The following is a 55,722-nucleotide window of genomic DNA, read 5'->3' as shown; positions in this document are numbered from 1 at the left end:
GGGAAATGCAGATGGAAAAAACGTTATCGCGCCGTGGGATGTGTGCCGCGAATCGCCCAAAATCGCGTCAGGACAGCCCCGTTTCGATGGCCAGCCGCACCAACTCGGTGGTGTTGCGCGCGCCGAGCTTGCGTTTCAGCGTGGAACTGGTGTTCGCCGCGGTCTTGTAGCTGATGCAAAGCGCATCGGCGATCGACTGCAAATCCTCGCCCTGCCCGATCAGGCGCAGCACCTGATGTTCGCGCTCGCTCAGCGCGGAAAGCGGATCGGCCTTGCCGCCGATCTTCATCGAGGCGACCGACACCGCGACCTTGTGGCTCAGGTACATCTCGCCCCGCTCCAGCGTGCGCACGGCCTGCATGAAATCCTCGGGCGCCGAGTTCTTGGACAGATAGCCGCCTGCGCCCGCCTCCAGCGCCTTGACCGCAAAGACGGTCTGCTCGTTCATCGTGAAGACTAGGATTTGCGCGCCGGGCGCCCGGGCGGCCAGCGGGCCGATCATGTTCAGCCCGCCCACGCCCGGCATGCCCAGATCCAGCACGATCAGGCCGGGGCGATGCGCCTCGGCCAGGCGATAGGCGTCGCGGTCGGTCAGCGCCTCGAACACGTCTTCGTAGCCCAGATCACGCAGCAACTGGCCGCAGCCGATATGCGTCACGGGATGATCGTCGACGATCAGCGCGGTCTTCACGACAGGGCCTCCATCTCGGGGCGGCGGGTCCGGGCACCTGTCAGCGGCAGGCGCGCGCTCAGCCGCGTACCGCCCCCCGGCCGCGGGCCCAGCACCAGCGCGCCGCCCAGCGCATAGACCCGGTCGCGCATCGCGGTCAGCCCGCGCCCCTCGATCAGCCCTGCCCCCAGCCCCGCGCCATTATCCTCGATCCCCAGCGCGATCTCGTCCGGCATCACCGCCATGGCGATCCGGACCCGGCCGGGATTGCCATGGCGCAGCGCGTTGGTCACGCCCTCCTGCACCACACGATAGACGGTCAGATCGACGATCTCCTCGGTGCCGGGCACCGACCGGGGCAGGCTGACCTCCCACTGGACGCCGGAATGGGTGCTGCGAAAGCCCGCGATCATGTCCTCCAGCGCCTCGACCAGCGGCAACTGGCCGATGGTCATGGGCCGCAAGGTGGTCAGAAGCCGGGTATTCGCCGCCTGGATCTGATCGACGATCGAGCCGACCGTTCCGGCATCGCGCCTGAGCGTGGCATCGCCCGACCGTTCGGCCGCGCGCAGGATGGCGCCCGCCTTGACCTTGAGCCCGAACAGGCAAGGGCCGAACTCGTCATGCAGTTCCATCGCGATGGCGCGGCGTTCCGCATCGCCCAGTTCGACGATCTTGCGCGCCAGCGCCGCGCGCGCCGCCTCGCTGGTCTCCAGCCCCTGCGACAGCGCGTTGAACCCGCCCACGATGGGCGCGAAATCGGCGCCGCGCACGCCTGCGATGCGCGTTGTCAGATCGCCCGCCTGCAACGCCGCCAGACCGCGATTGATCGTGCCCAGCGGCCGCAATCCCCGCCCGATCACCGCCGCCACCACCAGCGCAGTCGCCAGAAGCGCCGCGCCCAGCGTCGCAAACAGCGCCACGGCATCCGCCCAGATCTCGGCGATCTCGTCCTGCGGCGCCGTGGTCAGCGAGACGAAACCGTAATCGCGCCCGTTCTTCACGATCGACAGCCGCGTTTCGCGCTGGGGCGGTGTCACCAGCGCGGCGAACCACGCGGGCGCGGCGGCGATCTCGGCCTCGCGGCTGCCGGACAGGACGGGCAGCGGGCCGGTGCGGGCATCGAACAGCGCCAGCCGCACATGGCGCGGTTCCACCAGTTGTTCAGACAGCACCGCCGGAACCCGCTCGGGCGGAAGCTCGCGCATCGCCGTTCCCACGGCCGCGATCACCTGCGCGCGCGCCGCCGATTCGGCGGACGTCATCTCGACCCGGATGGCGTTGCGGGCATTCTCCAGCATCACCCAGCCCGCCAGCGCCAGCGCCACGGCCTGAAGACCAGCCACACACAGGATCACCTGCCAGCGAAGATGCAGCCGGTCGAACATCGCTGTTTCCTCCCTTTGCGAACCATTCTAGCGTTTCCTGCGCCAAGGTCGATTGGCGATGCCACGCCAGCGGGAAGGATCGGCAAGGGGATTGCCGGATCTTCCCGGCAAGATTTGGGAGGAACGGCGCGCGCCGGCGTGCTAGCCCGGAAGACGGGAGAAGCAGAGGGGGGAGATCGGCCATGGCTGCCGAAAACGGGTTCTGGTCCAGCCTGTTCAACTTGCGCCTGCGGGCGCGCGCCGCGCTTATGGGCGCGGCCCTTGCGTCGCTGGCGACACTCCCTGCCGCGGCACAAGAGGTTCGGACGGCGGTCATCCGGGTCGATTACCCCTCTCTCCTTCCCCTGTCGCGGCTTGACCTGCCGACCGAGGATCGCGGCTTTGCCGGTGCCACGCTCGGGACCGAAGACAATGCCACGACCGGCCGCTTCATGGGCCAGACCCACGAGACGGTCACCGTGGCCACCACGCCCGAGGACGCGCTGGCCGAGTTCCAGCGTCTGACGGACGAAGGCTACCGGCTGTTCGTCATCCTTGCGCGCGAGGCCGAGTTGCTGGCGATGGCCGATGCCGCGCCCGGGGATGCGCTGCTGTTCAATTCCCGCTCGGGCGCCCGCAGCCTGCGCAGCGAGGAGTGCCGCGCGAACCTGCTGCATGTCGCGCCATCCGATGCGATGCGCGCCGATGCGGTCACGCAGTTCCTGGTCTGGAAGAAATGGACCAACCTGTTCCTCGTGCATGGATCAAACCCCGAAGACGTGGCGCTGGCCGATGCCTATCGCGCCTCGGCCCGGAAATTCGGCGCCAGGATCGTGGGCGAGCGCGAATTCACCGATACGGGCGGCTCGCGGGTGTCGGATTCGGGGCATGTTCTGGTCCAGCGCCAATTGCCCGTCTTCATGCAGAACACGCCGCGCCATGACGTTGTGCTGGCCGCCGATGCCACCGACTATTTCGCCGAATACCTGCCCTACAACACATGGGAGGCCGCGCCCGTCGCGGGCTCGGCCGGGCTGGTGCCGGTCACCTGGGCGCCGACGCATGAATCCTGGGGCGCGACGCAGCTCAATACCCGGTTCGAAAAGCTCGCGAACAGGCCGATGCGCGACGAGGATTACCAGACCTGGCTTGCCCTGCGCGTGATAGGCGAGGCGGTCACCCGCACCGGCTCGGCCGATCCGGGCGAGCTACGCGCCTATGCGCTGGGCGACGAGTTCACGCTGGCCGCCTTCAAGGGGGAACCCGTGACCTTCCGGAAATGGAACGGCCAGATGCGCCAGCCGATCCTTCTGACCAATGGCCGGATGACGGTCAGCGTCTCGCCGCAGGACGGTTTCCTGCACCAGCGCACGCTTCTCGACAGCCTCGGGCTCGACGAACCCGAATCCGCCTGCACCGCTTTCGAATGAGGTATCCGATGATCCGCTCCACCCTTCTGGCCACCGCCGCCGCCCTTGCCATTGCCGCCACGCCCGCGCTTGCCAACAAGGTCTTCGTCTCGAACGAGCGCGGCAATACCGTGACCGTGCTGGACAGCACCACCTGGGAGGTGATCGCCGAGTTTCCCGCCGGCAACCGCCCGCGCGGCATCACCATCGCCCCCGATGGCAGCGAACTTTACGTCTGCGCCTCGGATGACAACCTCGTGCGGGTGTTCGACCCCAATACCTTCGAGGAGCTGCCTAGCCTGCCCTCCGGCCCCGACCCCGAACTGTTCGTCCTGCACCCGTCCGGCAACCCGCTTTTCATTGCCAACGAGGACGACAACATGGTGACCGTGGTCGATGTGAAGACCCGGCAGGTGCTGGCCGAGATCCCCGTGGGCATCGAGCCCGAAGGCATGGCGATCAGCCCCGATGCCCGCACGGTCATCAACACCTCCGAAACCACCAACATGGCGCATTTCATCGACGCCGAGACCTATCAGATCACCCATAACGTGCTGGTCGACCAGCGCCCCCGCTATGCCGAGTTCCGTCAGGACGGCACCAAGCTATACGTCAGCGCCGAGATCGGCGGCACCGTCAGCGTGATCGACATGACCGCCGAAGAACCCTCGATCACCAAGAAGATCACCTTCGAGGTGCCCGGCGTTCAGCCCGAATGGCTGCAACCCGTGGGCGTCAAGGTCACGGCGGATGGCAGCCGCGTGTTTGTCGCGCTGGGGCCGTCGAACCGCGTTGCCGTGATCGACGGCGCAACCGACGAGGTCATCAAGTATCTGCTGGTCGGGCAGCGGGTCTGGCAGCTTGCCTTCACGCCGGACGAGAAATTCCTGATCACCACCAACGGCAATTCGAACGATGTCTCGATCATCGACGTCGCCCGAGAGGAGGTCATCAAGTCGGTTCAGGTCGGCCAGCAGCCTTGGGGCGTGGTGGTCGCGCCGGACTGACGCACAAGGGACAGGAACGGAATGAAAGGGAGGAACACCATGAAGAAACTTGCCTTTGCCCTGGCGCTGGGCCTGACGGGCGGCCCCGTGCTGGCGGCGCCGCTTTGCGACGATCTGGGCTTTGCCGGGCTTCTGGCGCGCTGCAACCGCGGCGAGCCGGTCGAACTGACGCTGGCCTCTGGCCAGCCGCTTTTTGCCGGCGAACAACCCGTGGAACTGCAATCGGGCGCCTATTACGTCCTGAACATGACGGCCGACGGGTCTGCGGAACTGGCGTTGGTCGGCCCGGAATTCTTCCGCGCAATCTGGATCAACGAGGTCGTCATCAACGATATCGAGATCCGCGCCATGGCACTCGACAGCATCGAGTTCGACGCCGCGGGGCAGGTCCGGCTGTCCTTCATCGCGATCAAGCCCGGCACCTACGAGCTGCGCATCCCCGGAACCACCAGTGACAACCAGCGCGTCCAGATCGCCATTCGCTGACGGAAAGGAACGGAACCGATGAAGAAGCTGATCGCGATCGCCGCGCTGATCCTGACCCCCGGTCTTGCCATGGCCGATGACGAGGTGCCCGCCGAGGTCGTCGCGCAGATCATGGCCATGCTGGCCGACATGCAATGCGAGATGGACCCCTCGGATATCGAGGCAGAGGACGATGGCGGCTATGAACTTGACGATGTGTTCTGCGCCGACGGGCAATACGACATGAAACTCGACGCCGATCTTCAGATCACCGAGCGCCGCAAGGAGTGATCGCGCGCCACATTCAGGAACGGCAAACGCCGCGCAGGGCACCCCGCGCGGCGTTTCGCGTTTCGGGGCCGGGCCTATTTGGTCAGGATCAGCTTGCCCGCCCGCGTGATCCGCAACTGGTAGTCCATCCCGTTCAGCCGGATCACCGCGCTGGGCCCGCCCGCCGTCAGCCGCCGCGCGTCATGTTCGGGCGCCTTGGCTGCGCCGCCCTCTCGCCCCTCGGCTGTCCCGCGGGGTTGCTCTGCCTGTGCCATCGCATGTTCCATCCACTCGCTCCTGTCCTCTCCGCCCGCTCTGGGGCAGCCTGCGCCCCCATTTCCTGACAGAAACAGTCAGCATTGAAAAGGGGGCGCGCAGCTATTCCGCCGCCACCCGCCCCGCGGCATGCGGCAGCAGATAGGTGCCGCGCGCGGGCGGGGTGTTCACCCGGATCGGGCAGCGATAGGCCGTGCTCAGCAGATCGTTGCGCAGCACCGCGCCGGGCTGCCCCAACCCCAGCACGCGCCCCTCGGAAATCAGCGCCACGCGGTCGGCGAACATCGCTGTCAGGTTCAGATCATGCATCACCGCCACCACCCCGCCGCCCCGGTCGGCAAAGTCGCGCGCGATGCCCATCACCTGCAACTGATGCCCGATATCCAGACTGGACACCGGCTCGTCCAGAAACAGCCAGCGCGGCGCACCATGCGCCACCGGCTCCCAGATCTGCGCCAGCACGCGGGCCAGTTGCACGCGCTGCTGCTCGCCGCCCGACAATTCCTGGTAATAGCGCCCCTCGAACCCGGCCAGCCCGACCCGCGCCAGCGCCTGCGGCACCAGCCCCGCCGCGCCCGCCTCGACCCCGCCCGTCAGGCCCAGCCGCACCACCTCGGCCGCCGTGAAGGGAAAGGCCATGGGCGTCGCCTGCGGCAGCACGCCCCGCAAGCCTGCGAGCGCCCAGGGGCGAAGATCGGCGATGTCCTGGCCATTCAACCGGACCCGCCCACCATGGGAGAGATCGCCCGTAAGCGCCCGCAGAAGTGTCGTCTTGCCCGATCCGTTCGGGCCGACGATGGCGGTCAGATGCCCTGCCCTTGCCTCGAAATCCACGCCGCACAGGACCGCGCGGCGGCCCAGGCGAACGGTGATGCCCCGTGCCTCCAGCATCCGCCTACAGGTCCAGAACGCCGCGCTTGCGCAGCAGGATCCACAGGAAGAACGGCCCGCCCAGAACCGCCGTGACGATGCCGATGGGCAGTTCCGCGGGCGCGATCACGATGCGGCTGATGACATCCGCCAGGATCAGCAGCGCCGCACCCAGCAGCGCGGAATTGACCAGCAGATAGCGATGATCCGGCCCCGTCGCGAGGCGCAGCAGATGCGGCACCACGATGCCCACAAAGCCGATCCCGCCCGACACCGCCACCGCCGCCCCCGTGGCCCCCGCCACGGTCAGGATCGCCACCGCCTTCAGCCGCTGCACCGGGATGCCGATATGGAACGCCGCCGCCTCGCCCAGCGCCAGCCCGTTCAGCCCGCGCGCCAGCATCGGCGCGGCGACCAGCGCCAGCACCATCAGCGGCGCGGCCGCGGCCAGCTTGGCCCAGGTGGCCCCCGCCAGCGAGCCAAGCCCCCAGAAGGTCAGGTCGCGCAACTGCGCATCGTCGGCCATGTAGACCAGGATGCCCGACAAGGCCCCCGTCAGCGCCCCCAGCGCAATCCCCCCCAACAGCATCGTCGCAACCGAGGTCCGCCCGCGCCGCGTGGCGATCCCGTAAAGCACCAGCGTCGCCGCCCAACCGCCCAGAAAGGCCGCCACCGGCACCGCGTAATAGCCCAGCGCCGCCGCCAGCCCGGCAGGCAGCAGCCCACCCAGCACGATCGCCGTGATCGCCCCAAGCCCCGCTCCCGCGCTGACCCCGACCAGCCCCGGATCGGCCAGCGGATTGCGGAACAGCCCCTGCATCACCGCCCCCGACACCGCCAGCGCGGCGCCCACCAGCGCACCCAGCACCAGCCGCGGCAGGCGGATTTCGAACAGCACGACCCGGTCGGCCAGCGCCACCTCGCGCCCCGCGATCATGTCGGCCAGCACCGCCCAGGGCGAAGTGCCCGCCGCCCCCACGGTCAGGCTGAAGACCGACACCACCCCCAGCGCCACGACCAGCAGCAGCGTGACCCGGCGGGCCTGTGTGCCGCGGTCCCAGCCCTGCACGGTCGGGGCGCTGTCGGGGCTGATCGCGACCATCGGATCAGCTCCCCGCCCGGGCCAGCGCGGCCGACAGCTCGCGCACCGCGTCCGCCGTGCGCGGGCCGAAACCCAGCAGGAACAGCCCGTCCATCCGCACCAGCGCCCGCGCCCGGCCCGCAGGCGTCGTGCGGATCGCGGGATGGTCCAGCACCTGATCGGCCCCGTCCGCGGCACCTTCGCGCGCCATCATCAGGATCACCTCGGGCGCGGCGAGTGTCACCGCCTCGTCGGTCAGCGGCTTGTAGGCCTCGAATTCGCTGATCGCGTTCTCGCCGCCCGCCAGCCGGATGATGCCGTCCGCAGCCGTGTTCCGCCCCGCCGCCAGCACCCGCCCGCCCTGCACCGACATCACGAACATGACCTTCGGCCCTGCCCCCCCGGCGGCCTCGGCGGCGGCCGCATCCAGCGCGGCGCCCACCTCTGCGGCCAGCGCAGCGCCCTTGTCGGGCACGCCAAGTGCCGCGGCCACCGCCTCGATCTTGGCCAGCACCGCGGCGCGGTCATGCCCGTCGGGGATCGTGACAAAGGGAATCGCGGCGGTGCGCAGCAGATCGACCGTCTCGGGCGGGCCTGCGCCCTGTTCGGCGAGGATCAGATCGGGGTTCACCGACAACAGCCCCTCGGGCGACAGGCGGCGGGCATAGCCCACACCGGGCAGATCGCGCACCGCCTGCGGATAGGTCGAGGTCGTGTCGCGCCCGACCAGCCGGTGCCCCTCGCCCAGCGCATGGACGATTTCGGTGACCGCGCCGCCGACCGACACGATCCGGTCGGACGCTACGGCAGGCAGCGCGCCCGCCAGCACCGCGATCAGGGCCAGCGCGCGGATCATGCGGGCACCTCGGCACCCAGACCGGGCAGCGTGGCCACCAGATCGTCCCAGCCGGGCGTGTGATCGACCTCGCCCTGCCGCATGCCAAAGGCTTGCAGGATCAGCGCGCCCTGCGCATCGAACGCCTCGACCGAGACGGCGGGGCCGCGCTTGGTCGGCTTGGTCACGGCCCAAAGCTCGGCCACATGATCGCCGCGCAGATGCAGGTTGAAATCGGGATCGAGGATGTTCAGCCATGGCCCCGTCGGCTTGATATTCGCCGCCGGGCCGCCATGGATCTCGATGCAGCCCTGGTTGCCGACGAACAGCATGAAGGGCAGGGCGCGCTCCGCCAGCCCGTCAAGCAGCCTGCTCATCCCGGCCGGATCCAGCGGCCGCACATAAGGCGCACCCGCGATGCGATAGGCGCCCAGCCGGTTCATCTTGAGCTTGCGCACCATTTGCAGGAATTGATGCGTGTCGGTCAGCCGGTCCCATTCCTCGCGCAGCCGCCCGGCCTTGGCGGGGTCGGATTTCGCAGGTTCCAGCGGCTCGCGCGGCGCAACGCGCAGGCTTTCGGACTGATCGTCCAGCCGCAGGGCATCCAGCAGCGCCGCCCATTCGGCCTCGATCCCGTCCTCGGCCAGATAGATCTTGTGGACCGCATCGCCCGCAGCGTCGAAGATCTGGATCGAACGGCGGATCTTGCCGCCCTTCTGCTCCTCGACCGCGAAGCCATGGACCCAGTGGCGGGGAAAGATGCGCAGGTCGATGGAGGGGCTCAGCACCATCGCGGCATGGTCGCCCGGGGTGTAATCGCCATAGGCGCCTGTCTTCTCGATCACCGCGCTTTCGTTCCGGGTCAGCGCCATCGCTTCGCCGAATCCGGGCATGCGCGGCATCAGCCCGTCGGGATGCGCCGCGATCCGGGTCACGCCTGCGCCGCATTGCGCGGCCAGAACCTGCGCCTCGGCCACGCCCAGGCTGTCGGCCAGATCGCGGCTGCGCATGGTGGATTTCTCGGCCCGGACGGCCCTGATCCTGTCCGGAGTCACGTTTTCGCCCGCTTCCATCGGAGGCTCCCTTTCCGTTTCGTCTGTCTCGGAATGCTGCCTGGCTGGCCGGGAAACGCAACCGTTCCGGCGTCGCTGGATCGCGGGCCGTTCGCGCGGCCGTCAATGTTGAGTGAAACTATCAGATATCCGCCGCGATGCAAGCGGCCTGTGCCGCCCGCGCACCCAGCGCCGCCATGATTTCGGCCAGAACGAAGGCCGCGATCACCGCTGGCCGCTTGTCGCCCGCCCCGGCCGCGCCGATGGGGCAGGTCAGGCCCGCGGGCGGAACGTCCCTTTCGGCCAGGAACCGCAAGAGCCGCGCGCGCTTGGTGGCCGAGCCGATCATCCCGACATAGGCCGCGTCGCCCCGCGCCAGCGCCTCGGCCACCAGCAGGAAATCGAGCCCGTGATCGTGGGTCAGCACGACATGGGCCGCGCCGGGTGGGGCCGCGCGAATCTCGGCCTCGGGCAGCGGGGTCAGCCGCGCCTCGACACCCGCTGGCGCCTGCGCGATCTGCTCGGCGCGGCTGTCGATCAGCAGGGTCCGCACCGGCATCTGCGCCGTCAACCCCGCCAGCGCCCGGCCCACATGCCCCGCGCCCAGGATCAGCACCTGCGGTCGGGCATCCTGCCCGGCCTCCTCTTCGCGCAGAAGAGCCGCCCGGGCCGCGGGGTCCAGCCGCCGCAGCACAAGACCGACCCGCCCGCCGCAGCATTGCCCGCTGTCCGGGCCAAGAACCATCCGCAGCCGCACCTCGGACGCCCCCCCGTCCAGCATCGCCCGTGCCGCCGCTATCGCGTCGAATTCCAGCCGCCCGCCGCCGATCATGCCGAAACAGGCCCCCGCCGCCACCAGCATCCAGGCCCCCGCCTCGCGCGGGGCCGAACCCTGCACCCCCTCCAGCCGCACCAGGACCGCGTCCGGATGGGCCGACAGGAAGCCCGCGACCTCAGCCACCGCGCAACCGCTCGACGGCCATCAGCACCCGTTCAGGCGTCGCGGGCGCGTCCAGCCGCGGACATTCGCGATAATCCGCCACGCTTGCCACCGCCATCGACAGCGCCTCAAGCACCGAGATCGCCAGCATGAAGGGCGGCTCGCCCACCGCCTTGGACCGCTTGATCGTCATCTCGCGATTCTCGGACCAGTCGGCCAGCCGCACGTTGAAGACGCGCGGAATGTCGGACGCCAGCGGGATCTTGTAGGTCGAGGGCGCATGCGTGCGCAGCCGCCCGTGATCGTCCCACCACAATTCCTCGGTGGTCAGCCAGCCCATCCCCTGCACGAACCCGCCCTCGACCTGCCCCAGATCGAGCGCGGGATTCAGCGAGCGGCCCGCATCATGCAGGATATCCACCCGCTCGACCCGATATTCCCCGGTCAGCGTGTCGATGGACACCTCGGAACAGGAGGCGCCATAGGCGAAATAGTAGAACGGCCGCCCCTTGCCCGCCGCCCGGTCCCAATGGATGTCGGGCGTCCGGTAGAACCCCGCCGCCGACAGATGGATGCGCGCCATATAGGCGTCGTGCACCAGCCGGTCGAAGGGCACCGCCGCGGCCCCGATGCGTACCTCGTTGGGCGCGAACACCACATCCGCCGGATCGACGCCGCGGCTTTCCGCAGCAAAGGCCACCAACCGCGCCTTGATCTGCTCGGCGGCATCAAGCGCCGCCATCGCGTTCAGATCCGATCCCGACGAGGCGGCGGTGGCGGATGTGTTCGGCACCTTTTCGGTCGTGGTCTTCGTGATCCGGATCCGCTCGATATCGACCTGAAAGGCGTCGGCGACCACCTGCGCGACCTTGGTGTTCAGCCCCTGCCCCATCTCGGTCCCGCCATGGTTCAGATGGATCGAACCGTCCTTGTAGACATGGATCAAGGCACCCGCCTGATTGTACCAGGTCGCGGTGAAGGAGATACCGAACTTGACCGGCGTCAGCGCGATGCCCCTGCGGATGATCCCCCCTTGCGCGTTATGCGCCAGCACCGCTTCCCTGCGGGCGGCGTATTCGGCGCTGTCCTCAAGTTCTGCGACCAGCCGGGGCAGAATCATGTCCTCGACCCGCTGGTGATAGGGCGTCAGATCGCGCCCCTCGCGATAGAAATTCGCCTTTCGGATCTCCAGCGGATCGCGGCCCAGCGCATAGGCGATTTCCTCGATCATGCGTTCCGCCGCGATCATCCCCTGCGGCCCGCCAAACCCGCGAAAGGCGGTGTTCGAGACGGTGTTGGTCCGGATCGGACGCGAGCGCAGCCGCACCGCCGGATAGAAATAGGCATTGTCGGCATGAAACAGCGCGCGATCCGTCACCGGCCCGGACAGATCCGCCGAAAACCCGCAGCGCGCGGCAATGGTCGCGTCCACGCCATGGATCACGCCATCCGCGTCAAAGCCCAGATCGTAGTCAATCACCACATCATGCCGCTTGCCCGTCGCGATCATGTCCTGATCGCGGTCGGGGCGGATCTTCACGGGCCGGTTCCAGCGTTTCGCCGCAAGGACCGCGATCACGCAGAACAGGTTCATCTGCGTTTCCTTGCCGCCGAACCCCCCGCCCATCCGCCGCACATTCACCACCACCGCATTGGCGGGGATGCCGAGAACCTGCGCCACCATCTGCTGCACCTCGGTCGGGTGCTGGGTCGAGGCATGGACCGTGACCTCGTCATCCTCGCCCGGAATGGCAAAGGCGATCTGGCCCTCCAGATACATGTGGTCCTGTCCGCCGACCGTCATCCGGCCGGTGATCCGGTGCGGTGCGGCTGCCAGCGCCGGGCCGACCGCGCCGCGTTCCAGCACCAGCGGCGCGGTCACGTCGGGATAGCCCGCCGCCAGCGCCTGTTCGATGGTGATGGCATGCGGCAGGGGGTCGATCTGCGCCCGCGCCAGCACCGCCGCCCGCCGCGCCGCCTCGCGGGTTTCGGCGATCACGGCAAACAGCGGCTGGCCGTGAAAGGCGACGGTCTCGACGGGAAAGACCGGATCATCGCCGGTGCCGTTCGGGCTGATATCGTTCCGTCCCGGAATGTCGGCAGCCGTCAGAACCCCGACGACGCCCGGCGCGGCCAGGACCGCCGACAGGTCAAGACCGATCAGCCGCCCATGCGCCACCTCTGCCAGCCCCAGACAGGCATGCAGCGTGCCAAGTGGTTCGGGGATGTCGTCGGTATAATCGGCCCGGCCGGTGACATGCTTTTCCGCCGAGTCGTGCGGCCGGTCGCGATGGACCGCGCCGCTGATGGCCGCATCCCCCTTCATGCCGCGCCTCCGGTCCGGGCCTCGCCCTGCTCAAGCCAGAACCGCCGGAACAGGTTCTGCGCGACCTTCATCCGGTAGTCGGCCGTGCCGCGCCAATCGGTCAGCGGCGTGAAATCGCGCGGCAGGTCCGCCGCCGCCGCGACCAGCGCGGCCTCGCACCACGGTCGCCCCACCAGCGCCGCCTCGGCATGGGCGGCGCGCTTCGGCACCCCGGCCATGCCGCCAAAGGCAATCCGCGCCGCCCTCACGATCCCGCCCTCGACCGTCACGGCAAAGGCGGCGGCAAGGGTCGATATATCCTCGTCCCGGCGTTTCGAGATCTTGTAAGCGGCATGGTGCGTGCCCGGCCCCGAAAGCGGGATGCGCAGGGTTTCGACGAACTCGCCCGGCGCGCGGTCCTGCCGGCCATAGTCCAGAAAGAACGCCTCCAGCGGCAGCACCCGCCGCGCATCGCCCCGGCGCAGCACAACCTCGGCCCCCAGCGCGATCAAGGCGGGCGGCGTGTCGCCGATGGGCGAGCCGTTCGCGATATTGCCCCCGATCGTGCCCGCCGCGCGCACCTGCGGCCCGCCGATCCGCGACCAGTAGCCCGCCAGATGCGGAAAGGCCGCGACCAGCGGACCCTGCGCCTCGGCATAGCTGGCGCCCGCGCCGATATGCAGCGCGCCCTCGCGCGTCTCGACCCGGCGCAGCGCGTCGAGATGGCCGACAAAGATCGCAGGCGAAATGCGCCTCAGCCCCTTGGTCACCCACAGCCCCACATCGGTCGCCCCCGCCACCACGACCGCCTCGGGCATCGCGACCAGAAGCGCCGCGAAATCCTCCACATCCGCAGGCAGGATCGCCCGGCTTTCCCCGCGCGCCACCTCGACCCGCCGCCCGTCGCGCAGCCCGGCCAGCCGCGCCGCCACAGTGCCCTGCCCAGTCACCAGCGGATCGGCCGCACGGTCCCCGAACCCGCCCATCGCCTCGGCCGCGCGCAGGATCGGCGCATAGCCCGTGCAGCGGCACAGATTGCCCTGAAGCGCCTCCTCGACCGCCGCGCGCCCCGGCGCGGGCGTCGAGAGCCATAGCGCGACCAGCGCCATCACGATCCCCGGCGTGCAGAAACCGCATTGGCTGCCGTGATGGGCCACCATCGCCGCCTGAACCGGATGCAAGGCCCCGCCCGGCCCCGCCAGATGCTCGATCGTCACCACATGGCAGCCATCCAGCGTGGCCAGCGGGCGGATGCAGGCATTGACCGGCTCATAGACCAGCCCGCCCCCGGTCAGCCGCCCCACCAGCACCGTGCAGGCCCCGCAATCGCCCTCGGCACAGCCTTCCTTGGTGCCGGTCAGACGGCGCTGAAGGCGCAGGAAATCCAGCGCCATGTCCTCGGCGCCGACCTCGGCCAGCCGAACCTCATCGCCGTTCAGCAGGAATCGGATTTCCCGGCGGTGATCCATCGCGCGTCCCTCCATCCCCGTTACTCTACGCGCGCGCGGCGCAGGGGCAACAGCCGCCCCGCACCCGGGCCCCGCCCGCCTGACCCCTGCCCAAATCGCGGGCAACGAAAAAGGGGACGCAAGCCCGGCCCTTTGCGATCCGTCGCGGGGGATAGCTCAGGCGCCCTATTCCAACTCTTGCGGCACCGTGTAGACGATTGGCCCGAGTGTCCGGTTCGGGATCGGCCCCCATTTTCGATGCTTCAACTGGCCGTCTGCGATGTACAGGTTGCGCAGAAGATAGGTTTCGACGCCGCTTTCTGTCCGAAGCGCCATCGCATCGCCATCCGCCGTCCGTACGATTGCAACGGCACCGTCATTGGCGGCAATGCTTTCGATGATCCTGCGGACGTCATAGGGGTCGGTGACACGCTCGACCCTGAAATAACAGTACCCCTCATAGGCACCTGCGCCGACAAACGCGACCGCACCCAGAGCGACCGTGACAGGGGCCATCAGCACGCTTCCGATGCTGCCGATGGCACCGGCCGTCCCGGCGATTATTCCGACGGTTCCGGCCGCTGACGCCCCGGCTGCGGTCGATCCCAGCATGGTCAGGCCGGACCCCGAATGGACCAGCGTGTAATAACCCAGCGCCTTCATTCCGACACCCGCCGCCGAGGCGCCACCGGCCACGGTTGCGCCCACCGCCGTCGCCGCATTTCCGACGAGCTTCGAGGGTTTGTAGTCGCAGACTTCTGCCTGGCCGCCCCCTGCGGCAAGCGCGAGACATGAAGCGGCCAGAATTCCAGGCTTGCGTGACATCGACCTTACCCCGCCAACGGCCCAACGCTTCCTAGATACACGCGCCGGAACAAAAAAGAAGGGGCCGCAAGCGCGGCCCCTTTGCGGTCCGTCCCGAGGGATGGATTACATCATGTCCATGCCGCCCATGCCGCCCATGCCGGCACCGGCCGCTTCCTTCTTCTCGGGCTTGTCGGCCACCATCGCTTCGGTGGTGATCAGCAGGCCCGCAACCGAAGCAGCGTCTTCCAGCGCGGTGCGGGTCACCTTGGCCGGGTCGATCACGCCGAAGGCGAACATGTCGCCATATTGCTCGGTCTGCGCGTTGAAGCCGAAGTTCTTGTCGGCGCTCTCGCGCACCTTGCCAGCGACCACGGCACCGTCCACACCGGCGTTCTCGGCGATCTGGCGCAGCGGCGCTTCCAGCGCCTTGCGGATGATCGCGATGCCAGCGTTCTGGTCCTCGTTGGCACCGGTCAGGCCGTCAAGCACCTTGCCCGCCTGCACCAGCGCCACGCCGCCGCCGACCACGATGCCTTCCTGCACGGCCGCGCGGGTCGCGTTCAGGGCGTCATCGACGCGGTCCTTGCGCTCTTTCACCTCGACTTCGGTCATGCCGCCGACGCGGATGACGGCAACGCCACCGGCCAGTTTCGCCACGCGCTCTTGAAGCTTCTCGCGGTCGTAGTCCGAGCTGGTTTCCTCGATCTGGGCGCGGATCTGGCCGACGCGGGCCTCGATCTCGGCCTTGTCGCCGGCACCGTCGATGATGGTGGTGTCGTCCTTCTTGATGAGGACCTTCTTGGCGCGGCCCAGCATGTCGAGGGTGACGTTTTCCAGCTTCATGCCCAGGTCTTCCGAGATCACCTGGCCGCCGGTCAGGATCGCGATGTCCTGAAGCATGGCCTTGCGGCGGTCGCCGAAGCCCGGCGCCTTGACCGCAGCGATCTTGAGCCCGCCACGCAGCTTGTTGACGACGAGCGTGGCCAGCGCCTCGCCCTCGACATCCTCGGCAATGATCAGCAGCGGCTTTTGCGACTGGATCACGGCCTCAAGCAGCGGGACCATCGGTTGCAGCGAGCTGAGTTTCTTCTCGTGCAGCAGGATCAGCGCGTCATCGAGTTCCGCGGCCATCTTGTCGGCGTTGGTCACGAAATAGGGCGAAAGGTAGCCGCGGTCGAACTGCATGCCTTCGACGACTTCGACCTCGGTCTCCATCCCCTTGTTCTCTTCGACGGTGATGACGCCGTCATTGCCGACCTTCTGCATCGCGTCGGCGATGAAGCGGCCGATATTGGCCTCGCCATTCGCCGAGATGGTGCCGACCTGGGCAACTTCGTCGCTGTCGCTGACGGGACGCGAGGCGGCCTTGATCGCCTCGACCACGGCATTGGTGGCCAGGTCGATGCCGCGCTTCAGATCCATCGGGTTCATGCCCGCGGCGACCGATTTCATGCCTTCGCGGACGATGGCCTGGGCCAGAACGGTGGCGGTGGTGGTGCCGTCGCCGGCCTCGTCATTGGTGCGGCTGGCCACTTCCTTGACCATCTGCGCGCCCATGTTCTCGAACCGGTCCTCCAGTTCGATCTCCTTGGCAACGGTCACGCCATCCTTGGTGATCCGGGGGGCACCGAAGGATTTCTCGATGACGACGTTGCGGCCCTTGGGGCCCAGGGTGACCTTCACCGCGTCGGCGAGGGTGTTCACACCCTTCAGCATGCGGTTGCGGGCATCGGTATTGAACTTGACGTCCTTGGCAGCCATTGCGCTTGCTCCTGGTTGTCCGAATTACGTTGTTGCGACGGCTCAGGCGAGAATGCCGAGGATGTCGCTTTCCTTCATGATCAGCAGTTCCTGGCCGTCGATCGTCACCTCGGTGCCCGACCATTTGCCGAAGAGCACGCGGTCGCCGGTCTTGACCGACATCGCGATCAGCTCGCCCGAATCCTTGCGCGCACCTTCGCCGCAGGCGATGACTTCGCCCTCGGCCGGTTTTTCCTTCGCGCTGTCGGGGATGATCAGACCGCCCTTGGTCTTCTCGTCGCTTTCCACACGGCGGACCAGAACCCGGTCATGCAGCGGTTTGAATGCCATCTTTGAACGCTCCTTGGTTCAGGGTGTGATCTGTTGTCACTCGCACCCGTTGAGTGCTAACGGCGCTGAGTTAGGCACAAGCCGAAAGCCTGTCAAGAAGCCGCAGGGCGAAAAAATTCTCGCGCCTGCCCCTTTAAAATACGGCGCGCCCACCGTCACGAAACCTTTGCCTGCCGCCCCCGTGACAAGCCCCGCGCCCCTGCCTATAAGGGCGCCCGACCGACATTCCTGACAAGCGGACATTCCCATGACGATCAAGGTCCTTGGCCACAAGTCCCCCGACACCGATTCCACCGGCTCGCCGATCATCTGGGCCTGGTATCTTTCCGAAGTCCAGGGCCGCAAGGCCGAGGCGAAGCTGCTGGGCGAGCCCAACACCGAGGCGAAATTCGTGCTTGGCCGCTGGACCCTGCCCCAGCCCGAGATCATCGCCGATGTCGCGCCGGGCGAGGATGTGGTCGTGGTCGACACCAACAACCCCGCCGAACTGCCCGCCTCGATCAACGAGGCCAATGTCATCGCGCTGATCGACCACCACATGCTGGTCGGCGGGCTCAAGACGCGCGCGCCCATCGACATCACCGTGCGCCCGGTCGCCTGCACCGCCACCATCATGCATGACCTGATGGGCACGGATGCCGCGAAAATGCCCGCGGCGATCAAGGGCACGATGCTGTCCTGCATCCTGTCCGACACGCTGGAATTCCGCTCGCCCACCACCACGCCCGCAGACAAGGCGCTGGCCGAGGCGCTGGCCGCCGATCTGGGTTTGTCGATCCCCGACTATGCCGCCGAGATGTTCGCCGCCAAGTCCGATGTCTCGGCCTTTTCGGATGCCGAACTGCTGCGGATGGATTCCAAGGAATACGAGATCGCGGGCAAGCAGTTCCGCGTCTCCGTTCTGGAAACCACCTCGCCCAGGACGGTACTCGACCGCAAGGCCAGCCTGATGGAGTCGATGGTCACGGTTGCCCGGGAAGACGGCGCCGATCAGGTGCTGCTGTTCGTGGTGGACATCCTGCGCGAAGAAGCGACGCTTCTGGTGCCGAACGATCTGGTCAAGCAGATCGCCGAGAAGAGCTTTGCCGCCACGGTCGCGGGCGACACGGTCGTTCTGCCCGGCATCGTCAGCCGGAAAAAGCAGATCCTGCCCGCCCTGCAACTCTGATCCCAAGGGGCGCCCGCCGCGGCGCCCCCATCCAAGGACCGCCCATGACCCCGATCATCGACCGCCTGGACGAGGTTTCCGCCCGCTACCGCGCGCTTTTCGTCGATCTGTGGGGCTGCGTGCATAATGGGCGCGAGGCGTTCCCCGACGCGGTCGCCGCGTTGCAGCGCTACAAGGCGGGCGGCGGGGTCGTGGTGCTGCTGACCAACGCGCCGCGCCATCGCAAGGCGGTCGCGGGCCAGATCGAGCGTATCGGCGTTCCCGCCGATTGCTGGGACACCATCGCCACCTCGGGCGATGCGGCGCGGGCGGCGATGTTCCGGGGTGCGGTCGGGCAGCGGGTCTTCTTCATGGGCACCGACGAGGATGAGTCTTTCTTCGATCCGATCCGGATCGTCGAGAACCCGGTCGCGATCGAGCGCGTCCCGCTGGACCAGGCCGAGGGCATCGTCTGCACCGGCCCGTTCGACGCCCATGCCGCCCCCGCAGAGCTGCGCCCGCAGCTGCTTTACGCCAAGAACAAGGGCATGAAGCTGCTTTGCGCCAATCCCGATATCGTCGTGGACCGGGGCGAGACGCGGGAATGGTGCGGCGGCGCGGTCGCGCAGCTTTATACCGAGATGGGCGGCGAGAGCCTGTACTTCGGCAAGCCGCACCCGCCGATCTACGATCTTGCCCGCCAGCGGCTGGCACAGATTGCCGAGGTGCCCGACTACCAGATCCTGTGTATCGGCGACGGCATCGCGACCGATATCCGCGGCGCGCTGGGCGAGGATCTCGATTCGATCTTCATCACCGGCGGGCTGGCCGCCGCCGAGACGCAAACCGGCCGCGCCCCCGACCCCGCCGCACTGTCGGCCTATCTGTCGCGCGAAATGGCAAGCCCCACCTATGCCATGGGCTTCCTGCGCTAGACCACGCCGCACGCAACAAAGTTGCGACGCCTGCGGGTTCCGTAACGAAATATTACCCTTCGCCGTTGCAGGCTGGGACCGGCTTCGCTATGCTGCACCGCAACATGAGAATCCGGGGAGCCGGGGGAATGCTCGACAACATGCCACGCGGAACCATCTGCATCGAGGATCTCGAGGTCGGCATGGTCCGCCACCTGCGCAAGGAGGTGACGGATCGCGACATCGAGTTGTTCGCCGAGGTCTCGACCGACCGCAATCCGGTGCATCTGGATGACGATTACGCGATGGACACCATCTTCGAGGGCCGCATCGCGCATGGCATGCTGACCGCGGGGCTGATCTCGGCGGTGATCGGCGAACAGCTTCCGGGGCATGGCACGATCTATCTGGGCCAGACTCTGAAATTCCTTGCCCCCGTGCGCCCCGGCGATGTCGTGCTGGCCGAGGTCGAGGTGATGGCCATCGACTACGGCAAGCGCCGCGTGACGCTGGACACCCGCTGCCTGGTCAATGGCAAGCCCGTCCTCAAGGGCGAGGCGACGGTGCTGGCGCCGACCAAGAAATTCGATTGACGCGGCCCGGCCTTGGGTGCAATCCCGGGCCGATGAAGACCTTCACCACATGGGCAGGCGCCCCCCTGGGCGAACGTGGCGCGGTGGCCGCGCTGGGCAATTTCGATGGCGTGCATCTTGGCCACCGCACGGTGATCGAGGCTGCCCGGACCGAGGCCGCGCGGCTGGGCGTGCCGCTGGGCGTCGTTACCTTCGAACCCCATCCCCGCCAGCATTTCGCGCCCGACGCCCCGCCTTTCCGGCTGATGAATGCCGAGGCGCGCGTGAACCGGATGGCCAAGCTGGGCATCGACCACCTGTATGAACTGCCCTTCGACAGCAGGCTTGCCGGGCTGACCCCCGAAGCCTTTGCCCGCGAGGTGCTGCATGAGGGGCTGGGGCTTGCCCATGTCGTCGTCGGCCAGGATTTCCGCTTCGGCAAGGGGCGCGCGGGCGATGTCGCGGCGCTTCGCCAGTTCGGCGACGAACTGGGCTTTCGCGTGACCGCCGTCGATCTTCTGGAAAACGCGCATGGCGAGGTGTCCTCGACCGCGATCCGCGAGGCGCTGACCGATGGCCGCCCGCGCGATGCCGCGGCCATGCTGGGCCATTGGCACCGGATCGAGGGCGAGGTGCTGCACGGCGATTCGCGCGGTCATGCGCTGGGCTATCCCACCGCGAACATGTCGATCCACGGCCTGCACCGCCCGCGCTTTGGCGTCTATGCGGTGCGCGTCGATGTGCTGTCCGGCCCGCATGCCGGCAGCCATGACGGCGTCGCCTCGATCGGGGTGCGCCCGATGTTCGGCGAGAACGTGCCCAATTGCGAAAGCTACCTGTTCGACTTCAAGGGCGACCTTTACGGCACGCATCTGTCGGTCGCGCTGGTCGAGTTCCTGCGCGACGAGGCGAAATACGATAGCCTCAACGCGCTCGTCGCCCAGATCGAGCGGGATTGCGCCCGCGCCCGCGAGATCCTCGCCACGGAACCGCCCCTGCCCTGGCGGCCCTAGGCCATGTCAGACCCCATCGACCGCACCGGCCTGCGCCCCCGCTTCTGGGAAAGGGTGCCGATGCAGAAGCTGACCCCAAAGGAATGGGAGGCGCTCTGCGATGGCTGCGGCAAATGCTGCCTGAACAAGCTGGAAGATGCCGATACCGGCGAGGTGGTCTTTACCCGCATCGCCTGTCGTCTGCTGGATGATGACACCTGCCGCTGCGGCAATTACGACTGCCGCAAGGCAATCGTGCCCGAATGCGTGGTGCTGACGCCGAAGAACATCGCCGACATTGCCTATTGGATGCCCGCCTCCTGCGCCTATCGCCGTCTGTGGGAGGGCAAGCCGCTGCTCGACTGGCACCCGCTGGTCTCGGGCGATGCCGAAAGCGTCCACCGGGCGGGCGTGTCGGTAAGGGGCTGGACACTGCCTGAATTCGATATTCCCCTCGAGGAGTGGGAAGACCACATCATCGAAGAGGAGCTTTGATCGTGCATTTCGCCTCGGACAACACCGCGCCCGTACCGCCCCAGATCCTGGAGGCGCTTATCGAGGCCAATCACGGCCACACCATGCCCTATGGCAATGACGTGACCACGACCGAGGTGCGCGACGCAATCCGCATCGCCTTCGAGGCGCCCGAGGCCGAGGTGTATCTGGTCGCCACCGGCACCGCAGCGAATGCGCTGGCGCTGGCCTGCCTTTGCCCGCCCTGGGCCACGATCTATTGCCACCAGAACGCCCATGTCGAAGAAGACGAATGCGGCGCGCCCGAATTCTTCACCGGCGGCGCCAAGCTGACGCTGGTGGGCGGCGATCATGCGAAGGTGGACCCCGACGCGCTGGCCCGCGCCATCGGCTTCACCGCGCGGGCGGGCGTGCACAATGTCCAGCGCGGCGCGGTCTCGATCACCAATGCGACCGAGGCGGGTGCGGTCTATTCCCCGGCCGAGGTCGCGGCGATCTGCGCCGTGGCGCGGAAAGCGGGCCTGCCGGTGCATATGGACGGCGCGCGCTTTGCCAATGCGCTGGTCTCGGCGGGGTGCAGCCCGGCCGAGATGACATGGAAGGCGGGCGTCGATGTGCTGTCCTTTGGCGGCACCAAGAACGGGCTGATGGGGGTCGAGGCGGTGGTGCTGTTCGATCCCGCCCGCGCCTGGGAATTCGAGCTTCGGCGCAAGCGCGGCGGGCATCTTTTCTCCAAGCACCGGTATCTGTCGGCGCAGATGGCAGCCTATCTCAAGGACGATCTGTGGCGCAAGATGGCCACGCGCGCCAATGCCGCCGCGCAGCGCCTGTCCTCCGGCATCGCCGCGCTGCCCGGCGCCACGCTTCTGCACCCGACCCAGGCCAATTCCGTCTTCGCCGCCTGGCCGCGCGAGGGGCATCGCCGGGCCCAGAAGGCGGGCGCGCAATATTACCTCTGGCCGATGGACCAGTCGCTGGACGGCCCCGGCGATCAGCCGCTTTCGGCCCGTCTGGTCTGTTCCTGGTGTACCACGGATGACGAGATCGACGCCTTCCTGCGGCTGGTCGAGGGCCATTCCGACAGCGTGATCGCCCCCGGCCCCCACGCCTGAACGGGCGACGGCCACCCCCGCAAGGCTGCGGGGATGGCCGGTTTCGCTTATGCCGCCAGATCGAAGCGGTCGGCGTTCATCACCTTGACCCAGGCCGCCACGAAGTCCTGAACGAACTTTTCGGCGTTGTCGTCCTGGGCATAGACTTCGGCATAGGCCCGCAGGACCGAGTTCGAGCCGAACACCAGATCGACCCGGCTGGCCGTCCACTTCACCGCATCCGACTTGCGGTCGCGGATCTCGTAGACGCCGCCCTCGGCAGGCACCCATTTATAGGCCATGTCGGTCAGGTTCACGAAGAAGTCACTGGTCAGTGCGCCTTCGCGGTCGGTGAACACGCCATGCCGGGTGCCGCCGTGATTGGTGCCCAGAACCCGCATCCCCCCGACCAGAACGGTCATCTCGGGCGCGGTCAGGCCCATCAGTTGCGTGCGGTCCAGCAGCAGTTCCTCGGGGCTGACGACGTAATCCTTCTTGAGCCAGTTCCGGAAGCCATCGGCCAGCGGTTCCAGCACCGCAAAGGATGCCGCGTCCGTCATCTCGTCGGTCGCGTCGCCGCGGCCCGGCGCAAAGGGCACCTCGATGTCATGGCCCGCGGCCTTGGCGGCCTGTTCGATCCCGACATTGCCCGCCAGCACGATGGTATCGGCCAGCGACGCCCCCGCCGCAGCGGCCAGCGGCTCCAGCACCGACAGCACCTTTTGCAGCCGCGCAGGCTCGTTGCCCTCCCAGTCCTTCTGGGGCGCCAGACGGATGCGCGCGCCATTGGCCCCGCCCCGCATGTCCGACCCGCGGAAGGTCCGCGCGCTGTCCCAGGCGGTCGCCACCATCTCGGCAATCGACAGGCCCGATGCCGCGATCTTCGCCTTCAGCGCCGCCACATCATAAGAGGTGGACCCCGCCGGAACCGGATCCTGCCAGATCAGGTCTTCGGTCGGCGCCTCGGGTCCGATATAGCGCGTCTTCGGCCCCATGTCGCGATGGGTCAGCTTGAACCAGGCCCGCGCGAACACCTCCGAGAAATAGTCCGGATCCTTGTGGAACCGCTCGGAGATCTCGCGATAGACCGGGTCCATCTTCATCGCCATGTCGGCATCGGTCATGATCGGGTTGTAGCGGATCGAGGGATCCTCGACATCGACCGGCTTGTCTTCTTCCTTGATGCCGATCGGCTCCCATTGCCAGGCACCGGCGGGGGATTTCTTCAGCTCCCAGTCATAGGTGAACAGCAGGTAGAAATAGCCGTTGTCCCACTTGGTCGGATGGGTGGTCCAGGCGCCCTCGATGCCGCTGGTCACGGTGTAGCGGCCCTTGCCCGACTTGTTCGGGTTCGACCAGCCAAAGCCCTGTTCGCAGACATCCGCCGCCTCGGGATCGGGGCCCAGCAGGCTGGCATCGCCATTGCCGTGGCACTTGCCGACAGTGTGCCCGCCCGCGGTCAGCGCAACGGTCTCCTCGTCATTCATCGCCATCCGGGCAAAGGTCTCGCGCACCTGCGCGGCGGTCTTCAGCGGGTCGGGCTGGCCGTTCACGCCTTCGGGGTTGACGTAGATCAGGCCCATCTGCACGGCGGCCAGCGGGTTTTCCATGGTCGCGGGATTGTCGAGATCCTCGTAGCGCGAATCCGACGGCGCCAGCCATTCCTTCTCGGCGCCCCAGTAGATGTCCTTTTCGGGATGCCAGATATCCTCGCGGCCGAAGGCGAAGCCATAGGTCTTGAGCCCCATGGATTCATAGGCCACGTTGCCCGCCAGGATGATCAGGTCGGCCCAGCTGATCTTGTTGCCGTATTTCTTCTTGACCGGCCACAGCAGCCGCCGCGCCTTGTCCAGGCTCACGTTGTCGGGCCAGGAGTTCAGCGGCGCGAAACGCTGGTTGCCGGTGCCGCCGCCGCCCCGGCCATCGGCGATCCGGTAAGTGCCCGCCGCGTGCCAGGCCATGCGGATCATCAACCCGCCGTAATGGCCCCAGTCGGCCGGCCACCAGTCCTGGCTGTCGGTCATCAGCGCACGCACGTCGGCCTTGAGCGCGTCATAATCCAGCGTCTTGACCGCCTTGCGGTAGTCGAACCCCTTCAGCGGGTTGGTCTTGGTGTCATGCTGATGCAGGATGTCCAGGTTCAGCGCGTTCGGCCACCATTCCATGACAGTGCTGTTCATCGCGGTGTTCCCGCCATGCATCACCGGGCATTTGCCGGTCGCCATGTCGTTTCCGTCCATTCGGGTTCTCCTCTGATGGTCATTGGCCGGGGGTCGGGAAGGGGCGCCGGCCTGTGTGCCGCACCACCCCCGCGCGAATCCGCCCCCGGATCACAGATTGCTTCTAGCATCTATTATCATTATTGGAATTTTGAAGTTCTAATGACAGCGATAACCTTAGGCTATGATTGGCCTCACCCTCAAGCATCTGCGCTATTTCGAGGCGCTGGCCCGGCACCGCCATTTCGGCCGCGCCGCCGAGGATTGCGGCATCTCGCAGCCCGCCCTGTCGGTGCAGATCAAGGAGCTTGAGGCGCTGCTGGGCGCCCCCCTGATCGAACGCAGCGCACGCCAGATCCGCCTGTCCGGGCTGGGCGAGGCGCTCGCCGAACGCGCCCGCGGCATCCTGCGCGAGGTCGAGGAACTGGACGATCTTGCCCGCGCCGCGCGGGGCAGCCTGACCGGGCGGCTGCGGATCGGGGTGATCCCCACCATCGCGCCCTATCTTCTTCCCGGCTTCATCACCGCGCTGGGTGCGCAGAACCCCGATCTGGACATCCGCCCGCGCGAGGCGGTCACCCAGACGCTGATCCGCGATCTGGTCGAGGGGCGGATGGATCTGGCCATTGTCGCGCTGCCCGTCTCGGAACCCGCCTTGCACGAGGAACCGCTGTTCGACGAGGATTTCGTGCTGGTCCGCCCGCTTGCCGATGCCGACCGGCCGGTGCCCTGTGCCGAAAGGCTGCGCGAGATGCGGCTTTTGCTGCTGGAAGAGGGGCATTGCTTCCGCGATCAGGCGCTGTCCTTCTGCGCCCCCACGACCCGCGCGGCGCGCGACCTGATGGAGGGCAGTTCGCTTGCAACGCTGGTGCAGATGGTCGGCGCAGGCATCGGCGTCACGCTGATCCCCGAAATGGCCATCCCGACCGAAACCCGCTCGGCCGCCGTCTCGGTCGCGCGCCTGCCCGCGCCCTGCCCGAAACGCACGGTCGGCATGGTCTGGCGCCGGACCAGCCCGCTGGCCCCGCAATTCGCGGCGATCGCGGGGATGCTGCGCCCCGCCTGCCCCGAAGCCTGACGCAAGGACGGACATCGGCCCCCCAGCCCGTCCGGGGCGCGTCCAGGGTCAGGGACGCACGAACCGCGCGCCGCCGGTCTCGCGCGCGCCGCCCTGGCCGAACTGGCGCGGCGGCGGCCCGCTCTGGGCGATCCCCCCCTCGCCCGCCGCAAGCTGCGCCTGCAACAGCGCAAGCGACGCGCCCAGCGTGGAGCCCAGCGCCACCGGCCGCGCATTCCACGCCGCCTTGGCAGACACAACCGAGACGATCCGCGGCACGCCCCCTTCGACCCGGAAGACCGGCGCGCCCGAGGCGCCGAAATCCACCGCGCAGGACAGCATGACGACACCGGGTTGCCCGGCCAGCACATGGCAAACCTCTTGCAGCGAGGGCGCCTCGGACCGGCCCTCGGCATAGGACACCACGCCCACCGCGGCGCCCATGCGTGGCCGATCCCCGGTTTCGAAGGGGCGCAGCCCCGGCAGCCGGATCGCCTGTTCAAGTTGCAGCAGCGCCAGATCATGGGCTACACGCGCAATGTCGTCCGGCGCATCGTAGCGATATTCGGGATGAACGATGCCGCGGCGCACCCGCCGATACGCCTCGGCCCGGCCATTGCGCCAACCCGCCAGAAATTCCAGACCGGACAGCGGAACCGGCGCCCCGCTGGTCTTGTCGAACAGGCAATGCGCCGCGGTCAGCACCAGATCCGGCGCGATCAGCGCCCCGGTGCAGAAGCCTCGCCCGTCAAGCTCGATCCGCCCGACCGCCTGCCAGCCCTTTGCGGCGTCGCCATTCTCCAGCGCGCGCAACGGCCCGTCCCCGGCCGCCGCGAGCCCCGCGCCAAGCCAGACCACAAGCCCGGCCAGCGCCGGGAAATGCCACCAGTTCCGTCCCATCGCGCGGGCATAGCACCCGCCCGGGGCAGGATTATGGCCGCGCCCCTAGCCTGCATCCAACGCCCGTGGTCGCGGCCCGCCCGTCGCCCAGTCCAGCAATTCGACCGTATGCACCACCGGAACCCCGGTGCCCGAACCGATCTGCATCATGCAGCCGATATTGCCCGTGGCGATCACCTGCGGATCCCGCGCTTCCAGGCTCTGCACCTTGCGCGCCTTCAACTCGGCCGAGATCTCGGGCTGCAACAGGTTGTAGGTGCCTGCCGAGCCACAGCACAGATGCGCATCCGCCGGCTCCACCACCTGAAACCCCGCCCGCTGCAACAGCGCCTTGGGCGCGGTCCTGATCTGCTGGCCATGTTGCAGCGAACAGGCTGCGTGATAGGCCACCCGCATCCCGCCCCGCCCCTCGGGCAGGCCCAGACGCTCGACCAGTTCGGAAATGTCCAGCGCCCGTTCCGCCACGGCCCTTGCCTCTGCCTCCAGCGGATCGCCCGCGAACATGTGGCCGTAATCCTTGATCGTCGTGCCGCAGCCGCTGGTATTGACCACGATCGCATCCAGCCCCTCGCCCGCGATCTCGGCGCTCCAGGCCCGGATCGCGCGCGCCGCCATCGCGTGACTGTCGCCCGCGCGCCCCATGTGATGGGTCAGCGCCCCGCAACAGCCCATGCCGCGCGCGATCACCACCTCGCAGCCCAGCCGCCGCAGCAGCCGGATGGTGGCATCATTGATATCGGTATCCAGCACCCGCTGCGCGCAGCCCGTCAGCAACGCCACCCGCATCCGCCGCGCGCCCAGCGCGGCAAAGACCTGCGGCCGGTCGTTCGGGCTGCGCTTCGGCAGGCGTTCGGGCACCATCGCCAGCATCGCCCGCAGCCGCGCATCGGGCAGCAGCCCCGCCACCGGCCGCCCCAGCCTTGCCAGCCGCATCGCCACCCGGAACCGCGCCGGATAGGGCAAGGTCTTGGCCACCAGCCAGCGCAAGGCCCGGTCGCGGAACGGGCGGCGATAGGTCCGCTCGATATGGGCGCGGGCGTGATCGACCAGATGCATGTAATGCACGCCAGAAGGGCAGGTCGTCATGCAGGCCAGGCAGGACAGGCAACGGTCGATATGCCGGACCGTCTTTTCATCCGCAGGCCGGTCATTCTCCAGCATGTCCTTGATCAGGTAGATGCGCCCCCGCGGGCTGTCCAATTCGTCGCCCAGAACCTGATAGGTCGGGCAGGTCGCGGTGCAGAACCCGCAATGCACACAGGCGCGCAGGATCTCGTTCGCCCGCGCGATGCCGGGATCGCGCAACTGGTCTTCGGTGAAATGCGTCTGCATCGCGCTAGCTCATCAGCCCGGGGTTCAGAATGCCGCGCGGATCGAACTGCGCCCGAAGCCCGCGCGCCAGCGCCGCCAGCGGCGCCGGCGCGGGCTGGAACACCGGCACGGCGGCGCGCAAGGGCTCCGGCCCCTTGACCAGCGTTGCATGCCCCCCGCCCAGTTCCGGATCGGCCATTTCCTCCTGGAGGTCGCGATGAAACCGGATCGCCCCCGAGATCGCATCCTCGGCCCCGTAACGCGGCACATAGTCTGCCGCCTGCGCCTCGGTCATCCCGATCCAGCACAGGCCCCCGGCCCAGTCCACCACGCAATCGAACCGCGCCGTGCGATCCAGATCCGCGCGCAACCCGGCCCGCATCGCGCCGGGCGCCATCGACACCCGCCAGACAAAGGCATGGCCCGCCAGGGCCTCGACATCCCGGATCGACCGCCAAAGCCGCGCCACCGCCTCGGCCCCGGTCTCGACCGTCACCTCGCCCAGATCGGCCAGCAGAGCGGTCAGCCGCCCCGCGCGATAGCCAACCGAGCCCGCGAACCCCTCAAGCCGCAGATGCACCTCGGCCGCCCCCGGCAGCCAGGCGGCCCCCGACACCTCGAAGGGGCTCTTCATCGCCCGCGTCATCGCCTCGAAGGCCCGCGCCCCATCCGCCCCGTGCAAGGTCAGGCTCGCCGCGCTTTCGGGCACCGGCAACAGCTTGAAGGCCACCTCGCTCAGCACCCCCAGCGTGCCCCGGCTGCCCGCCATCAGCTTGACCAGGTCATAGCCCGTGACATTCTTCATCACGCGCCCGCCATTGCGGATCACCGCCCCCCGCCCATCGACAAGGCGCACTCCGATCAGGCTGTCGCGACAGGCCCCCGCCTGCACCCGGCGCGGCCCCGAGACATTGCCCGCCACCACGCCCCCGATGGTCGGCACGCCGGACCTGCCCAACAGCCCCCGATGATCCATCGGCTCGAATGCCAGCCGCTGCCCCTCCCCCGCCAGCACCCGCTCGACCTCCTCCAGCGGGGTGCCTGCGCGCACCACCAGCGTCAGCGCGCCGGGCTCATAGAGCACCACGCCCGAAAGCCCCGCCACCGACAGCAGATCGCCCTCGATCGCGCGTCCCACCGGCCGCGTCCCCCCGCCGACAATCCGCAGCGGCCCCGGCGCCGCGGCCACCGCCTCGGCCAGTTCCGCCTCCGTCCCCGGTATCATCATTCTTCTGGCTCCAAATATCCTCGGGGGTGAGGGGGCAGACAGCCCCCTCACCCCGCCCGCCGCCCCGCGCTCGCGTCCAGCGGGAAGACCTTGGCCGGGTTCAACAGCCAGCCGGGATCGAACACATCCTTCACCCGCATCTGCGCCTCCAGATCGGCCGCGTCGAACTGCACATCCATCAGGTCGCGCTTCTCGATGCCCACCCCATGCTCGCCGGTCAGACACCCGCCGACCTCGACGCAAAGCTTCAGGATCGCCGCCCCGAACGCCTCGCAGCGTTCCAGATCGCCGGGCTTGTTGGCATCGAACAGGATCAGCGGGTGCATGTTGCCGTCGCCCGCATGGAATACATTGGCCACGCCCAGCCCGAATTCGGCCGACATCTCGCCGATCCGGCGCAGCACATGGGGCAGGGCCGACACCGGGATCGTGCCGTCAAGGCACATGTAATCGCCCAACTGCCCCATCGCGCCAAAGGCCGATTTCCGCCCCTTCCATATCGCGACACTTTCCGCCTCGGACCCGCTTTCGCGCAGCTCGACCGGATCATGCCTGCGCGCGATCTGCTTGATCAGGCCCAGTTGTTCGTCGATCTCGGCCGCGCTGCCCTCGACCTCGACGATCAGCAGCGCCTCGCAATCGGGATAGCCCGCGCCTGCAAAGGCTTCGGTCGCGCGGATGCAGGGGCGGTCCATGAACTCGATCGCAACGGGCAGCACGCCCGCCTTGATGATGTCGGCGACACAGGCGCCGGCCACTTCGGAACTGTCGAACCCCATCAGCACCGGCCGCGCGCCCTCGGGTTTCGGCAGGATGCGCAGCGTGGCCTCGGTCACCACGCCCAGTTGCCCTTCGGAGCCGCAGATCACCCCCAGCCAGTCATAGCCACCCGCATCCAGATAGGCCCCGCCGATCTCGACCACGGTGCCATCCATCAGCACCAGCGTGATGCCGAGCAGGTTGTTGGTCGTCACACCGTATTTCAGGCAATGCGCACCGCCCGAATTCATCGCGATATTGCCCGCGATGGCACAGGCCAGTTGCGAGGACGGATCGGGGGCATAGAAGAACCCCTCGGCCTCGACCGCGCCGGTCACGCTCAGATTGGTGCGCCCGGCCTCGACCCGGATGATGCGGTTGTCGTAATCGACCTCCAGCACCCGGTTCAGCCGCGCCACGCCCAGGATCACGCAATCCGCCGTCGGCATCGCGCCACCCGCGAGCGACGTGCCGGACCCGCGCGGCACCACCGGCACGCCCTCCTCGTGGCAGATGCGCAGCACCGCCGAAACCTGTTCGGTCGAGCCGGGCAGCACCACCGCCATCGGCGGGCAGCGATAGGCGGCGAGCGCGTCGCATTCATAGGCGCGCGTCTCGGCCGGATCGTGGATAACCGCGCCCTCGCCCAGCACCTCGGCCAGACGCGCCACGACATGATCCTTCTTCGCGATGACCGCGGCCTTGGGCACGGGCATGTCCATCGGCGCATCTCCCCCTTAATTGGTAAGGAAATATAACCAATACCCTGCGCTGACAAGCGCTTTCCCGATCCGCGACGCCCCATGCGCAAGCACCGGCTCGACAGACGGGCGCGGCCGGGGTAGCCAGTGACCGACAGCACCGACCCGACGGAGACCCCGTGACCGCGATCCGATCCCCGCTTGCCGCGCTGATGCTGCTGGCTGCCCTGACCCTGTCAGCCTGCGGCGCCGGACCCGGGCCGGAGCGCTACGGCCCACCGCCCGCCGCCCCCGAGGAGGTGACCGCGCTGGCACGCACTATCCAGGATCTGGGCCCCGGCATCGACCCCGCCGAAGCCGCCCGCGCCGCCGAGATCGCGCATGCCCATGCCCGCCAGCTGGCGCGCGACTATCGCGTGACCGACCCGCCGCTGGTGCATAACACCAAGGTCAACATGGGCCTGCGCGACCGGGGCCTGTGCTATCAATGGGCCGAAGACATGGAGGCGCGGCTTGGCGAGGAAGGCTTCCGCACGCTGCAACTGCACCGCGCCATCTCGCCCGGCGACCGGCTGTTCCGGATCGACCATTCCACGGTGATCCTCAGCCGCCGGGGCGACCCGATGGAGGCGGGCGTGGTGCTGGACCCATGGCGTTCGGGGGGCGAACTGTTCTGGTCGCGTACCACCGAGGATCCGAAATATGCTTGGCGCCCCCGCGCCGAGGTTCTGGCCGAGAAAGCCGCCGCCGCGGGCCTGACCGACACCGCCTCGACCCGGAACATGACCGCGACCGCAGCGCAGAGATAGGGGTTTTGCGGCGCGCAAGCGACTGCCTAGCGCGTCATCCGCGCCAGGAAGTCTGTCAGCGCGCGGCGATCCTCGGGGTCGGACAGGCGCTGTTCGGGCATGCGGCTGCCGGGGGTGTAGCTTTCGGGGCCACGCTCGAACAGCGCCGCGACGGTTTCGGGCGTCCAGGTCAGGTGCATGGCGCGCAGGGCGGGCGAGAAATCATAGCCCGGCAGGCTGGCGATGCGGCGGCCGAAAATCCCGTGCAGCGAGGGACCGGCACGGTTGCCGCCCTCGGGTGTCAGGCTGTGACAGACGGCGCAGGCCCGCCAGATCTCCGCCCCGCGGCTGCCATCGTCGAACTGCTCGGCGGGCGCGGCGGCACCTGTGCCGAGGGGGGCGCCGCTGGCAAGGCTCCAGCGCCGGATCATGCCGTCTGCGCCGCCGGTCAACAGCGTCTCGCCGCTCAGCGCCAGCGCCCAGACCGGCCCCTGCCCCGGCTCGATCCGGTGGCGAACTCCCAGATCGGGCAGGTCGAGCACCCAGACCGTGCCATCGACCGCCGCCGCCGCAACCGTGTCGGCGCTGGCGGCCACGGCGACCAGCGGGCGGTCGGTCAGGAAGCGTTCGGGCCGCAACGCGCCCTCGGGGGTGAAGCTGCGCAGCGCGCCATCGGCGAAGACCACCGCGACCGCCTCGCCCGCGATGGCCAGCCCGTTGGGCAGATCGGGCAGATCGGCCGCGGCCAGCAGGGTCAGGTCGGGCGCGCGCAGCGTCAGGCGCAGGTCGCTGCCCACCGTCACGATGCGCCCGTCAGCCAGCACGCCCAGCCCGGCGATGCGGTCGCGATGGGCGGGGTCCAGCGTGATGGCTCCGGTCGCAAGCTCGATCCGTTGCACCTGCCCGTCCCAGCCTGCGGCCAGCAGGGTGCCGCCGTCCGGGGTCACGGCCAGCGCGCCGACCGGGGCGCGGTGGGGGGTGCCGGTCAACCGGGGTTCGGTGCCGGTGGCCGCCCAGATCGCCACGCGCCCGTCCTGTCCGCCGGTCGCCAGCGCGCCATCGGGCAGGATCGCGGTCGCCGTCACAGCCCCGTCGTGGAAGCGCAACACGCGCCGCGCGGTGGCCTCGGGGGCATCCCACAGGATCGCACGGGTATCGAAGCTGCCCGACAGGACAAGCGCACCCGCCGCCGCCAGCGCGCCGACCGGCCCGCCATGGCCGCCCAGATCCTGCGCCTCTGCCGACAGGCCAAGGGCCAGCGCGGCCCCCGCCGCAAGGGGAAAAAGGCGCCCGGCCACGCGGTCAGTTGCTCAGCCGGACGCCTTCGGTCGAAAAGCTGTCCTGTGCGGTCTGCTGGAAGCCCTGGTCGAGAACGTAATGCGCGGTCACGGCCATGACGACGGCCATGGCAGCGGCGAAAAGAAAGGCTTTCATCCCGGGATCTCCTCTTTTGTGGTCGGTGTCGGGGGGACCAGCGCCGCCGCGATGCTGCGGGCCAGTGCCTGATAGATCTGGCCCAGCGGGCCGTCGGGGTCGAGTGCCGTGACCGGCTGGCCGCGATCCGAGGCGTGGCGCAGCTCCATCGTCAGGGGCACGGGGCCAAGGAAAGGCACGCCAAGGCGGGCGGCCTCGGCCTCGGCGCCGCCGGTGCCGAAGATCGCATGCGTGCTGCCGCAGGTCGGGCAAAGGAACTGCGCCATGTTCTCGATAAGGCCCAGGATCGGCACGTCGAGCTTGCGGAACATGGCGATGCCGCGCCGCGCGTCGATCAGCGCCAGATCCTGCGGGGTCGAGACGATCACCGCACCCGAAAGCCGCGCGCCCTGCGCGATGGCAAGCTGCGCGTCGCCGGTGCCGGGCGGCATGTCCACCACCAGCACGTCCAGCCTGCCCCAATCGACCTCGGCCAGCATCTGGGTGATCGCCGACATCACCATCGGCCCGCGCCAGATCATCGCGGTTTCCGCATCGACCAGAACGCCCATGGACATCGCCTTGAGCCCGAACGCCTCCATCGGCAGCAGCCTGCGCCCCGGCCCAAGCCGCGGCTGGCCGCGCAGTCCCAGCAGCGTCGGCGCCGAAGGGCCGTGGATATCGGCATCCAGAAGCCCCACCGCCAGCCCCTGCGCGCGTAGCCCCAGCGCGAGGTTGACCGCCGTGGTGGACTTGCCCACGCCGCCCTTGCCCGAGGCGACCGCGATCACATGGCGCACCCCGGGCAGGATCGCGGGCCTGCCCGGTGCCGGGGCTGGGGCCTCGCCCGTCAGCACGGCCTGCGCCCGGGCGACACCGGGCAGCGCGGCCAGAACCGTCTCGGCCGCGGCACGCAAACCGGCAAAGGCCGGGGCCTCGTCTCGGGTGACGCGGATCGCGGCGGTCACAAGACCCGCGCTGGAACTCAGCCCCGCCAGCCGGTCCGACGCGCCCAGCGTGCCGCCCCCCGGCAGCGGCAGCGGCGCCAGCGCGGCCCGGGCCCGGGCCAGAAGCGTTGTGTCGGTCTCGGCATTCATTGCGGGCTTGTCCGTCGGGTTGCGGTCAGGGAAATGGCCCGCCCCCTGCGGGCCGGGCCATCGCCATCCGTAAGGCCCTGCCGCATCCCGGCAGGGCATGGCCTATTCCGCAGGCGTGGCGGCCGCACCCGGTTTCCCGGCGGCCCCCTTGCCGTGGCCCACTTCTTCCTCGACCCAGAGCGAATGGTGCTCCTTGGCCCAGTTCAGATCAACCTTGCCCGAGCCCATGGCGGAAAAGGCGCCCTGCATCCCCAGCGAGCCGATATAGATATGCCCGAAGATCACCACCGACATGAAGGCCGCGAACAGCGCGTGGATCACCTGATAGGTCTGCCATTCGGCCGGCGAACCGGCAAGCCAGGGGAACAGCATGAAGACACCGGTATAGGACAGGCCCACACCGCCCAGGATCACCATCCAGAACAGAAGTTTCTGGCCTGCGTTGAACTTGCCCGCAGGCGGATGCAGCCCGCGCGTGAACAGACCGCCCGCGACCTTGAGCCAGTTCACATCCACCTTGCTTGGCAGGTTGCGCCCGACCCAGGTCACGAAGACCCAGACCAGCCCCAGCATGAAGGGCCAGGCCATGAAGTTATGCGCCAGCTTGAACCAGGCGCTGAGCGTGCCGAACGTGTCTTCGCCGACCAGCGGCAACAGCGTCCAGCGCCCGACCACGAAATTCAGCCCGGTCAGCGCCAGCACCACGAAGCTGCACGCCAGCAGCCAGTGCCCGAAGCGTTCGATGCCGTCGAAGCGTTCGATCACCCGGCCGGAAAAGCCGGAATCGATGCGGATGCGCCCGCGATAGGCATAGAACGCGGCCAGGATCGTCAGTGTCACCAGCACCGCGGCGACCGAGATCACCCGCAAGGTGGTGCCCTGGATACCGGCCCAGCCCTTGTTGCCGGGCTTGATCAGCGCCCCGGCGCGCTCGTCGGGGATCGAGACGCGCCCGGCGACGAAATCGCCGGTTTGCAGCGCGCGCATCAACTCCTGTTCCTGCACGGAACTGGCGGTCGGGTTGACCTGCGCCTGTGCGGCGGGGGCCGCCAGGGTTGTCAGGCTGGCCAGCAGCACCAGCATCGGCAGTCGCGAGATCAGGGTCTTCAGCATGTCGGTTCCTCCCTGCCTACTCAGACCGTGACCGTGTCGCCATAGGCGGTGCGCCAGCCCCAGGCCCCCGAGCCATAGCCGCGCGTCACCACCCGCTCGCGGTAGATCTCGGCGATGATGTCGCCATCGCCTGCGAGCAGCGCCTTGGTCGAGCACATCTCGGCGCAGATCGGCAGCTTGCCCTCGGCCAGCCGGTTGGCGCCATACTTGACATATTCCGCCTGGCTCATGTCGGCCTCGGGACCGCCCGAGCAATAGGTGCATTTGTCCATCTTGCCGCGGGTACCGAAATTGCCGACCTGCGGGTATTGCGGCGCGCCGAAGGGGCAGGCGAAGAAGCAATAGCCGCAGCCGATGCAGGTGTCCTTGTTGTGCAGCACCACCGCGTCATCGGTGGTGTAGAAGCAGTTCACCGGGCAGACCGCCGCGCAGGGCGCGTCGGTGCAGTGCATGCAGGCCATCGAGACAGACCGCTCGCCCGGCAGACCGTCATTGATGGTGACGACCCGGCGGCGGTTGATGCCCCAGGGGACTTCATGTTCGTTCTTGCAGGCGGTGACGCAGGCGTTGCATTCGATGCAGCGGTCGGCGTCGCAAAGGAATTTCATCCGTGCCATGGCGCGCGCCTCCCCTTACGCCGCTTCGATCTGGACGAGGGTGACCTTGCCCTCATGCATGCCCGTCACCGGGTCGTAGCCATACGAGGTCACCACGTTGACGGATTCGCCCAGCACGATGGGGTCGGTGCCCTGCGGGTAGTTGCCCCGCTGGTCGACCCCCTGGAACCACCCGGCAAAGTGGAAGGGCATGAAGGCCACGCCGCGGCCCACCCGTTCCGTCACCAGTGCCTTGACCCTTGTCCGGCTGCCGCCTTCGGGGCCCTTGACCCAGCACCAGCCGCCATCGACGATCCCGCGATCGGCGGCATCGCCCGGGTTGATCTCGACGAACATGTCCTGCTGCAACTCGGCCAGCCACGGGTTCGAGCGGGTCTCCTCGCCGCCGCCCTCGTATTCGACCAGCCGCCCCGAGGTCAGGATGATCGGGAACTGGCCCGCCAGCCCCTGATCCACCGCCGTCTGCTGGATGGTGCGGCCGATATTCGGCATCCGCTGGAAGCGGGCATCGTCCAGCGCGGGCCAGGACGCCACCAGATCGGGGCGCGGCGAATAGATCGGCTCGCGGTGGACCGGGATCGGGTCGGGCAGGTTCCAGGCGACCGCGCGGGCCTTGCCATTGCCGAAGGGCACGCAGCCATGTTCGATGGCCACCCGCTGGATGCCGCCCGAAAGATCGGTGGACCAGGAAACGCCGCCCGGATTCTCGCCGCCGATGCGCAGGATCACGGCCAGTTCCTCGGCGCTCAGATCGCCGTCCCAGCCCAGTTCCTGCAACAGCGCATAGGTGAATTCGGGATAGCCGTCCTCGATCTCGGAACCGACCGGCCAGCTACCTTCGGCCAGCAGCGTCTCGCCGTCGCGCTCCAGCCCGAAACGCGGCCGGAAGGCGCCGCCGCCATCCTTCACCGGGATGTTCGGGTTATAGAGGATATGCGTGCCCGGATGGCGGAAGGCCGCCGTTCCCCAGCAGGGCCAGGGCAGCCCGTAATAATCCCCGCGCACTTCTTCGGGCGCATCGGGACCGGCGCGCAGCGTCACCAGATCGAAATGCTGCTGGTTGGCCATATGGGCCTTGAGCCGCTCGGGGCTCTGGCCGGTATAGCCGGTGGACCAGCCGCCGCGATTGATCTCGCGCAGGATGGATTCCGGCGTCGGCTCGGACCCGAACTTGCCCTGCACCATCTCGTAATTCTTGAACATCTGCCCGGCAAAGCCGAGCCGGTCCGCAAGCCGATGGATCACCGCGAAATCATTGTCGCTTTCGAAGATCGGCTCGACGATCTTTTCGCCCCATTGCACCGAGCGGTTCGAGGCCGTGCGCGAGCCCGACACCTCGAACTGGGTGCAGATCGGCAGCAGATAGGTGTTGTCGGTGCGCGAATGCAGCGCGGTGAAGGTTGTCGGATGCGGGTCGGCCACCACCAGAAGGTCGAGCGCGTCCATGCCCTTCTGCGCGTCGATCATCCGCGGCACGGTGTTGCCGCCATGACCGAAGACGATCATCGCCTTGATGTTGTCGCGCTGGTCGACCTCGTCGGCATCCATGGTCGTGGCGTCGAACCAGCGGGTTGAGGTGATGCCGGGCACGCCCATGTTCTGCTCGGGCGTGCGCGCATCGCGGCCCGCCTTGGCCGGGACCGCGTCGAAGCGGCTGACGAAATAGTCATAGGGCACGTCCCAGACCCGCGCCCAATGCTTCCAGGCGCCTTCGCCAAGGCCGTAGTAACAGGGCAGATTGCCCACATCGAGGCCGAAATCGGTGGCGCCCTGCACGTTGCAATGGCCGCGGAAGATATTGGCCCCGGTTCCCGGGAAGCCCACATTGCCGGTCGCCAGCAGCAGGTCGCAATAGGTGCGCACGTTCGCCGTGCCCACCGTGTGCTGCGTGCCGCCCATGCACCAGATGAAGGTCGAGGGGCGCTGCGTGGCGAACAGCTCGGCCACCCGGCGCAGCGTGTCGCCGGGGATGCCCGAGATGTCCTCGACCACCTCGGGCGTATAGGCTTTCACCGCCTCGCGGATCTGGTCCATGCCGTAGACGCGGCTGGCGATGAAGTCGCGATCCTCCCAGCCGTTTTCGAAGATGTGCCACATGATGCCCCAGATGATGGCGATATCGGTGCCGGGGCGCATGCGGACATATTCGGTGGCGTGGGCGGCGGTGCGGGTAAAGCGCGGGTCGATGACGATGACATTCGCGCGCTGCAACTCCTTGCCCTCGAGGATGTGCTGAAGCGAGACGGGATGCGCCTCGGCCGCGTTCGAGCCCATGAAGATCACGGTCTTGGCGTTGCGGATGTCGTTGTAGCTGTTGGTCTGGGCGCCGTAACCCCAGGTATTCGCCACGCCCGCCACGGTGGTCGAGTGGCAGATCCGCGCCTGGTGATCGACATTGTTGGTGCCCCAGAAGGCCGCGAACTTGCGGAACAGATAGGCGCCCTCGTTCGAGAACTTGGCCGAGCCCAGCAGATAGACGCTGTCCGCCCCAGAGCGGTCGCGGATCGCCAGCATCCGCTCGCCGATCTCGTCGATGGCCTGATCCCAGCTGATGCGGCCCCATTCGCCGCCCTGCTTCTTCATCGGGTATTTCAGCCGCCGGTCGCCATGCACCAGTTCGCGCACCGCCGCGCCCTTGGCGCAATGGGTGCCGCGGTTGATCGGGCTCGCCCAGGCCGGTTCCTGCCCGACCCAGACGCCGTTCTGCACCTCGGCCTTGACGGTGCAGCCGACCGAGCAATGGGTGCAGATGTTCTGCCGGATCTCGATCGGCTGGCCGTGATCGGTCGGGCCGGCCTCGGCCCGGCGGGTCATGCCGGGGCCAAGCGCCCCCGCGGCGGCAAGCCCCCCGACGGCAAGCCCGGAACTGCGCAGGAAGCTGCGCCGGTCGATGGGTTTCGCCGCCAGCCCCGCGGCCAGTTCCGCCAGACGGCCGGTCTGCGCGGCGTCGCGGGTTCTGCGTTTGACAAGCATGGCTCAGCCCTCCGTCCGGGTGTAACGGTTGGTGCGGTAATAGGTCAGGATGTGCTCGGTCTCGCGATAGCGGGCGCGGGTGCGTTCCTCGCCCACCTGCCGCGCCGCGGCCGGGCGGGCGCCGCCCATGCCCAGCGCACCGCCCGCGGCGACACCGGCTGCCATCCCGAAAAACCCGCGCCGCCCGATCCCTGTCTCGTCAGCGGCGGTCTGACCAACGGCGGTCTGGCCGCGGTTTCCCCGGCCTGCATCGTCCCGTGCCATCTGTCCTCCCCTCTCGCCGGCGTGCCGCGCGGCGCGTCTCCACTCAGGTTCCCGTGCCGGTCCCCCTGCCCGTGCCGTGACCGGCCAGGGCAAAGGCCCGGGTCTCGATATCGACGATCAGCCGGCCGATCTCGGCCAACGGACGGTAGAAGGCCGCGCCGGGCGCGATGGCCAGATCGTCGAAGAACTGCCCCGCCCAGGGGGCAATATGCCGACCGAAGAATGCCGCCTGCGCCGCCATGACGGCGGGCAGTTTCCCTGCGGCCATGTCAGCCATCACCTCGAAAACAAAGGCGATATGGTCCTCGGGTTCGTGCCGGTCCGCGGCGCGGGCGACGCCCAGCCGGGCCAGATCGGCGCGCAGTTCGGCCAGCGGGCGTTCGTTCAGAAAACCCGTCATGTAGAACGAGGCATGCGGCAGCAATTCGCCCCGCCCGACCCCGATGAACAGTGTGAAATATTCCCGCTCGACCGCGCCTGCATCGGTCTGCGCCGCGGCCCGGGCCAGCGCGTCATAGGCCTGCCCCAGCGGCGTCGCATCGCCCGACAGCCCCGCGACAAGCCGCAACAGCGCCTCCGAAGGCGGCCCGGCCAGCAGCGCCGAGACGAAGCGATACTGCTCGCTTCGCAAGGCGTCGGCGGCTTCGATGGCTGGCTCCACGAGCGGGAGGCTTGCTGTCATTCTGCCAGTTCCCTCTGCATGCCAGAGCATACAATCAGACGGGGTATTCTTTCAAGCTGCCACAAAATGACACATAGGCAATCATTTTTTTAGCCTTTCCCCGGCGGCTGCGGGTCGGGCGGCGCCCCGGGTCAGACCGGCCGCGCGCCGCCATGCCGACGCTGCGGCGCGGCATCGGGCGCTTCCGGGCGTTCTGCCGGGGGGGCGGGTTCTGCGGCGGGGGCGGGCGCCATGGCCTGTGCGGTGGGCTCTGGCGGGGGGGCTGGCGCGGTTTCGGGCGCATCGCGATCCTGCGGCAGTGCAGCAACGGGCGCGGCCGGAGGCGTGTCGGCGGGGGCCAGAAGGCGCTGGGCCATCCGCAGCACCGTATCGGGGTCGAGCGGCCCGCCATCGCCCGGAACGCCGCCCGGCACGTTCCAGTCCCAAGCATAATCTACCGCGATGTCGCGATGGTCGCGAATCGCGGCGTTCAGCATCCATTTGCGGCGCAACGCGGCATTGCGCAGTGCGCGCGGCACGCCCTTGCGCAGATACTGGCGCAGGTCGGTCTGGGCGTCGATCTCCTCGACCGGGGTCAGTGCCGCCAGATCCTCGGGGCCAAGCTCGGTTTCCTCGTCGGGGGTGGCCTCGTCCTGCGGCGCGGGCGGGTCGTCGGGCTCGGCCCCACGCTTGCGCCGCGACCAGCGCTCAAGAAAGCCGCCCGGCCCGGTCATCCGCGGCCCCCGTCCTCGCCGGTCCGGCCCTGCCGCGCGATCCAGCCCTGATCGCCGGGCAGGATGCGGGGCGCGGGCGCGGCAGCGGCATTCGGATCCTGCGGGCTGCGCTTGCGTTTCTTGAAGGGCACCTCGACATGATGCGCCTGCACGAAGGCGGCCAGTTCGGCGGCAATCGGCGCGGGCATCGGCACGGCCTCGACCGTCAGGGCCAGATCGCCCGCCAGCCCCTCGCCCTCATAGGGATCGACGGTGACAGCCACCAGCTCGGCCGCGCCGGGTTCGGTGCCGCGCAGCGCCACCCAGACCGATGGATGCGCGCCGTTCAGATTGTCCAGATGGTGGCCCGTATCGCCCGAATGAAACAGCAGGTCGCGCGCGCCCAGATACCAGGTCTCGACCCCGTCGATTGTGGTCAACCGGGTATGGGGCGGGGTTGCGGGCTCGGCCGGAAGGATCGCAATGGGGCGCAGGGCGGGCTTGCCCCAGCGGGTGACCGGGGGGCGAAGCTCGGCAAGAACGCCGATGCGGATCGTGTGTTTCGCCATCGCCCGGATCCTAATGCCCCGGACCGCCGCCCGGCAAGGGCAACCCCGCGATCAGGTTCTGCGGCTTCATCCGCACCACGCTGTCGGCCCCCATACCCAGGATCAGCCAGACCGGCTGCCCCGCCAGTGCGGGCCGCACCGGAACGCCGGGCGCAAGGTCCAGACGGAACAGGCCGATGGGCGGCGTTTCCGGCGTCTCGCCGCGCCAGAGCGCGTTGCCGATCCTTGTGCCGACCTCGTCCAGCCCGATGAACCAGCGGAAATCGACGCCCTCGATCGAGGTCAGCGCCTCGATCCGCAGATCGAACCCCAGCAGGTGACGCAGGAACGCCGTCATCGCCGCGGCCAGCCCCGCCCGCGCTGCCTGATCGCCGCCGAAATTCAGCGCCATGGAATGGGCGTCCGACCGGCTCCAATAGGTCCAGCCATTGCCCGCGCCCAGAATGTCCAGTTGCTCGACCCCGCCCTTCAGCATCGCCGCCAGCGGCGAGGCGCGCATCTCGGCGTCCAGTTCGGCCACCAGTTCCTCGTCGGCCAGGATCAGCGCGCCGTCCCTGACATGGCCCTTCTGCGGGCGGAACAGCATCTCGGCCGCGCGCAGGGTGGCCACGTCCTGACAGCCGTCGAGCGCGTTGCGCAGGACAAGCTGCACAAGCTGGTTCAGGAACACCACCGGCAGCCGCACGCCGCGGCGGACCAGATCCAGATAGCCGCCCTCGACCGTGCCTGCGGCCAGCAGCGCATCGCGCAGGCTGAGCAGGAAACCCCAGTTCTCGCGCGCATCGGGATCGGCCAGCGCCGCCACCGCCTCGGGCGCGACTTCGGCGCGGGGTGTGTCCAGCAGGCGGGCATGCAGCGCGCGCTCGGCGGCGCATGCCTCGGGCGGGGGCAGCAGTTCGGGCCGGGCGAGCCAAGCCAGCAGCAACGCGTCCGTGACCTGCATCCGTCCCGAAGCATCGAGCCGTGTCAGGTGATGCCCGCTGGCGACCCAGAACTCGGTCATCCCTGCCCCCGGACAGCGCCATCGCGCAGGCTGAGCAGATCGACGGGCGGGGCGTCCTCCTCCTCGACGATGTGAAAGGCGCGGTCATGGCCGCGCAGATACCCGGCCGAAAACGCCGTCTCGTCGCGCGGGCGCAGGGTGCGGAACTGTTCGCGGATCGCGCCCCCTTCCCAAGTGCGGTGCAGCGCGACCAGCATCCCCGCGGCGTGATCGCGGCAGAGGTCTGCGGCCAGCGCGATTTCCTCGGTCGCGGCGGGGCGGGCGGTGGCCGGATCGGGCGCCCCGAGCCGGGCGACAAGCTGCGCGGCAAGCTGGTCGATGGCGGCGGCGTGCTCGGCCCCGGTGGCCTCGGCGATCACCACCAGCGTCGAGAAGCCGAAGCTTTCGATCCCCAGAAAGCCCGAGCGAAAGGCGATGGCCTGTTTGCGGGTCAGGCTTGCGGGATCGCGCCCGGCAAAGAGGAAGGTGCCCGGCACCGCCCATTCGCCCGGCTCGGCCGCCGCGCCGAACACCACCGGGTCCGAGGCATCGAGGCGGATCGTGCGCGGCAGGCGGATCACAGTCGCGGCCCCCCCGCGCCGCGCCATGTGCTGGCCGCAAGCCCCTCGGTCAGGCCGATGCGCCGGGTGGCGCCGGCATGGCTGATCTCGACCAGGGCATCGCCCTCGATCCGGCGCTGCCCGCGCAACAGCGGCGGGTCGATGCGCATCAGGTAGCGGTTGGTCACGGCCTCGATCCCCTCATGGGTCCAGCGGTCGAAATAGAGCATCAGATAGGAGGCAAAGCTTTCCACGATGTCCCCGGCCGGGGCGAACTGGTCCTCGGCCAGCGAGATCGAGTCGGGATAGCGGCCCGGTTCGTCGATGCCGTCGCGGTCGGCGATCAGTTCGGCGGCAAACACCATCCAGTCGGGCAACGCGTCCTCGGCGCAGCCGGGGGCAATGGCAAGGCGCCCGCCGCCAAGGCGCGAGCGGTCATAGCGGATCTCGTCGGGCCAGACGAAGCGGACGGGGCGTTCGGGCGGGCAATGGGCGGCCAGCGCATCGGCCAGCGCCGCCATGCCGACCAGAAAGGCCAGCCGCGCCTCGGCCAGCGGCTGTTCGGGCTCCAGCACCACCGCCAGCGCCAGAAGCCCCGGCCGCTCTGCCAGAACCAGCGTTCCCGCGCCCGCGTCCGGGGCCAGTGCACAGGCGGCCTCCAGCACGTCGCCCGCGTCGATCCGATGCAGCGCAAAGGGCGGCGGCAGCCGCAGCGGGCGGATCTCGATCCCAGGCATCGCGTCGGCGCCTCCCCGCGCCCTTTCCTCCGCGGCCGGAGTGTTCCCCCTGTCCGGCGCGTCCCGAAGACTATAGTTAATGAGCAAATGCATCCTTCGCCAGCCCCGAGGCCCGCCATGCGCCGCATCCTGACCTGCACCTGCGAGGGCACCATGCCGCTTGACGCCGCCGCGCTGGACAGCGTCGGCTGCGACAGCCCGGGCACACAGCTTTGCCGGGCGCAGCTTGACCGCTTCCGCGCCGCGCTGAGCCGGACGGAGGCTCTGTGCGTGACCTGCACGCAGGAGGCGCCGCTGTTCCGGCAGGTGGCCGAGGCCGAGGGTTTCGCGGGCGATCTGCGCTTCGTCAATATCCGCGAAACCGCGGGCTGGTCCCAGGATGCGCGGCGCGCGGGCCCCAAGATGGCCGCGCTGATCGCCGCCGGACAGATCGAGGCCGCCCCCTTCGAGACGGTTGCGCTGGACAGCGACGGCGTGGCACTGGTGCTGGGCCGCGACGCGGTGGCGATCGAGGCGGCGGAACGGCTGGCCGAGAGCCTGGACATCACCGTTCTGCTGACCCCCGGCGCCGAGGTCACGCCGCCGCGCCAGACGGTGTTTCCCGTCTTGCAGGGCCGCATCCGCGCCGCGACGGGCCATCTGGGCGGGTTCGAACTGACGGTCGATGCCTATGCCGCGCCTGCGCCGTCGTCGCGCGGGAGCCTGCGGTTCGAGGGCGCGCGCGACGGGGCCGTGTCGCGCTGCGATCTGGTGATCGACCTGACCGGGGGCGTGCCGCTTTTCCCCGCCGATGCGCTGCGGCCGGGCTATTTCCGTGCCGATCCGCGCGACCGCGCTGCGGTGGCCGATCTGGTGGCGCGGGCGGCGCAGATGGTCGGCACCTTCGACAAACCGCGCTTCATCGACTTCCGCGCCGATCTCTGCGCCCATTCCCGCAACCGCAAGACCGGCTGCACCCGCTGCCTGTCGCTGTGTCCGACCGGGGCGATCACGCCCGCGGGCGACAGCGTGACGATCGACCCCGCGATCTGTGCGGGCTGCGGGCAATGCGCCGCTGCCTGCCCGACAGGTGCCGCGTCCTATGCGCTGCCGCAGGTGGGCACGCTGGCCGGGCGGCTGCGCGCCGCACTGCGCGCGTGGTTCGCCGCAGGCGCCAGCGCCGCGCCGGTGATCCTGCTGCATGACGAGGATCATGGCGCCGCGCTGATCGACGCCTCGGCCCGGTTCGGGCGGGGGCTGCCTGCGCATGTGATCCCGATGGCGGTGAACGAGATCACCCAGACCGGCCCGGAAACGCTGGCGGCTGCGCTGGCCTGGGGCGCGGGCGCGGTGCGGGTTCTGGGCCGGGCCCGACCGCGGCACGACCACTCGGGGCTGGCGGCGGTGCTGGATCTGATGGGGACGATCTGTGCCGCGACCGGCCATGCGGCGGATGCCGTGGCGCTGATCGAGACCGACGACCCCGACGCGCTGGACGCCGCGCTCTGGCACGACCCTGCGCCCGCCCGCGCCACGCGCTCGGGTTTCCTGCCGCCCACCGACAAGCGCGGGCTGCTGACAACCGCGATGGCCGAGATGATCCGCACCGCACCCGCCCCGGCGCAGCGGATCGACCTGCAAGCGGGCGCCCCCTTTGGCGCTGTGCTGCTGGATGCGGAGGCCTGCACGCTGTGCATGGCCTGTACCGGGGTCTGCCCCACGGGTGCGCTGATCGACAATCCCGAGGCGCCGATGCTGCGCTTTGCCGAGGACGCCTGCGTGCAATGCGGGCTCTGTGCCGCGACCTGCCCCGAGACCGCCATCGCACTGGTGCCGCAGATCGACCTGGCCGCGTGGGACCGGCCAAGGCGCGTGCTGAAGGAGGAAGCGCCTTTCGCCTGCACCGGCTGCGGCAAGCCCTTTGGCACCGCATCAAGCATCCGCCGGGTGCAGGACAGGCTGGGCGGGCACTGGATGTTCGCAGGCCCCGAGGGGGCGCGGCGGCTGGAACTTCTGACCCTGTGCGAGACCTGCCGCGTCGAGGCGGTGGTCAATGACGGGTTCGACCCGCATGACGACCGTGTGCGCCGCACCCATCCCGAAGGCGGCTATGGCGACTGATCTCAGGCGGTGACGCGCGGCGCGCTTCGCGGTGCAAGCCGGGCCAGGCACCATTGCGCCAGCGCCTCGGGCTCGGGCGCGAGGGGCTCGGCCAGACCCTCGGCAAAAGCCAGGAACCCGGGCAGGTTCTTGGCGTTGACCGCGGTCAGCACCGGCACATCCGCCAGCAGCGCCTGCGCGATCACCGGGCGAAAGCCGCGGCCCTCGATTTCCTGGATGCCGAACTTGTTGACGATCAGCAATTCGGGCGGCACCTCGGCGGCCAGCGCCGCGGCAACCTCGCCCACGGCGCGTTCAAGCCCCTGCGCATCCAGCCGGCAGCCGGTGGCCAGCGGGCCGCGATACTGGCTGATCCGCCAGACCTTGTCGCCGCCCAGCACGCACAGATCCATGTCGCAGCGTTCGGCCCCCGGCCGCGCGACATTGACCTGAACCGCCCCGGCCAGCCGCACGCCCGCAGCCCGCAGCCGGTTCGCCAGTTCCGCCAGCAGCAGGTCGCCCTCGCCGCGCCCGGGCGTGGTGATATATCCCAGCATGGCCCAGATCCTCCCCTGCGAAAGGCTAGCGCGGCGCGGGGCGGTTGGCCAGCGCCATGGCGGGGCCGGGCTGCGGCCTTGCCTCGGTGCAGGGGCGGTGCCAGATTGACCCGTGAACGGAGGCGCCCGATGACCCAGACCCTGCCGATCCTGCCCGACCCCGAGGCGCCGCGCCTGACCCGGCGGCTGGCGGGCAGCGACCAGACCGGCGCGGCGGTCGAGATCAGCGTGGTCGAGGAACGCCCGCTGACGATCTTCCTGAACGCGCAGGAGATCGTCACCGCCATGACCATCGGCGACTATCCCGAATATCTGGCGCTGGGGTTCCTGAAGAACCAGGGCATGTTGCGCCCCGACGATGTGGTGACGGCTGTCGATCACGATGACGAGGCCGAGGCGGTGGTGGTGCGCACCGTCGCGCGCACGAGCTACGAGGACAAGCTGCGCCGCAAGACCCGCACCTCGGGCTGCGCGGTGGGCACGGTCTTTGGCGACATGATGGAGGGGATCGAGGGGCTCAGCTTGCCGCAGGCCGAACTGCGCACAAGCTGGCTTTACGCGCTGGCGCATCGGATCAACACCACGCCGTCGCTTTACCTGGCGGCGGGCGCGATCCACGGCACGGTGCTGTGCCAGGCGGACCAGCCGCTGGTCTACATGGAGGATGTCGGGCGGCATAATGCGGTCGACAAGATCGCGGGCTGGATGCTGCATCATGGCGTGCAGGGCGAGGACAAGATCCTTTACACCACCGGGCGGCTGACCTCGGAGATGGTGATCAAATGCGCGCTGATGGGGATCCCGGTGCTGGCCTCGCGCTCGGGCTTTACCGCCTGGGGGGTCGAGATCGCGCGCCGGGTCGGGCTGACGCTGATCGGGCGGATGCGCGGCGCACGGTTCGTCTGTCTGGCGGGCGAGGAACGGCTGATCCGCGATGCCGACCCCGCCGCCGTGCCGACCGAGGCGCGGGCGCACCGGCGCAAGGGGGGCGGCGATGAGTAAGGTGCCGGGCGTGATCCTTGCGGGCGGGCGGGCGACGCGGATGGGGGGCGGCGACAAATGCCTGCGCCGCGTCGCCGGGCGGCGGCTGATCGAGCATGTGATCGACCGGCTCGGCCCGCAGGTGGCGGGGCTTGCGCTGAATGCCAATGGCGATCCAGCGCGCTTTGCCGAATTCGGCCTGCCGGTGCTGGCCGACGGGGTGGCGGACCATCCCGGCCCGCTGGCGGGTGTGCTGGCGGGGCTGGACTGGGCGGCGGCGCAGGGGGCCAAGGCGATCGTGACGGCGGCGGCCGACACGCCATTCCTGCCGCGCGATCTGGCGGGGCGGCTGATGGCGGCGGCGGGGCCGTCGGGTCTGGCGCTGGCGGCAAGCCCAGATGAAGGGGGGCGGGTGCAGCGGCATCCGACCTTCGGGCTATGGCCAGTTGGCTTGCGCGACGATCTGCGGGCGGCGCTGGAAGGGGGCGTGCGCAAGATCGTGCTCTGGACCGATGCCCATGGTGCCGGGACGGCTTTGTTCGACAGCCAGCCCTTCGATCCCTTCTTCAACATCAACACGCCCGAGGATGTGGAGGCGGCCGAGGCGCTGGGCGCGGCATGAGCCATCGGGGCGCGGACAGGTGCGGCATGGAGGGCGGCTCGGGGGCATCGAGCCCCCTCGCCGCCCTGCGCCCCGACAATGGTGCATCTGCGTCGACGTCGTGCAGGGGCGCAGAGTGATGCGTGTCTATGGCGTCACCGGCTGGAAGAACACCGGCAAGACCCATCTGATGGAGCGGCTGGTGGCCGAGATCGCGGGACGGGGGCTGGCGGTCTCGACCGTCAAGCATGCCCATCACGACGCGGAAATCGACCATCCCGGCACCGACAGTTTCCGCCATCGTGCGGCAGGCGCGCGCGAGGTCGTGCTGGCCTCGCCCCGCCGCTGGGCCCTGATGGCCGAATTGCGCGGGGCCGAGGAACCGCCGCTTGAGGCGTTGCTGGCGCGGCTCTCGCCGGTCGATCTGGTGCTGGTCGAGGGCTACAAGCGCGCGCCCCATCCCAAGATCGAGGCCTGGCGCGCGGCGGCCGGACGGCCGCTGCTGGCGGGGCAGAACCCCACGATACGGGCGATCGCGGCGGATGCGCCGCCGCCCGATGCCGGGGCTCTGCCGGTTCTGGGTCTGGATGATACCGCCGCCATCGCCGATTTCATCCTGCGCGAGGTGGGGCTGTGAGGCCCGACCGTATCGCGGTGGTGGACTGGTCGGCGGCGGCACGGCCGCGGCTGGGGCGGGATTCGATCTGGCTGGGGCTGGCGGGGGCCGGGGGAGTGACGGTCGAGAACCTGCCGACGCGGGCAGCGGCCGAGGAGCGGCTGCACGCGCTGGTCGCGGAGGCTCTGGCGGCGGGCGAGCGGCTGTTGATCGGCGCCGATTTCGCCTTTGGCTATCCGGCGGGGTTTGCAGCCGGATTGACCGGGCGGGCCGGCGCGCTGGCGGTCTGGGAATGGCTTGCGGCGCGGATAGCGGATGGGCCGGACAATGCCAATAACCGCTTTGCCGTGGCGGCCGAGGCAAACCGCGCCTTTCCGGGGGTTGGGCCGTTCTGGTTCCGGCCCGCGGGGATGGACCTGCCCGATCTGCCGCTGCGGGGCAACGCGCGGCACGGCCATGGCCTGCCCGAGCGGCGTCTGGCCGACCAGCGCGCCCGGGGTGCTCAGCCGGTCTGGAAGCTGGGCACCCCGGGGGCGGTTGGCAGTCAGGTTCTGACCGGGCTTCCGGTGCTGTGGCGGCTGCGCGCGGCCCATCCCGGCCGCATCGCGGCCTGGCCGCTGGAACCCTGGCAGGACGCGCCGGTGGTTCTGGCCGAGGTGTTCCCCTCGCTTCTGGCCCCTGCCGTGGCCGCGGCCGAGCGGCAGGATCCCGGGCTGCCCCGTGACGCGCATCAGGTGCGGCTGCTGGCAGGGGCGCTGTGGCAGCTGGCGGGCGCGGGCGGGCTGGAGGCCCTGCTGCGGCCCGACCTGCCCGAAGCGGTGCTGGCCGAGGAGGGCTGGATCCTCGGCCTTGGCCATGAGGCGGCGCTGAGAGAAGCAGCAGCGGCCCCGGAGCTGACCCCGCCGCGGTTGCGCAACGATTGTTTCGCGATGCCGCAGGGCGTGGACTGGGTGCCGGTGGACGAGGCGCTGGCGCGGCTGCGCGCGGCCCTGCGCCCGGTGACCGGAACCGAGACGCTGGCCGTGGCCGAGGCGGCGGGGCGCATCCTGGCCGCGCCCTGCATCGCGCGGCGCGCGAACCCGCCTGCGCCCAATTCGGCGGTCGATGGCTATGGCTTTGCGCATGCGGCAACCGGCGCGGGCGTTCAGCGCCTGCCGCTGGTCCCGGGCCGGGCGGCGGCGGGCCAGCCGTTTCGCGGTGCTGTGCCGCCGGGCGCGGCCCTGCGCATCCTGACCGGCGCGATCCTGCCCGAGGGCGTCGATACAGTGGTGCTGGAGGAGGACACCGCGAGCGACGGGCAGATGGTCGCCTTTGACGGGCCGGTGAAGCCGGGCGCCAATACCCGCCTTGCGGGCGAGGATGTGGCAGAGGGCGCCGCGGTGCTGCCCGCCGGGCACCGGCTGCGCCCGCCGGATCTGGCGCTGCTGACCGCGCTGGGGATCGGGCAGGTAACGGTGCATCGCCCGCTGCGGGTGGCGGTGCTGTCGACCGGGGACGAATTGCTGGCCGAGGCGCAGGCCGAGGTGGCGCCGCATCGCATCTTTGACGCGAACCGGCCGATGCTGCTGTCGACGGTCGCGGGCTGGGGGTATCGGCCGGTCGATCTGGGCCTTGCCCCCGATGACGAGGCCGAGATCGCCGCGCGGCTGGATCGGGGCGCCGCCATGGCGGATGTGATCCTGACCTCGGGCGGGGCCTCGGCGGGGGATGAGGATCATGTCTCGCGGCTGTTGCGACTGCGGGGCGAGCTGTCGAGCTGGCGCATCGCGCTCAAGCCGGGGCGGCCGCTGGCGCTGGCGATGTGGCGGGGGGTGCCGGTGTTCGGGCTGCCGGGCAATCCGGTCGCGGCGCTGGTCTGCACGCTGATCTTTGCGCGCCCGGCCCTGTCGCTGCTGGCGGGCGGGAGCTGGCTGGAGCCGCAGGGCTTCACCGTGCCGGCGGCGTTTTCCAAGCGCAAGAAGGCCGGGCGGCGGGAATATCTGCGCGCACGGCTGAGTGCCGAAGGTGCAGCCGAGGTCTTTGCCTCGGAAGGGTCGGGCCGGATCAGCGGGCTGGCCTGGGCGACGGGGCTGGTCGAACTGCCCGATGGCGCGGCCGTGATCGAGCCCGGAACGCCGGTGCGCTATCTGCCCTATTCCGGCTTCGGGATCTGAGCCCCCTGTCCACGGCGGATCAGCCAGATATGCGCCCCGCCTTGGGCGGTTTCGGCCAGCAGATCATGCCCGGCCTCGGCGCAGAAATGCGGCACGTCGATCACGGCGGCCGGATCGGTGGTCACCAGACGCAGCACGCTGCCCGGCGCCATGGCCGAAAGCCGCTTGCGCGCGCGCAGCACCGGCAGCGGGCAGATCAGCCCGGATGCGTCCACTTCCTCGGTCCAGTCCATCGGCCTTGTCCTGTCGATTGCCATGCCGCGCCCGTCATGCCCGAACAAAGCCCAGCGCGGCAAGCTCCGGGGCGCTGTCGGCCAGTGCGGCCTCGAACGCGGCGAGTGCCGCGGGGTCGCGCGGATCCTGCCAGACCGCGAAATCGTAATGCTCGTCGGCCACGGGCAGAAAGCCCAGCCCCATCGCCGCGGCCACGGGGCGGATCGCCATGCCCCAATCGGCGCGGCCCTGGGCGATGCTGGCCGCAACGGCATTGTGCGAAGCGGGCTGGTTCCAGTAGCCGGGCGGGCGCGCGCCGCCCAACAGACCGTCGAGCAGAACCCGCGTGCCCGAACCCTGGTTGCGGTTGACCATGATCGCCTCGGGATCGGCCAGCAGCGCGGCCAGCGCGGCGTCCAGCCCCCGCCCCTCGCAACGCGGATCGCCGGGGCGGAACAGCAGCCCCTGCATGCGTCGCCAGCCGGGGATCAGGCGCATCCCCTCGGCCAGGAAGGGGGCGTTGTAGGCGCCGGTTTCGGGGTCGAGCAGGTGGATCGGCGCAATGTCGCATTCGCGACGGCGCAGCGCCGCCAGCCCGCCTTGCGAGCCGGTGGCAAGGATCCGCGCCCGGATGCCACGCCCGGCCAGTCGCCCCAGCACGGCATCGAGCCCGACGCAATGGCTGCCGATGATCGCAAGCCCCGGCGCATCGGCACGCGGGCCGAACAGCGTGACCTCGGCGCGGGTGCCGGGGGGCAGGCTGTCGACCAGCGCGGGCACGGTCACGAAGCCATCGGCCTGCGCAAAGGCCGTGACCGCGCCGGAACCCTTGGCAACCGGATGGGCCACCAGCCCGTCCGGCCCTTCGGTCAGCGCGACCATGGCGAATTCGGTGCGGCCAAGCTCGGAGCTCAGCCTCAGGGGCAGGATGGCCTCGACCCGGGCGGCCCCGCGCGGCGGCAGGCCCGCCATGGCGCGCAGCGCGGGTGCGACCAGATCGTGAAAGGTGAACATGGCCGAGGTCGGGAAACCGGGCAGCACCACCACCGGCTTGCCGTCGCAGACCGCAAGGCAGAGCGGCTTGCCCGGTTTCAGCGCGACGCCATGGGCGACGATGCCGGGCGCGCCCAGACCTTCGATCACCCGCACGGTCAGATCGCCCGCCCCTTTCGAGGTGCCGCCCGACAGGATCAGCGCGTCATGGCCGGCAAAGGCCGCGCGCACCGCCGTTTCCAGCGCCTGCGGATCGTCGGGCACCGCGCCCAGATGCACGGCCTCGCAGCCGTTCTCGCGCAGGGCGGCGGAGATGACGGGGCCGTTGGAATCATAGACCGCAGCCGGGCGCAGGGGCTGGCCCGGCTGCACCAGTTCGTCGCCCGTGGACAGCACCGCCACACGCGGCCGCCGCCAGACCGGCGCGCGGTCGATCCCCACGGCGGCCAGCATGGCAATCTCGGGCGCGCCGATCAGGGTGCCCTTGCGCAGCAGCGTCTGGCCGCGGGCAATGTCCGAGCCCGCAAAGGAGATATGGCTGCCGGGCGCAACCGCGCGGGCAACCGCAATGCCATCCCCGTCAGGCTCGGTATGCTCGATCATCACCACCGCATCGGCGCCGCGCGGGATCGGGCCGCCGGTGGCGATGGGCGTGGCGCTGCCGGGGGTCACGGGAAGCATCGGCGCGGTGCCGCAGGCGATGGTCTCCGGGCTCAGGCGCAGATGCACGGGCCGGGCGGCGGAAGCCTCGAACAGATCGGCGGCGCGGATCGCAAAGCCATCGACCGTGGCGCGGTCGAAGGGCGGCGCATCGACCGGGGCGGCGATGTCCCGGGCCAGCACCCGGCCGGGCAGACCGTCGAGCCCGATTTCCTGAACCCCCAGCGGCGCGGGGCGCAGCGCGTCCAGAAAGGCCGCCTCGGCCGCGTCGCGCGACAGGACGTTCAGGAACTGGTCCTGTGCGTGCGAAGGGGCGCGGGGGGCGTCGGTCATGCGGCTATCCGAAGGGGCTGTCGATCGGGGTGGCGGCAAGCGGCGCACCGGCGGGCAGCCCCTCGCTTTCGGGGGGCAGGATCGCGATGGCCTGCGCCCGGGCCAGGGCGCCTGCGGTGATCGTGCCGGGCGGGGTCGGATCCCAAGCCTGCCCGTCGGACCGCAGCAGCACCAGTTCCGACAGGCCGAGGGCCGAGCTGACCTTGCGCACCAGCGGCCGTGTCTCGACCTGCGGGACGGCACCGGTCAGCGCGGCCATGGCAGGAAGGCCCAGCGCATAAAGCGCGGCCAGCATCCCGTCGAAGCGGGGCGGCAGCGTCAGCACCAGCGCCGCGCCCATACGCTCCAGCCAGCCGGTATCGCCGGGGGACAGCGCCAGCCGGGGGGTGTGATGGGTAGCGGGGCGCAGGATCAGATGCGGCGCGTCCTCGGTGATGCGCGCGCCCAGACCCCGCAGCCAGTTGGCCGCGAAACCGACCTGCGCCGGATCATCCAGCGCAACCCGCACCCGCGGCAGACGCACCGCAACTTGCGCGATCCCGGCAAGTCCGACCAGAAACAGGTGGCGCGACGTCATACACTGACCGGCGTGGGCCAATGCCTCGCCCGCCCGGCCGTCATGGCCCGCAAACCGCACGCCCTCGCCCGGGGCAATGGACCGGATCGCCGCGTAAAGACCTGCGACCGCCTCGGCGCCGTCCTCGGGCAGCACGGCATCGGTTCCGGGCGGCAGCGCCTCGCCGGGCAGCACCCGACGCGGCGCGGCCAGCGGCACCGGCAATTGCGCGCTTGCCCCCACCAGATCGAACGCGGCCACCGCCAGCCCGGCGCGCAGCGCCTGCGCCATCGGGGGCAGGTCATGGGGCAGCGTGACATCCGCGGCCAGCACAAGCCCCAGCGCCGCATCCGGCGGCAGCGGCTCGGGCGGCACGGGCGGCATCTCGGCCAGCGCCTGCGCAAGACAGGCGTCAAGGGGCGTCAGGCTGGTCATCCGGGGAAAGCTAGCCCCGAAACGGCGCCAGAACCAGAGCCCAGCCCGCCCCTGATGCAGCCTGGCGCACGCGGCTCGGGTTCCCGGGCTGAGGCGCAAGGTCCGATGAAATCGACCTGCCTGCCTGTCCTGGCCACCGTCCCCGACGATGAGCATTCTGTCCGCAGTCCTGGTGCGGTCCGGAGCATCCGACGAAAAAGGCGTGATAAGGGTCACGCCGCCAAACTTCCGATGTCACGAGGAAAGATGATGCCCGGAGACGGAATGTCAAAACCGCGGGAAAACAAAGAGATAAGGGAAGGAGAGGCAGCGCGAAGGCCCATGAGTTTACAGGGTTTTTCGGTAATAGTGTCCCACCGTTCTGGAGGCGGCGGCCTCCCCCATAACCCTGAAAAAGAACCGCCGCCCAGGGGGGGTGAACCTGGGCGGCGAGTGGCCTTCTCTCGAACCAGAGATGTGAAGCTCCCACCGAAAGGAACCTCACCCATGCGAAGCCCCCAGAAAAAGGAACATCACACCATGCGCAATGTAGCTTTGCCCCTGTCGAACGGAGACGTGGGCATCGTGACGATCCTGCACGAGCGGATGCACCATATGGATCGGTTCCGGGATACGGGCCGATCCTGAAGGCGGCCCCCACGCACCGGCGCGGGACAGGGCGGCCGTGATCATCGTCTCGACAGGGGCGAGGTTCTTCTGAGACCTGAGGGAACCCGCCCTTGCCGTGCAGATGTCCATATCGGACGTCAAGTCGATGTAAATCGCGCAGGACGTATAGCGAATTGCCATTTTGATGAACGTGAAGACTTCTTGCGTTCAGTTAAACGAACGCCAAATTGACATTGGACCCGCTTCATGCGAGTCATGTCCAGTAAAGTGGACGCATGCTGCTTTTGGGTCCATCAAACTGTACATGAAGGCTGCCACCACCATGAAGCGCAAGAGAAGCTATGCGCGCCAGACGCGTGAGGCGCTGTCGGTTCTGGGCAAGCTGATCCGGATCGGGCGGATGGAACGCGGGATGACGGCGCAAGAGCTTGCCGACCGCGTCGGGATCAGCCGCACGACGCTTTACAACATCGAGAAGGGCGCGCCGGGGGCCGAGATCGGCACCGTGTTCGAGGCTGCGGCGCTGGCCGGCGTGCGCCTGTTCGACCAGGACGATACGGCGCTGCGCACGGAAAACGCCCGGCTCGCGGAAAAGCTTACCCTTCTGCCCAAGAGTGTCCGCCCCTCCCGCACGGAGGTCGATGATGACTTCTGACCGCAAGACACCGGACAGCGCCTTCGTCTGGGTCTGGTTGCCGGGCGCGACCGAGCCGGTCGTGGCCGGTCGCATCATGCTGGAGGGCGGCCGCTACGCCTTCAATTACGGCGCCAGCTATCTGGAGCGCGCGAACGCCGTGCCGCTCTATCACCCCGAACTGCCCCTCAGGCGCGGCCGGATCGATCCGCCGTCGAACATGGAGATGGCAAGCTGCCTGCGCGACGGATCGCCCGATGCCTGGGGACGCCGCGTGATCCTCAATCGGCTGGTCGGGCCGGGGGTTGCGGGGCAAGGCGCAGGTGAGTTGAACGAACTCACCTACCTGCTCGAATCCGGTTCGGACAGGATCGGCGCGTTGGATTTCCAGCACTCAGCCAGTGAGTACGTCCCGCGCCTGTCGACCCAGGCCAGCTATCAGGAGCTGCTTGAGGCCGCCGACCGAGTCGAAAAGGGCCTGCCCCTGACGCCGACACTCGACCAGGCGATCCATCATGGCACATCGATCGGTGGCGCGCGCCCCAAGGCCCTGATCGACAGCGACGACCGCAAGCTGATCGCCAAGTTTTCATCCAGCAAGGACGTCTACAGCGTCGTGAAGGCCGAATTCATGGCCATGCGGCTGGCGGCGCTCTGCGGGCTGAACGTGGCGCCGGTCTCGATCTTCGAGACGGCGGGCAAGGAGGTTCTGCTGATCGAGCGCTTCGACCGGGTCAAGACGGATGGCGGGTGGCAGCGCCACGCCATGGTTTCGGCGCTGACAATTCTCGGCCTCGGCGAGATGGAGGCACGCTATGCGTCCTACGAGGACCTGGCCGAATTGGTCCGCCACCGCTTCACCGATCCGAAGGAAACGCTCCGCGAGCTTTACGGTCGGGTCTGTTTCAACGTGCTCTGCGGCAACACCGACGATCACGCGCGCAACCACGCCGCCTTCTGGGATGGCAAGATGCTGACGCTGACGCCCGCCTATGACATCTGCCCCCAGGGCCGCGCCGGCAACGAGGCGACCCAGGCGATGCTGATCAAGGGCGAGGCGCGGATGAGCACGCTCGCCGCGTGCCTGTCGGCCGCCGTCGATTTCCACCTGAGCGAAGACGAGGCCGCCGTTGTCCTCGCAGGGCAGATCGAGATCATTGCAGCAAACTGGGGGCATGTCTGCGATGCGGCGGCGGCAAGCCCGGTCGATGCCAAGCTCTTTGCCGGGCGGCAGTTCCTGAACGCCTACTGCGCGCAAGGGCTTGATGGGCGGCACAATGCGCTGAAGGAGCGTTTCGAGGATGCAAGGGCGCACATCATCGGTCTGAGCGCAGCACACGGATAGGCGCAACAGAGCAGGGCCATGTTCTTCGGATAATAAAACACAATTATAACTCACAGAACATATTGACTCCATATGATCCCGTGATCGTCTTCTTCGGGAAAGGATTGCCCCGATGGATCAGATCGCCCGCACCACTGTGCGTTCCGGGCTCATCCGGTCAGCGATTCCGATAACATCCGGTCAGTAATTCCGATCTGATCCGGTCACGGATT

55 protein-coding genes are annotated in these 55,722 nt (G+C 69.0%); 19 read left to right on the top strand and 36 right to left on the bottom strand.

The genetic code is table 11. From position 1 onward, the window contains the following. Positions 1-67: 67 nt before the first annotated feature. Both GH815_RS13480 and GH815_RS13475 read right to left on the bottom strand, forming a co-directional pair. Positions 68-691, bottom strand: a complete 624-nt coding sequence (locus GH815_RS13480; protein WP_153749291.1) for a response regulator — start codon at positions 689-691, stop codon at positions 68-70. Next, a complete protein-coding gene (locus GH815_RS13475) occupies positions 688-2,058 on the bottom strand; it encodes an ATP-binding protein (protein WP_153749290.1) in 1,371 nt (456 codons plus the stop codon). The genes GH815_RS13480 and GH815_RS13475 overlap by 4 nt, the downstream gene beginning before the upstream one ends. A gap of 182 nt (positions 2,059-2,240) precedes the next feature. Between GH815_RS13475 and GH815_RS13470 the strand changes: the two genes are divergently transcribed. The 4 genes from GH815_RS13470 (at position 2,241) to GH815_RS13455 (ending at position 5,209) form a co-directional block, all read left to right on the top strand. Further along, complete coding sequence (locus tag GH815_RS13470; RefSeq protein ID WP_407072183.1) at positions 2,241-3,467, top strand: ABC transporter substrate-binding protein; 1,227 nt, start codon at positions 2,241-2,243, stop codon at positions 3,465-3,467. Between the two features lie 8 nt (positions 3,468-3,475). Next, positions 3,476-4,453 (top strand): YVTN family beta-propeller repeat protein, encoded by a 978-nt coding sequence (locus GH815_RS13465; protein WP_153749289.1) that lies wholly within the window; start codon positions 3,476-3,478, stop codon positions 4,451-4,453. Positions 4,454-4,492: 39 nt separating this feature from the next. After that, positions 4,493-4,939 carry a cupredoxin domain-containing protein gene (locus GH815_RS13460; protein WP_153749288.1) on the top strand — a complete coding sequence of 149 codons (447 nt, stop codon included), beginning with the start codon at positions 4,493-4,495 and terminating at the stop codon, positions 4,937-4,939. A gap of 69 nt (positions 4,940-5,008) precedes the next feature. Continuing rightward, positions 5,009-5,209 carry a PepSY domain-containing protein gene (locus GH815_RS13455; protein WP_407072184.1) on the top strand — a complete coding sequence of 67 codons (201 nt, stop codon included), beginning with the start codon at positions 5,009-5,011 and terminating at the stop codon, positions 5,207-5,209. A 74-nt stretch (positions 5,210-5,283) separates the two neighbouring features. On the opposite strand, the gene hemP is transcribed toward GH815_RS13455, so the two are convergent. The 11 genes from hemP to GH815_RS13400 all read right to left on the bottom strand — a co-directional run bounded on the left by hemP (position 5,284) and on the right by GH815_RS13400 (position 16,893). Continuing rightward, positions 5,284-5,475: a hemin uptake protein HemP gene (gene hemP / locus GH815_RS13450; protein WP_246176430.1), complete on the bottom strand. Its 192-nt coding sequence runs from the start codon at positions 5,473-5,475 to the stop codon at positions 5,284-5,286. Positions 5,476-5,566: 91 nt separating this feature from the next. Beyond that, entirely contained in the window at positions 5,567-6,355 is a 789-nt protein-coding gene (locus GH815_RS13445) for a heme ABC transporter ATP-binding protein (RefSeq protein WP_153749286.1), read from the bottom strand. Between the two features lie 4 nt (positions 6,356-6,359). After that, complete coding sequence (locus GH815_RS13440; RefSeq protein ID WP_153749285.1) at positions 6,360-7,436, bottom strand: FecCD family ABC transporter permease; 1,077 nt, start codon at positions 7,434-7,436, stop codon at positions 6,360-6,362. 4 nt (positions 7,437-7,440) lie between these two features. Continuing rightward, positions 7,441-8,271, bottom strand: coding sequence for a heme/hemin ABC transporter substrate-binding protein (locus GH815_RS13435; RefSeq protein WP_153749284.1), 831 nt, complete (start codon positions 8,269-8,271; stop codon positions 7,441-7,443). Beyond that, positions 8,268-9,323, bottom strand: coding sequence for a hemin-degrading factor (locus tag GH815_RS13430; RefSeq protein ID WP_153749283.1), 1,056 nt, complete (start codon positions 9,321-9,323; stop codon positions 8,268-8,270). The genes GH815_RS13435 and GH815_RS13430 overlap by 4 nt, the downstream gene beginning before the upstream one ends. A gap of 121 nt (positions 9,324-9,444) precedes the next feature. Then, on the bottom strand, positions 9,445-10,263 hold the full coding sequence (gene xdhC / locus GH815_RS13425; RefSeq protein WP_343030872.1) for a xanthine dehydrogenase accessory protein XdhC: 819 nt from the start codon (positions 10,261-10,263) through the stop codon (positions 9,445-9,447). Beyond that, positions 10,256-12,568: a xanthine dehydrogenase molybdopterin binding subunit gene (xdhB, locus tag GH815_RS13420; RefSeq protein ID WP_153749282.1), complete on the bottom strand. Its 2,313-nt coding sequence runs from the start codon at positions 12,566-12,568 to the stop codon at positions 10,256-10,258. The genes xdhC and xdhB overlap by 8 nt, the downstream gene beginning before the upstream one ends. Beyond that, complete coding sequence (gene xdhA / locus GH815_RS13415; protein ID WP_153749281.1) at positions 12,565-14,016, bottom strand: xanthine dehydrogenase small subunit; 1,452 nt, start codon at positions 14,014-14,016, stop codon at positions 12,565-12,567. Before xdhA ends, xdhB begins: the two co-directional genes overlap by 4 nt. A 165-nt stretch (positions 14,017-14,181) precedes the next feature. Beyond that, entirely contained in the window at positions 14,182-14,820 is a 639-nt protein-coding gene (locus GH815_RS13410; RefSeq protein WP_153749280.1) for a hypothetical protein, read from the bottom strand. A gap of 105 nt (positions 14,821-14,925) precedes the next feature. Continuing rightward, complete coding sequence (groL, locus tag GH815_RS13405) at positions 14,926-16,563, bottom strand: chaperonin GroEL (RefSeq protein ID WP_153749279.1); 1,638 nt, start codon at positions 16,561-16,563, stop codon at positions 14,926-14,928. Positions 16,564-16,605: 42 nt separating this feature from the next. Next, positions 16,606-16,893, bottom strand: a complete 288-nt coding sequence (locus tag GH815_RS13400) for a co-chaperone GroES (RefSeq protein ID WP_153749278.1) — start codon at positions 16,891-16,893, stop codon at positions 16,606-16,608. A gap of 247 nt (positions 16,894-17,140) precedes the next feature. Between GH815_RS13400 and GH815_RS13395 the strand changes: the two genes are divergently transcribed. The 6 genes from GH815_RS13395 (at position 17,141) to GH815_RS13370 (ending at position 22,104) form a co-directional block, all read left to right on the top strand. After that, entirely contained in the window at positions 17,141-18,061 is a 921-nt protein-coding gene (locus tag GH815_RS13395) for a manganese-dependent inorganic pyrophosphatase (protein ID WP_153749277.1), read from the top strand. A gap of 44 nt (positions 18,062-18,105) precedes the next feature. Continuing rightward, complete coding sequence (locus tag GH815_RS13390; protein WP_153749276.1) at positions 18,106-18,975, top strand: TIGR01459 family HAD-type hydrolase; 870 nt, start codon at positions 18,106-18,108, stop codon at positions 18,973-18,975. Between the two features lie 128 nt (positions 18,976-19,103). Then, positions 19,104-19,547 carry a MaoC family dehydratase gene (locus GH815_RS13385; protein WP_153749275.1) on the top strand — a complete coding sequence of 148 codons (444 nt, stop codon included), beginning with the start codon at positions 19,104-19,106 and terminating at the stop codon, positions 19,545-19,547. Between the two features lie 32 nt (positions 19,548-19,579). Then, a complete protein-coding gene (locus GH815_RS13380) occupies positions 19,580-20,539 on the top strand; it encodes a bifunctional riboflavin kinase/FAD synthetase (protein WP_153749274.1) in 960 nt (319 codons plus the stop codon). Positions 20,540-20,542: 3 nt separating this feature from the next. Continuing rightward, complete coding sequence (locus tag GH815_RS13375) at positions 20,543-21,013, top strand: YcgN family cysteine cluster protein (RefSeq protein ID WP_153749273.1); 471 nt, start codon at positions 20,543-20,545, stop codon at positions 21,011-21,013. Positions 21,014-21,015: 2 nt separating this feature from the next. After that, positions 21,016-22,104 carry a threonine aldolase family protein gene (locus GH815_RS13370; protein ID WP_343030871.1) on the top strand — a complete coding sequence of 363 codons (1,089 nt, stop codon included), beginning with the start codon at positions 21,016-21,018 and terminating at the stop codon, positions 22,102-22,104. 47 nt (positions 22,105-22,151) lie between these two features. Here GH815_RS13370 and katG read toward each other — a convergent pair whose 3' ends face one another. Next, positions 22,152-24,323 (bottom strand): catalase/peroxidase HPI, encoded by a 2,172-nt coding sequence (gene katG, locus GH815_RS13365; RefSeq protein ID WP_153749271.1) that lies wholly within the window; start codon positions 24,321-24,323, stop codon positions 22,152-22,154. A 163-nt stretch (positions 24,324-24,486) separates the two neighbouring features. On the opposite strand from katG, the gene GH815_RS13360 reads away from it, so the two are divergent. Continuing rightward, a complete protein-coding gene (locus tag GH815_RS13360; protein WP_153749270.1) occupies positions 24,487-25,380 on the top strand; it encodes a LysR substrate-binding domain-containing protein in 894 nt (297 codons plus the stop codon). A gap of 48 nt (positions 25,381-25,428) precedes the next feature. Here GH815_RS13360 and GH815_RS13355 read toward each other — a convergent pair whose 3' ends face one another. Genes GH815_RS13355 through GH815_RS13340 form a run of 4 tightly spaced genes read right to left on the bottom strand, consistent with a single transcriptional unit; the run spans position 25,429 to position 30,279 of the window. Next, on the bottom strand, positions 25,429-26,259 hold the full coding sequence (locus GH815_RS13355) for a trypsin-like serine peptidase (protein ID WP_153749269.1): 831 nt from the start codon (positions 26,257-26,259) through the stop codon (positions 25,429-25,431). Positions 26,260-26,304: 45 nt separating this feature from the next. After that, a complete protein-coding gene (glcF, locus tag GH815_RS13350) occupies positions 26,305-27,591 on the bottom strand; it encodes a glycolate oxidase subunit GlcF (protein WP_153749268.1) in 1,287 nt (428 codons plus the stop codon). Between the two features lie 4 nt (positions 27,592-27,595). Beyond that, entirely contained in the window at positions 27,596-28,795 is a 1,200-nt protein-coding gene (locus GH815_RS13345) for an FAD-binding protein (protein WP_153749310.1), read from the bottom strand. Positions 28,796-28,845: 50 nt separating this feature from the next. After that, positions 28,846-30,279 (bottom strand): FAD-linked oxidase C-terminal domain-containing protein, encoded by a 1,434-nt coding sequence (locus GH815_RS13340; protein WP_153749267.1) that lies wholly within the window; start codon positions 30,277-30,279, stop codon positions 28,846-28,848. Positions 30,280-30,437: 158 nt separating this feature from the next. On the opposite strand from GH815_RS13340, the gene GH815_RS13335 reads away from it, so the two are divergent. Then, positions 30,438-31,067, top strand: a complete 630-nt coding sequence (locus GH815_RS13335; RefSeq protein ID WP_343030870.1) for a hypothetical protein — start codon at positions 30,438-30,440, stop codon at positions 31,065-31,067. A 26-nt stretch (positions 31,068-31,093) separates the two neighbouring features. Here the strand turns inward: GH815_RS13335 and GH815_RS13330 are convergent, their stop codons facing one another. The 13 genes from GH815_RS13330 to GH815_RS13275 form a co-directional block, all read right to left on the bottom strand. After that, a complete protein-coding gene (locus GH815_RS13330; RefSeq protein ID WP_211365084.1) occupies positions 31,094-32,344 on the bottom strand; it encodes a c-type cytochrome in 1,251 nt (416 codons plus the stop codon). Positions 32,345-32,348: 4 nt separating this feature from the next. Further along, complete coding sequence (locus tag GH815_RS19405; RefSeq protein ID WP_281354793.1) at positions 32,349-32,480, bottom strand: hypothetical protein; 132 nt, start codon at positions 32,478-32,480, stop codon at positions 32,349-32,351. Next, positions 32,477-33,556, bottom strand: a complete 1,080-nt coding sequence (locus tag GH815_RS13325) for an Mrp/NBP35 family ATP-binding protein (protein ID WP_153749266.1) — start codon at positions 33,554-33,556, stop codon at positions 32,477-32,479. The genes GH815_RS19405 and GH815_RS13325 overlap by 4 nt, the downstream gene beginning before the upstream one ends. 102 nt (positions 33,557-33,658) lie before the next feature. Further along, positions 33,659-34,669 carry a formate dehydrogenase subunit gamma gene (locus GH815_RS13320; RefSeq protein ID WP_153749265.1) on the bottom strand — a complete coding sequence of 337 codons (1,011 nt, stop codon included), beginning with the start codon at positions 34,667-34,669 and terminating at the stop codon, positions 33,659-33,661. A 20-nt stretch (positions 34,670-34,689) separates the two neighbouring features. Then, positions 34,690-35,286 carry a formate dehydrogenase FDH3 subunit beta gene (gene fdh3B / locus GH815_RS13315; RefSeq protein WP_153749264.1) on the bottom strand — a complete coding sequence of 199 codons (597 nt, stop codon included), beginning with the start codon at positions 35,284-35,286 and terminating at the stop codon, positions 34,690-34,692. 15 nt (positions 35,287-35,301) lie between these two features. Continuing rightward, positions 35,302-38,259, bottom strand: coding sequence for a formate dehydrogenase subunit alpha (locus GH815_RS13310; RefSeq protein ID WP_153749263.1), 2,958 nt, complete (start codon positions 38,257-38,259; stop codon positions 35,302-35,304). Between the two features lie 3 nt (positions 38,260-38,262). Continuing rightward, positions 38,263-38,523 (bottom strand): formate dehydrogenase, encoded by a 261-nt coding sequence (locus GH815_RS13305; RefSeq protein WP_153749262.1) that lies wholly within the window; start codon positions 38,521-38,523, stop codon positions 38,263-38,265. 43 nt (positions 38,524-38,566) lie between these two features. Continuing rightward, complete coding sequence (locus GH815_RS13300) at positions 38,567-39,205, bottom strand: TorD/DmsD family molecular chaperone (protein ID WP_170290351.1); 639 nt, start codon at positions 39,203-39,205, stop codon at positions 38,567-38,569. Between the two features lie 131 nt (positions 39,206-39,336). After that, entirely contained in the window at positions 39,337-39,918 is a 582-nt protein-coding gene (locus tag GH815_RS13295) for a DUF3306 domain-containing protein (RefSeq protein ID WP_153749261.1), read from the bottom strand. After that, on the bottom strand, positions 39,915-40,466 hold the full coding sequence (locus GH815_RS13290) for a DUF3305 domain-containing protein (protein WP_153749260.1): 552 nt from the start codon (positions 40,464-40,466) through the stop codon (positions 39,915-39,917). The genes GH815_RS13295 and GH815_RS13290 overlap by 4 nt, the downstream gene beginning before the upstream one ends. Before the next feature lie 10 nt (positions 40,467-40,476). Continuing rightward, positions 40,477-41,469, bottom strand: coding sequence for a DUF6352 family protein (locus GH815_RS13285; RefSeq protein ID WP_153749259.1), 993 nt, complete (start codon positions 41,467-41,469; stop codon positions 40,477-40,479). Continuing rightward, positions 41,466-42,029, bottom strand: a complete 564-nt coding sequence (locus GH815_RS13280; RefSeq protein ID WP_343030868.1) for a DUF6505 family protein — start codon at positions 42,027-42,029, stop codon at positions 41,466-41,468. The genes GH815_RS13285 and GH815_RS13280 overlap by 4 nt, the downstream gene beginning before the upstream one ends. Next, the gene (locus GH815_RS13275; RefSeq protein WP_170290350.1) at positions 42,026-42,745 is read right to left on the bottom strand and encodes a biotin/lipoate--protein ligase family protein; all 720 of its coding nucleotides are present in this window, start codon (positions 42,743-42,745) and stop codon (positions 42,026-42,028) included. Before GH815_RS13275 ends, GH815_RS13280 begins: the two co-directional genes overlap by 4 nt. Before the next feature lie 117 nt (positions 42,746-42,862). Here GH815_RS13275 and GH815_RS13270 point away from each other — a divergent pair, with 117 nt between their 5' ends. Then, the gene (locus tag GH815_RS13270) at positions 42,863-44,845 is read left to right on the top strand and encodes a 4Fe-4S binding protein (RefSeq protein WP_246176429.1); all 1,983 of its coding nucleotides are present in this window, start codon (positions 42,863-42,865) and stop codon (positions 44,843-44,845) included. 2 nt (positions 44,846-44,847) lie between these two features. On the opposite strand, the gene GH815_RS13265 is transcribed toward GH815_RS13270, so the two are convergent. After that, positions 44,848-45,381: a DUF2478 domain-containing protein gene (locus GH815_RS13265; protein ID WP_153749255.1), complete on the bottom strand. Its 534-nt coding sequence runs from the start codon at positions 45,379-45,381 to the stop codon at positions 44,848-44,850. A 129-nt stretch (positions 45,382-45,510) separates the two neighbouring features. On the opposite strand from GH815_RS13265, the gene GH815_RS13260 reads away from it, so the two are divergent. The 4 genes from GH815_RS13260 (at position 45,511) to GH815_RS13245 (ending at position 49,732) form a co-directional block, all read left to right on the top strand. Continuing rightward, positions 45,511-46,383 carry a formate dehydrogenase accessory sulfurtransferase FdhD gene (locus GH815_RS13260; protein ID WP_153749254.1) on the top strand — a complete coding sequence of 291 codons (873 nt, stop codon included), beginning with the start codon at positions 45,511-45,513 and terminating at the stop codon, positions 46,381-46,383. Then, positions 46,376-46,984, top strand: coding sequence for a molybdenum cofactor guanylyltransferase MobA (gene mobA / locus GH815_RS13255; RefSeq protein WP_153749253.1), 609 nt, complete (start codon positions 46,376-46,378; stop codon positions 46,982-46,984). Before GH815_RS13260 ends, mobA begins: the two co-directional genes overlap by 8 nt. 118 nt (positions 46,985-47,102) lie before the next feature. Then, complete coding sequence (gene mobB / locus GH815_RS13250) at positions 47,103-47,600, top strand: molybdopterin-guanine dinucleotide biosynthesis protein B (RefSeq protein ID WP_153749252.1); 498 nt, start codon at positions 47,103-47,105, stop codon at positions 47,598-47,600. Next, positions 47,597-49,732 carry a molybdopterin-binding protein gene (locus GH815_RS13245; protein ID WP_343030867.1) on the top strand — a complete coding sequence of 712 codons (2,136 nt, stop codon included), beginning with the start codon at positions 47,597-47,599 and terminating at the stop codon, positions 49,730-49,732. Before mobB ends, GH815_RS13245 begins: the two co-directional genes overlap by 4 nt. Here the strand turns inward: GH815_RS13245 and GH815_RS13240 are convergent. The 4 genes from GH815_RS13240 to GH815_RS19045 all read right to left on the bottom strand — a co-directional run bounded on the left by GH815_RS13240 (position 49,711) and on the right by GH815_RS19045 (position 53,711). Continuing rightward, entirely contained in the window at positions 49,711-49,965 is a 255-nt protein-coding gene (locus GH815_RS13240; RefSeq protein ID WP_153749305.1) for a sulfurtransferase TusA family protein, read from the bottom strand. The genes GH815_RS13245 and GH815_RS13240 overlap by 22 nt on opposite strands. A 34-nt stretch (positions 49,966-49,999) precedes the next feature. Beyond that, a complete protein-coding gene (locus GH815_RS13235) occupies positions 50,000-51,931 on the bottom strand; it encodes a molybdopterin biosynthesis protein (protein ID WP_153749251.1) in 1,932 nt (643 codons plus the stop codon). Between the two features lie 4 nt (positions 51,932-51,935). Continuing rightward, the gene (locus tag GH815_RS13230; RefSeq protein ID WP_170290349.1) at positions 51,936-52,922 is read right to left on the bottom strand and encodes a molybdopterin-binding domain-containing protein; all 987 of its coding nucleotides are present in this window, start codon (positions 52,920-52,922) and stop codon (positions 51,936-51,938) included. Between the two features lie 480 nt (positions 52,923-53,402). Next, a complete protein-coding gene (locus GH815_RS19045) occupies positions 53,403-53,711 on the bottom strand; it encodes a hypothetical protein (RefSeq protein WP_211365083.1) in 309 nt (102 codons plus the stop codon). 142 nt (positions 53,712-53,853) lie between these two features. On the opposite strand from GH815_RS19045, the gene GH815_RS13220 reads away from it, so the two are divergent. After that, complete coding sequence (locus tag GH815_RS13220; protein ID WP_153749304.1) at positions 53,854-54,186, top strand: helix-turn-helix transcriptional regulator; 333 nt, start codon at positions 53,854-53,856, stop codon at positions 54,184-54,186. Beyond that, positions 54,176-55,510: a type II toxin-antitoxin system HipA family toxin gene (locus tag GH815_RS13215; RefSeq protein ID WP_170290348.1), complete on the top strand. Its 1,335-nt coding sequence runs from the start codon at positions 54,176-54,178 to the stop codon at positions 55,508-55,510. The genes GH815_RS13220 and GH815_RS13215 overlap by 11 nt, the downstream gene beginning before the upstream one ends. Positions 55,511-55,722 lie beyond the last annotated feature (212 nt).

The organism is Rhodovulum strictum, assembly GCF_009649175.1.
In the GTDB taxonomy this organism is placed as follows: Bacteria; Pseudomonadota; Alphaproteobacteria; order Rhodobacterales; family Rhodobacteraceae; genus Rhodovulum; species Rhodovulum strictum.
The sequence above is the reverse complement of the archived record's forward strand: the minus strand, read 5'-3'. Positions and strand labels throughout refer to the sequence as shown.

Excerpts from the sequence above, each read along its gene's own strand:
- katG (WP_153749271.1), bottom strand. The coding sequence starts at position 24,323 with ATGGACGGAAACGACATGGCGACCGGCAAATGCCCGGTGATGCATGGC.
- mobA (WP_153749253.1), top strand. The coding sequence starts at position 46,376 with ATGAGTAAGGTGCCGGGCGTGATCCTTGCGGGCGGGCGGGCGACGCGG.
- GH815_RS13320 (WP_153749265.1), bottom strand. The coding sequence starts at position 34,669 with ATGCTGAAGACCCTGATCTCGCGACTGCCGATGCTGGTGCTGCTGGCC.
- GH815_RS13295 (WP_153749261.1), bottom strand. The coding sequence starts at position 39,918 with ATGACCGGGCCGGGCGGCTTTCTTGAGCGCTGGTCGCGGCGCAAGCGT.
- GH815_RS13340 (WP_153749267.1), bottom strand. The coding sequence starts at position 30,279 with ATGGACATGCCCGTGCCCAAGGCCGCGGTCATCGCGAAGAAGGATCAT.
- GH815_RS13460 (WP_153749288.1), top strand. The coding sequence starts at position 4,493 with ATGAAGAAACTTGCCTTTGCCCTGGCGCTGGGCCTGACGGGCGGCCCC.
- xdhA (WP_153749281.1), bottom strand. The coding sequence starts at position 14,016 with ATGGATCACCGCCGGGAAATCCGATTCCTGCTGAACGGCGATGAGGTT.
- GH815_RS13345 (WP_153749310.1), bottom strand. The coding sequence starts at position 28,795 with ATGATACCGGGGACGGAGGCGGAACTGGCCGAGGCGGTGGCCGCGGCG.
- GH815_RS13325 (WP_153749266.1), bottom strand. The coding sequence starts at position 33,556 with ATGAATGCCGAGACCGACACAACGCTTCTGGCCCGGGCCCGGGCCGCG.
- GH815_RS13430 (WP_153749283.1), bottom strand. The coding sequence starts at position 9,323 with ATGGAAGCGGGCGAAAACGTGACTCCGGACAGGATCAGGGCCGTCCGG.
- GH815_RS13465 (WP_153749289.1), top strand. The coding sequence starts at position 3,476 with ATGATCCGCTCCACCCTTCTGGCCACCGCCGCCGCCCTTGCCATTGCC.
- GH815_RS13395 (WP_153749277.1), top strand. The coding sequence starts at position 17,141 with ATGACGATCAAGGTCCTTGGCCACAAGTCCCCCGACACCGATTCCACC.
- GH815_RS13355 (WP_153749269.1), bottom strand. The coding sequence starts at position 26,259 with ATGGGACGGAACTGGTGGCATTTCCCGGCGCTGGCCGGGCTTGTGGTC.
- GH815_RS13215 (WP_170290348.1), top strand. The coding sequence starts at position 54,176 with ATGACTTCTGACCGCAAGACACCGGACAGCGCCTTCGTCTGGGTCTGG.
- GH815_RS13475 (WP_153749290.1), bottom strand. The coding sequence starts at position 2,058 with ATGTTCGACCGGCTGCATCTTCGCTGGCAGGTGATCCTGTGTGTGGCT.
- GH815_RS13380 (WP_153749274.1), top strand. The coding sequence starts at position 19,580 with ATGAAGACCTTCACCACATGGGCAGGCGCCCCCCTGGGCGAACGTGGC.
- GH815_RS13230 (WP_170290349.1), bottom strand. The coding sequence starts at position 52,922 with ATGACCAGCCTGACGCCCCTTGACGCCTGTCTTGCGCAGGCGCTGGCC.
- GH815_RS13285 (WP_153749259.1), bottom strand. The coding sequence starts at position 41,469 with ATGACCGAGTTCTGGGTCGCCAGCGGGCATCACCTGACACGGCTCGAT.
- GH815_RS13310 (WP_153749263.1), bottom strand. The coding sequence starts at position 38,259 with ATGCTTGTCAAACGCAGAACCCGCGACGCCGCGCAGACCGGCCGTCTG.
- GH815_RS13275 (WP_170290350.1), bottom strand. The coding sequence starts at position 42,745 with ATGCCTGGGATCGAGATCCGCCCGCTGCGGCTGCCGCCGCCCTTTGCG.
- mobB (WP_153749252.1), top strand. The coding sequence starts at position 47,103 with ATGCGTGTCTATGGCGTCACCGGCTGGAAGAACACCGGCAAGACCCAT.
- GH815_RS19405 (WP_281354793.1), bottom strand. The coding sequence starts at position 32,480 with ATGAAAGCCTTTCTTTTCGCCGCTGCCATGGCCGTCGTCATGGCCGTG.
- GH815_RS13270 (WP_246176429.1), top strand. The coding sequence starts at position 42,863 with ATGCGCCGCATCCTGACCTGCACCTGCGAGGGCACCATGCCGCTTGAC.
- GH815_RS13445 (WP_153749286.1), bottom strand. The coding sequence starts at position 6,355 with ATGCTGGAGGCACGGGGCATCACCGTTCGCCTGGGCCGCCGCGCGGTC.
- glcF (WP_153749268.1), bottom strand. The coding sequence starts at position 27,591 with ATGCAGACGCATTTCACCGAAGACCAGTTGCGCGATCCCGGCATCGCG.
- GH815_RS13265 (WP_153749255.1), bottom strand. The coding sequence starts at position 45,381 with ATGCTGGGATATATCACCACGCCCGGGCGCGGCGAGGGCGACCTGCTG.
- GH815_RS13385 (WP_153749275.1), top strand. The coding sequence starts at position 19,104 with ATGCTCGACAACATGCCACGCGGAACCATCTGCATCGAGGATCTCGAG.
- GH815_RS13390 (WP_153749276.1), top strand. The coding sequence starts at position 18,106 with ATGACCCCGATCATCGACCGCCTGGACGAGGTTTCCGCCCGCTACCGC.
- GH815_RS13435 (WP_153749284.1), bottom strand. The coding sequence starts at position 8,271 with ATGATCCGCGCGCTGGCCCTGATCGCGGTGCTGGCGGGCGCGCTGCCT.
- GH815_RS13300 (WP_170290351.1), bottom strand. The coding sequence starts at position 39,205 with ATGACAGCAAGCCTCCCGCTCGTGGAGCCAGCCATCGAAGCCGCCGAC.
- GH815_RS19045 (WP_211365083.1), bottom strand. The coding sequence starts at position 53,711 with ATGGCAATTCGCTATACGTCCTGCGCGATTTACATCGACTTGACGTCC.
- GH815_RS13235 (WP_153749251.1), bottom strand. The coding sequence starts at position 51,931 with ATGACCGACGCCCCCCGCGCCCCTTCGCACGCACAGGACCAGTTCCTG.
- GH815_RS13220 (WP_153749304.1), top strand. The coding sequence starts at position 53,854 with ATGAAGCGCAAGAGAAGCTATGCGCGCCAGACGCGTGAGGCGCTGTCG.
- GH815_RS13375 (WP_153749273.1), top strand. The coding sequence starts at position 20,543 with ATGTCAGACCCCATCGACCGCACCGGCCTGCGCCCCCGCTTCTGGGAA.
- fdh3B (WP_153749264.1), bottom strand. The coding sequence starts at position 35,286 with ATGGCACGGATGAAATTCCTTTGCGACGCCGACCGCTGCATCGAATGC.
- GH815_RS13455 (WP_407072184.1), top strand. The coding sequence starts at position 5,009 with ATGGCCGATGACGAGGTGCCCGCCGAGGTCGTCGCGCAGATCATGGCC.
- GH815_RS13240 (WP_153749305.1), bottom strand. The coding sequence starts at position 49,965 with ATGGACTGGACCGAGGAAGTGGACGCATCCGGGCTGATCTGCCCGCTG.
- GH815_RS13305 (WP_153749262.1), bottom strand. The coding sequence starts at position 38,523 with ATGGCACGGGACGATGCAGGCCGGGGAAACCGCGGCCAGACCGCCGTT.
- groL (WP_153749279.1), bottom strand. The coding sequence starts at position 16,563 with ATGGCTGCCAAGGACGTCAAGTTCAATACCGATGCCCGCAACCGCATG.
- xdhB (WP_153749282.1), bottom strand. The coding sequence starts at position 12,568 with ATGAAGGGGGATGCGGCCATCAGCGGCGCGGTCCATCGCGACCGGCCG.
- GH815_RS13410 (WP_153749280.1), bottom strand. The coding sequence starts at position 14,820 with ATGTCACGCAAGCCTGGAATTCTGGCCGCTTCATGTCTCGCGCTTGCC.
- GH815_RS13290 (WP_153749260.1), bottom strand. The coding sequence starts at position 40,466 with ATGGCGAAACACACGATCCGCATCGGCGTTCTTGCCGAGCTTCGCCCC.
- GH815_RS13440 (WP_153749285.1), bottom strand. The coding sequence starts at position 7,436 with ATGGTCGCGATCAGCCCCGACAGCGCCCCGACCGTGCAGGGCTGGGAC.
- GH815_RS13360 (WP_153749270.1), top strand. The coding sequence starts at position 24,487 with ATGATTGGCCTCACCCTCAAGCATCTGCGCTATTTCGAGGCGCTGGCC.
- hemP (WP_246176430.1), bottom strand. The coding sequence starts at position 5,475 with ATGGAACATGCGATGGCACAGGCAGAGCAACCCCGCGGGACAGCCGAG.
- GH815_RS13400 (WP_153749278.1), bottom strand. The coding sequence starts at position 16,893 with ATGGCATTCAAACCGCTGCATGACCGGGTTCTGGTCCGCCGTGTGGAA.
- GH815_RS13470 (WP_407072183.1), top strand. The coding sequence starts at position 2,241 with ATGGCTGCCGAAAACGGGTTCTGGTCCAGCCTGTTCAACTTGCGCCTG.
- GH815_RS13260 (WP_153749254.1), top strand. The coding sequence starts at position 45,511 with ATGACCCAGACCCTGCCGATCCTGCCCGACCCCGAGGCGCCGCGCCTG.